This is a genomic window from Sulfuricurvum sp. (assembly GCF_028681615.1).
GTDB lineage: Bacteria > Campylobacterota > Campylobacteria > Campylobacterales > Sulfurimonadaceae > Sulfuricurvum.
Genome location: NZ_JAQUHV010000001.1, coordinates 57,672 through 113,947 on the forward strand (window position 1 = coordinate 57,672; position 56,276 = coordinate 113,947).

Annotated in this window: 65 protein-coding genes and 1 pseudogene (2 of these 66 cut by a window edge); 20 read left to right on the forward strand and 46 right to left on the reverse strand. The window is 45.4% G+C overall.

Annotated features, from left to right (window positions below):
* The 4 genes in view from PHE37_RS00270 to PHE37_RS00285 are tightly spaced (each overlapping or abutting the next) and all read right to left on the reverse strand, a layout consistent with a single transcriptional unit that may run on beyond the window.
* A protein-coding gene (locus PHE37_RS00270; RefSeq protein WP_299995060.1) for a DNA polymerase III subunit delta' crosses the window boundary here: on the reverse strand, positions 1-39 show its start. It extends 585 nt beyond the left edge of the window; 39 of the gene's 624 nt are visible here — the first part of the coding sequence; the start codon lies at positions 37-39; its stop codon lies off the left edge, out of view.
* Complete coding sequence (locus PHE37_RS00275; protein ID WP_299995061.1) at positions 26-574, reverse strand: HobA family DNA replication regulator; 549 nt, start codon at positions 572-574, stop codon at positions 26-28. Before PHE37_RS00275 ends, PHE37_RS00270 begins: the two co-directional genes overlap by 14 nt.
* The gene (locus PHE37_RS00280) at positions 574-1,785 is read right to left on the reverse strand and encodes an aspartate kinase (protein ID WP_299995063.1); all 1,212 of its coding nucleotides are present in this window, start codon (positions 1,783-1,785) and stop codon (positions 574-576) included. Before PHE37_RS00280 ends, PHE37_RS00275 begins: the two co-directional genes overlap by 1 nt.
* Positions 1,785-2,255: an RNA pyrophosphohydrolase gene (locus PHE37_RS00285; protein ID WP_299995065.1), complete on the reverse strand. Its 471-nt coding sequence runs from the start codon at positions 2,253-2,255 to the stop codon at positions 1,785-1,787. Before PHE37_RS00285 ends, PHE37_RS00280 begins: the two co-directional genes overlap by 1 nt.
* Positions 2,256-2,326: 71 nt before the next feature.
* Between PHE37_RS00285 and hemW the strand changes: the two genes are divergently transcribed.
* From hemW to PHE37_RS00315, 6 genes are read left to right on the forward strand one after another with little or no spacing between them, the layout of a single operon-like run.
* Positions 2,327-3,388 (forward strand): radical SAM family heme chaperone HemW, encoded by a 1,062-nt coding sequence (gene hemW / locus PHE37_RS00290; protein ID WP_299995067.1) that lies wholly within the window; start codon positions 2,327-2,329, stop codon positions 3,386-3,388.
* Between the two features lie 55 nt (positions 3,389-3,443).
* Positions 3,444-3,857, forward strand: coding sequence for a Sec-independent protein translocase protein TatB (gene tatB, locus PHE37_RS00295; protein WP_299995069.1), 414 nt, complete (start codon positions 3,444-3,446; stop codon positions 3,855-3,857).
* Positions 3,857-4,639, forward strand: coding sequence for a twin-arginine translocase subunit TatC (gene tatC, locus PHE37_RS00300; protein ID WP_299995071.1), 783 nt, complete (start codon positions 3,857-3,859; stop codon positions 4,637-4,639). Before tatB ends, tatC begins: the two co-directional genes overlap by 1 nt.
* Entirely contained in the window at positions 4,632-5,654 is a 1,023-nt protein-coding gene (queA, locus tag PHE37_RS00305; protein ID WP_299995073.1) for a tRNA preQ1(34) S-adenosylmethionine ribosyltransferase-isomerase QueA, read from the forward strand. The genes tatC and queA overlap by 8 nt, the downstream gene beginning before the upstream one ends.
* Positions 5,655-5,704: 50 nt before the next feature.
* A complete protein-coding gene (locus PHE37_RS00310) occupies positions 5,705-6,925 on the forward strand; it encodes a molybdopterin-dependent oxidoreductase (RefSeq protein WP_299995075.1) in 1,221 nt (406 codons plus the stop codon).
* A gap of 9 nt (positions 6,926-6,934) precedes the next feature.
* Positions 6,935-7,264, forward strand: coding sequence for a sulfite:cytochrome C oxidoreductase subunit B (locus tag PHE37_RS00315; protein ID WP_299995077.1), 330 nt, complete (start codon positions 6,935-6,937; stop codon positions 7,262-7,264).
* Between the two features lie 7 nt (positions 7,265-7,271).
* Here the strand turns inward: PHE37_RS00315 and PHE37_RS00320 are convergent, their stop codons facing one another.
* From PHE37_RS00320 to ilvC, 3 genes are all read right to left on the reverse strand, one after another.
* On the reverse strand, positions 7,272-8,048 hold the full coding sequence (locus tag PHE37_RS00320) for a DNA-processing protein DprA (protein WP_299995079.1): 777 nt from the start codon (positions 8,046-8,048) through the stop codon (positions 7,272-7,274).
* A gap of 70 nt (positions 8,049-8,118) precedes the next feature.
* Positions 8,119-9,141 (reverse strand): divergent polysaccharide deacetylase family protein, encoded by a 1,023-nt coding sequence (locus PHE37_RS00325; protein ID WP_299995081.1) that lies wholly within the window; start codon positions 9,139-9,141, stop codon positions 8,119-8,121.
* A 60-nt stretch (positions 9,142-9,201) separates the two neighbouring features.
* Complete coding sequence (gene ilvC / locus PHE37_RS00330) at positions 9,202-10,224, reverse strand: ketol-acid reductoisomerase (protein ID WP_299995082.1); 1,023 nt, start codon at positions 10,222-10,224, stop codon at positions 9,202-9,204.
* A gap of 165 nt (positions 10,225-10,389) precedes the next feature.
* Here ilvC and PHE37_RS00335 point away from each other — a divergent pair, with 165 nt between their 5' ends.
* Positions 10,390-11,028, forward strand: coding sequence for a hypothetical protein (locus tag PHE37_RS00335; protein ID WP_299995083.1), 639 nt, complete (start codon positions 10,390-10,392; stop codon positions 11,026-11,028).
* Between the two features lie 84 nt (positions 11,029-11,112).
* A complete protein-coding gene (locus tag PHE37_RS00340; protein ID WP_299995085.1) occupies positions 11,113-12,525 on the forward strand; it encodes a chloride channel protein in 1,413 nt (470 codons plus the stop codon).
* Between the two features lie 20 nt (positions 12,526-12,545).
* Here PHE37_RS00340 and ruvX read toward each other — a convergent pair whose 3' ends face one another.
* Genes ruvX through rpmH form a run of 7 tightly spaced genes read right to left on the reverse strand, consistent with a single transcriptional unit; the run spans position 12,546 to position 17,505 of the window.
* Complete coding sequence (ruvX, locus tag PHE37_RS00345; protein ID WP_299995086.1) at positions 12,546-12,947, reverse strand: Holliday junction resolvase RuvX; 402 nt, start codon at positions 12,945-12,947, stop codon at positions 12,546-12,548.
* Positions 12,947-14,296, reverse strand: coding sequence for a tRNA uridine-5-carboxymethylaminomethyl(34) synthesis GTPase MnmE (gene mnmE / locus PHE37_RS00350; protein ID WP_299995091.1), 1,350 nt, complete (start codon positions 14,294-14,296; stop codon positions 12,947-12,949). Before mnmE ends, ruvX begins: the two co-directional genes overlap by 1 nt.
* Positions 14,290-15,114, reverse strand: a complete 825-nt coding sequence (locus PHE37_RS00355) for a Jag N-terminal domain-containing protein (RefSeq protein WP_299995088.1) — start codon at positions 15,112-15,114, stop codon at positions 14,290-14,292. The genes mnmE and PHE37_RS00355 overlap by 7 nt, the downstream gene beginning before the upstream one ends.
* The gene (yidC, locus tag PHE37_RS00360) at positions 15,101-16,711 is read right to left on the reverse strand and encodes a membrane protein insertase YidC (protein ID WP_299995089.1); all 1,611 of its coding nucleotides are present in this window, start codon (positions 16,709-16,711) and stop codon (positions 15,101-15,103) included. The genes PHE37_RS00355 and yidC overlap by 14 nt, the downstream gene beginning before the upstream one ends.
* A complete protein-coding gene (gene yidD / locus PHE37_RS00365) occupies positions 16,705-17,037 on the reverse strand; it encodes a membrane protein insertion efficiency factor YidD (RefSeq protein ID WP_300008072.1) in 333 nt (110 codons plus the stop codon). Before yidD ends, yidC begins: the two co-directional genes overlap by 7 nt.
* Entirely contained in the window at positions 17,015-17,359 is a 345-nt protein-coding gene (gene rnpA / locus PHE37_RS00370) for a ribonuclease P protein component (RefSeq protein WP_299995090.1), read from the reverse strand. Before rnpA ends, yidD begins: the two co-directional genes overlap by 23 nt.
* An 11-nt stretch (positions 17,360-17,370) precedes the next feature.
* On the reverse strand, positions 17,371-17,505 hold the full coding sequence (gene rpmH, locus PHE37_RS00375; RefSeq protein ID WP_013459438.1) for a 50S ribosomal protein L34: 135 nt from the start codon (positions 17,503-17,505) through the stop codon (positions 17,371-17,373).
* Positions 17,506-17,650: 145 nt separating this feature from the next.
* Here rpmH and PHE37_RS00380 point away from each other — a divergent pair, with 145 nt between their 5' ends.
* On the forward strand, positions 17,651-18,175 hold the full coding sequence (locus tag PHE37_RS00380) for a hypothetical protein (RefSeq protein WP_299994844.1): 525 nt from the start codon (positions 17,651-17,653) through the stop codon (positions 18,173-18,175).
* Positions 18,176-18,262: 87 nt separating this feature from the next.
* On the opposite strand, the gene PHE37_RS00385 is transcribed toward PHE37_RS00380, so the two are convergent.
* The 6 genes and pseudogenes from PHE37_RS00385 to PHE37_RS00405 form a co-directional block, all read right to left on the reverse strand.
* On the reverse strand, positions 18,263-18,553 hold the full coding sequence (locus PHE37_RS00385; RefSeq protein ID WP_299994846.1) for a hypothetical protein: 291 nt from the start codon (positions 18,551-18,553) through the stop codon (positions 18,263-18,265).
* Between the two features lie 161 nt (positions 18,554-18,714).
* A pseudogene (locus PHE37_RS13860) lies at positions 18,715-18,930 on the reverse strand (type II toxin-antitoxin system RelE/ParE family toxin); the annotation flags it as partial.
* 53 nt (positions 18,931-18,983) lie between these two features.
* A complete protein-coding gene (locus PHE37_RS00390; RefSeq protein WP_299994847.1) occupies positions 18,984-19,166 on the reverse strand; it encodes a hypothetical protein in 183 nt (60 codons plus the stop codon).
* Between the two features lie 68 nt (positions 19,167-19,234).
* Entirely contained in the window at positions 19,235-19,525 is a 291-nt protein-coding gene (locus PHE37_RS00395; RefSeq protein ID WP_300008074.1) for a hypothetical protein, read from the reverse strand.
* Positions 19,526-19,595: 70 nt separating this feature from the next.
* Positions 19,596-22,175 carry an AAA family ATPase gene (locus PHE37_RS00400; protein ID WP_299994851.1) on the reverse strand — a complete coding sequence of 860 codons (2,580 nt, stop codon included), beginning with the start codon at positions 22,173-22,175 and terminating at the stop codon, positions 19,596-19,598.
* Positions 22,176-22,251: 76 nt separating this feature from the next.
* Positions 22,252-22,950: a DUF445 domain-containing protein gene (locus PHE37_RS00405; RefSeq protein ID WP_299994853.1), complete on the reverse strand. Its 699-nt coding sequence runs from the start codon at positions 22,948-22,950 to the stop codon at positions 22,252-22,254.
* Between the two features lie 73 nt (positions 22,951-23,023).
* Here PHE37_RS00405 and PHE37_RS00410 point away from each other — a divergent pair, with 73 nt between their 5' ends.
* Both PHE37_RS00410 and PHE37_RS00415 read left to right on the forward strand, forming a co-directional pair.
* A complete protein-coding gene (locus PHE37_RS00410; protein ID WP_299994854.1) occupies positions 23,024-23,503 on the forward strand; it encodes a hypothetical protein in 480 nt (159 codons plus the stop codon).
* The gene (locus PHE37_RS00415; RefSeq protein WP_299994856.1) at positions 23,503-23,931 is read left to right on the forward strand and encodes a hypothetical protein; all 429 of its coding nucleotides are present in this window, start codon (positions 23,503-23,505) and stop codon (positions 23,929-23,931) included. The genes PHE37_RS00410 and PHE37_RS00415 overlap by 1 nt, the downstream gene beginning before the upstream one ends.
* On the opposite strand, the gene PHE37_RS00420 is transcribed toward PHE37_RS00415, so the two are convergent.
* The 16 genes from PHE37_RS00420 to PHE37_RS00495 all read right to left on the reverse strand — a co-directional run bounded on the left by PHE37_RS00420 (position 23,928) and on the right by PHE37_RS00495 (position 41,691).
* Positions 23,928-25,280 carry an aminopeptidase P N-terminal domain-containing protein gene (locus tag PHE37_RS00420; protein WP_300008076.1) on the reverse strand — a complete coding sequence of 451 codons (1,353 nt, stop codon included), beginning with the start codon at positions 25,278-25,280 and terminating at the stop codon, positions 23,928-23,930. The two genes, PHE37_RS00415 and PHE37_RS00420, sit on opposite strands and share 4 nt — an antisense overlap.
* A 36-nt stretch (positions 25,281-25,316) precedes the next feature.
* Positions 25,317-25,811: a chemotaxis protein CheW gene (locus PHE37_RS00425; protein ID WP_299994859.1), complete on the reverse strand. Its 495-nt coding sequence runs from the start codon at positions 25,809-25,811 to the stop codon at positions 25,317-25,319.
* Between the two features lie 2 nt (positions 25,812-25,813).
* Complete coding sequence (locus tag PHE37_RS00430; protein WP_299994861.1) at positions 25,814-28,327, reverse strand: chemotaxis protein CheW; 2,514 nt, start codon at positions 28,325-28,327, stop codon at positions 25,814-25,816.
* A 10-nt stretch (positions 28,328-28,337) separates the two neighbouring features.
* Positions 28,338-29,282, reverse strand: coding sequence for a chemotaxis protein (locus tag PHE37_RS00435; protein ID WP_299994863.1), 945 nt, complete (start codon positions 29,280-29,282; stop codon positions 28,338-28,340).
* Positions 29,279-30,052 carry a UDP-2,3-diacylglucosamine diphosphatase gene (locus tag PHE37_RS00440; RefSeq protein ID WP_299994865.1) on the reverse strand — a complete coding sequence of 258 codons (774 nt, stop codon included), beginning with the start codon at positions 30,050-30,052 and terminating at the stop codon, positions 29,279-29,281. Before PHE37_RS00440 ends, PHE37_RS00435 begins: the two co-directional genes overlap by 4 nt.
* Complete coding sequence (argC, locus tag PHE37_RS00445; protein ID WP_299994866.1) at positions 30,012-31,025, reverse strand: N-acetyl-gamma-glutamyl-phosphate reductase; 1,014 nt, start codon at positions 31,023-31,025, stop codon at positions 30,012-30,014. The genes PHE37_RS00440 and argC overlap by 41 nt, the downstream gene beginning before the upstream one ends.
* Positions 31,012-31,509 (reverse strand): transcription elongation factor GreA, encoded by a 498-nt coding sequence (greA, locus tag PHE37_RS00450; protein WP_299994867.1) that lies wholly within the window; start codon positions 31,507-31,509, stop codon positions 31,012-31,014. The genes argC and greA overlap by 14 nt, the downstream gene beginning before the upstream one ends.
* Positions 31,510-31,558: 49 nt before the next feature.
* A complete protein-coding gene (locus PHE37_RS00455) occupies positions 31,559-33,316 on the reverse strand; it encodes a GGDEF domain-containing protein (protein ID WP_300008079.1) in 1,758 nt (585 codons plus the stop codon).
* A gap of 67 nt (positions 33,317-33,383) precedes the next feature.
* A complete protein-coding gene (locus PHE37_RS00460) occupies positions 33,384-34,475 on the reverse strand; it encodes a methyl-accepting chemotaxis protein (protein ID WP_299994869.1) in 1,092 nt (363 codons plus the stop codon).
* A 178-nt stretch (positions 34,476-34,653) separates the two neighbouring features.
* Positions 34,654-35,298 carry a tRNA threonylcarbamoyladenosine dehydratase gene (locus tag PHE37_RS00465; protein ID WP_299994872.1) on the reverse strand — a complete coding sequence of 215 codons (645 nt, stop codon included), beginning with the start codon at positions 35,296-35,298 and terminating at the stop codon, positions 34,654-34,656.
* A complete protein-coding gene (gene surE, locus PHE37_RS00470) occupies positions 35,295-36,062 on the reverse strand; it encodes a 5'/3'-nucleotidase SurE (RefSeq protein WP_299994874.1) in 768 nt (255 codons plus the stop codon). The genes PHE37_RS00465 and surE overlap by 4 nt, the downstream gene beginning before the upstream one ends.
* On the reverse strand, positions 36,059-37,357 hold the full coding sequence (locus tag PHE37_RS00475; protein WP_299994876.1) for an ArsS family sensor histidine kinase: 1,299 nt from the start codon (positions 37,355-37,357) through the stop codon (positions 36,059-36,061). Before PHE37_RS00475 ends, surE begins: the two co-directional genes overlap by 4 nt.
* Positions 37,358-37,448: 91 nt before the next feature.
* The gene (locus tag PHE37_RS00480; protein WP_299994877.1) at positions 37,449-38,111 is read right to left on the reverse strand and encodes a response regulator transcription factor; all 663 of its coding nucleotides are present in this window, start codon (positions 38,109-38,111) and stop codon (positions 37,449-37,451) included.
* Positions 38,112-38,145: 34 nt separating this feature from the next.
* Positions 38,146-40,257: a ferrous iron transport protein B gene (gene feoB, locus PHE37_RS00485; RefSeq protein ID WP_299994879.1), complete on the reverse strand. Its 2,112-nt coding sequence runs from the start codon at positions 40,255-40,257 to the stop codon at positions 38,146-38,148.
* A complete protein-coding gene (locus PHE37_RS00490; RefSeq protein WP_299994882.1) occupies positions 40,247-40,486 on the reverse strand; it encodes a FeoA family protein in 240 nt (79 codons plus the stop codon). The genes feoB and PHE37_RS00490 overlap by 11 nt, the downstream gene beginning before the upstream one ends.
* A gap of 11 nt (positions 40,487-40,497) precedes the next feature.
* On the reverse strand, positions 40,498-41,691 hold the full coding sequence (locus tag PHE37_RS00495) for an OprD family outer membrane porin (RefSeq protein WP_299994884.1): 1,194 nt from the start codon (positions 41,689-41,691) through the stop codon (positions 40,498-40,500).
* 161 nt (positions 41,692-41,852) lie between these two features.
* Between PHE37_RS00495 and PHE37_RS00500 the strand changes: the two genes are divergently transcribed.
* On the forward strand, positions 41,853-42,401 hold the full coding sequence (locus PHE37_RS00500) for a CDP-alcohol phosphatidyltransferase family protein (protein ID WP_299994886.1): 549 nt from the start codon (positions 41,853-41,855) through the stop codon (positions 42,399-42,401).
* Here PHE37_RS00500 and rmuC read toward each other — a convergent pair.
* From rmuC to PHE37_RS00515, 3 genes are read right to left on the reverse strand one after another with little or no spacing between them, the layout of a single operon-like run.
* Complete coding sequence (gene rmuC, locus PHE37_RS00505; RefSeq protein WP_300008082.1) at positions 42,396-43,706, reverse strand: DNA recombination protein RmuC; 1,311 nt, start codon at positions 43,704-43,706, stop codon at positions 42,396-42,398. The genes PHE37_RS00500 and rmuC overlap by 6 nt on opposite strands.
* 53 nt (positions 43,707-43,759) lie before the next feature.
* Complete coding sequence (locus PHE37_RS00510) at positions 43,760-44,677, reverse strand: SPFH domain-containing protein (RefSeq protein WP_299997159.1); 918 nt, start codon at positions 44,675-44,677, stop codon at positions 43,760-43,762.
* An 11-nt stretch (positions 44,678-44,688) separates the two neighbouring features.
* Entirely contained in the window at positions 44,689-45,123 is a 435-nt protein-coding gene (locus tag PHE37_RS00515; RefSeq protein WP_299997156.1) for an NfeD family protein, read from the reverse strand.
* Positions 45,124-45,222: 99 nt separating this feature from the next.
* Here PHE37_RS00515 and PHE37_RS00520 point away from each other — a divergent pair, with 99 nt between their 5' ends.
* The gene (locus PHE37_RS00520; protein WP_299997154.1) at positions 45,223-45,621 is read left to right on the forward strand and encodes a YchJ family metal-binding protein; all 399 of its coding nucleotides are present in this window, start codon (positions 45,223-45,225) and stop codon (positions 45,619-45,621) included.
* Between the two features lie 87 nt (positions 45,622-45,708).
* Here PHE37_RS00520 and PHE37_RS00525 read toward each other — a convergent pair whose 3' ends face one another.
* Complete coding sequence (locus PHE37_RS00525) at positions 45,709-46,515, reverse strand: formylglycine-generating enzyme family protein (protein ID WP_299997151.1); 807 nt, start codon at positions 46,513-46,515, stop codon at positions 45,709-45,711.
* A gap of 194 nt (positions 46,516-46,709) precedes the next feature.
* Here PHE37_RS00525 and rho point away from each other — a divergent pair, with 194 nt between their 5' ends.
* The 3 genes from rho (at position 46,710) to PHE37_RS00540 (ending at position 50,623) form a co-directional block, all read left to right on the forward strand.
* A complete protein-coding gene (gene rho / locus PHE37_RS00530) occupies positions 46,710-48,038 on the forward strand; it encodes a transcription termination factor Rho (RefSeq protein WP_299997149.1) in 1,329 nt (442 codons plus the stop codon).
* A 1-nt stretch (position 48,039) separates the two neighbouring features.
* Complete coding sequence (gene murI, locus PHE37_RS00535; protein WP_299997146.1) at positions 48,040-48,786, forward strand: glutamate racemase; 747 nt, start codon at positions 48,040-48,042, stop codon at positions 48,784-48,786.
* A gap of 187 nt (positions 48,787-48,973) precedes the next feature.
* A complete protein-coding gene (locus PHE37_RS00540; protein ID WP_299997143.1) occupies positions 48,974-50,623 on the forward strand; it encodes a DNA polymerase III subunit gamma/tau in 1,650 nt (549 codons plus the stop codon).
* 3 nt (positions 50,624-50,626) lie between these two features.
* On the opposite strand, the gene PHE37_RS00545 is transcribed toward PHE37_RS00540, so the two are convergent.
* Together PHE37_RS00545 and PHE37_RS00550 are read right to left on the reverse strand one after the other, a co-directional pair.
* Positions 50,627-51,388, reverse strand: a complete 762-nt coding sequence (locus PHE37_RS00545; protein ID WP_300008084.1) for a putative 4-mercaptohistidine N1-methyltransferase — start codon at positions 51,386-51,388, stop codon at positions 50,627-50,629.
* A 22-nt stretch (positions 51,389-51,410) separates the two neighbouring features.
* Positions 51,411-52,475 carry an ADP-ribosylglycohydrolase family protein gene (locus PHE37_RS00550; RefSeq protein WP_299997137.1) on the reverse strand — a complete coding sequence of 355 codons (1,065 nt, stop codon included), beginning with the start codon at positions 52,473-52,475 and terminating at the stop codon, positions 51,411-51,413.
* A 333-nt stretch (positions 52,476-52,808) separates the two neighbouring features.
* On the opposite strand from PHE37_RS00550, the gene PHE37_RS00555 reads away from it, so the two are divergent.
* The 4 genes from PHE37_RS00555 (at position 52,809) to PHE37_RS00570 (ending at position 54,402) form a co-directional block, all read left to right on the forward strand.
* On the forward strand, positions 52,809-53,027 hold the full coding sequence (locus tag PHE37_RS00555) for a cold-shock protein (RefSeq protein WP_299923813.1): 219 nt from the start codon (positions 52,809-52,811) through the stop codon (positions 53,025-53,027).
* A gap of 96 nt (positions 53,028-53,123) precedes the next feature.
* A complete protein-coding gene (locus tag PHE37_RS00560; RefSeq protein ID WP_299997073.1) occupies positions 53,124-53,309 on the forward strand; it encodes a hypothetical protein in 186 nt (61 codons plus the stop codon).
* 13 nt (positions 53,310-53,322) lie between these two features.
* Positions 53,323-53,973 carry a methyltransferase domain-containing protein gene (locus PHE37_RS00565; RefSeq protein WP_299997076.1) on the forward strand — a complete coding sequence of 217 codons (651 nt, stop codon included), beginning with the start codon at positions 53,323-53,325 and terminating at the stop codon, positions 53,971-53,973.
* A gap of 69 nt (positions 53,974-54,042) precedes the next feature.
* On the forward strand, positions 54,043-54,402 hold the full coding sequence (locus tag PHE37_RS00570; protein WP_299997078.1) for a cupin domain-containing protein: 360 nt from the start codon (positions 54,043-54,045) through the stop codon (positions 54,400-54,402).
* A gap of 19 nt (positions 54,403-54,421) precedes the next feature.
* Here the strand turns inward: PHE37_RS00570 and PHE37_RS00575 are convergent, their stop codons facing one another.
* The 4 genes from PHE37_RS00575 to PHE37_RS00590 all read right to left on the reverse strand — a co-directional run.
* Entirely contained in the window at positions 54,422-55,174 is a 753-nt protein-coding gene (locus PHE37_RS00575; protein ID WP_299997081.1) for a TIGR01458 family HAD-type hydrolase, read from the reverse strand.
* A 46-nt stretch (positions 55,175-55,220) separates the two neighbouring features.
* On the reverse strand, positions 55,221-55,352 hold the full coding sequence (locus tag PHE37_RS00580) for a hypothetical protein (protein WP_299997084.1): 132 nt from the start codon (positions 55,350-55,352) through the stop codon (positions 55,221-55,223).
* Positions 55,353-55,422: 70 nt separating this feature from the next.
* The gene (locus PHE37_RS00585) at positions 55,423-56,022 is read right to left on the reverse strand and encodes a hypothetical protein (protein WP_299997087.1); all 600 of its coding nucleotides are present in this window, start codon (positions 56,020-56,022) and stop codon (positions 55,423-55,425) included.
* A gap of 45 nt (positions 56,023-56,067) precedes the next feature.
* Positions 56,068-56,276: the final stretch of a phosphatase PAP2 family protein gene (locus PHE37_RS00590; RefSeq protein ID WP_300008086.1), read on the reverse strand. Its footprint extends 445 nt past the window's final position; the window shows 209 of its 654 coding nt (coding positions 446-654); the start codon falls outside the window, past its right edge; the stop codon is at positions 56,068-56,070.

The following is a 56,276-nucleotide window of genomic DNA, read 5'->3' on the forward strand; positions in this document are numbered from 1 at the left end:
CGCTGTTATGAGGATTCCGCCCCGTTCACTCGCGAACATTAATCTCCCCGAACAATACGGCACTCAGCGTTTTATCAAAAAGGCGGTAAAGTTGCAGTAGTTTGATATCAATAAGAGGATCATGCGAACGCAACACCAAAGCGTTTTGAAACCGTTCATCCATGATCCATAATAAACTATGGGTACTCCGTTTCGCGATATCTGCACGACGGTCATCCCCTTTTCCGATATACCAAAAAAGGTACTCACCTTTAAAGGTAATATCGAGCATATCGCCGAGCATATCAATGGATTCACCTCCACTCATCGAATCATAATGAGGATAGAGGGCATCGATACAGACGATAGGGATTAACGGTCGGTCAGGAGAACGTTTATTGAGGGATGTGGTAATGTAATGGGCAAACCATTTTCGGTCTTGATCGGTGATCAAAACAAGACTTTTGCCACCCATCATTTGATCCATAGCATTAGCGATAGCCGGAGTCCATTCGAAACGCTGTTCTTCGAACCAGCTCATCGATGCCCCTTCGGAGCGAATCGACTCTAATGTCCATTGATCAAATTGACGCACTATTGATCCAATGCGTAAGCGCTGTGAAGCGAACGAACCGAAAGCTCCGCATATTTTTCATCGATTACCATCGATACTTTAATCTCTGAGGTCGAAATCATCATAATGTTAATGTTCTCTTTAGCCATCGTTTGGAACGCTTTTGCCGCTACTCCCGTATGTGATTTCATACCGACACCGACGATAGATACTTTACAAATATTTTCGTCGTAACCGACTTCTTTGATTTCATCATTGGCAATAAAGGTTTCAACCACTTTCTTCGCATCAATAAGCTCTGTTTTCGGAACGGTAAAATCGAGGTTGGTTTTACCGTCATGTCCTGACGTTTGGATAATCATATCGATGTTGACGCTATTGTCTGCCAAACGGGTAAAAATATCCGAAGCGATTCCCGGACGGTCAATAACACCGCTGAGTGATACACGTGCTTGGTTTTTATCGAGTGCGATTCCGCTGACAAGTGGTTGTTCCATAATATTCTCTTCCTTTGTGATAAGTGTCCCTTCCGCATCACTAAAGCTGGAACGGGTAACAAGATTTACATTTAATTTTTTTGCAAGTTCAACAGAACGGTTTTGGAGTACTTTGGCTCCCAAAGAGGCGAGTTCAAGCATCTCGTCATAGCTGATTTTATCCATTTTGCGTGCTTTTGGCTCGATACGAGGGTCTGTAGTGTAAATACCGTCAACATCGGTATAAATCTCACATAAATCAGCTTTCAACGCACCGGCAACCGCAACAGCGGAAAGATCCGAGCCTCCGCGTCCGAGGGTGGTCACCTGACCGCTTTCGCTTACCCCCTGGAACCCTGCTACAACGACCACTTTTCCCTCTGCAAGTGCCGCATGCATTGCGGAGGGGTCAATACTCTCTATTCGTGCTTTCGTGTGGATACTATCCGTCACGATTCCGGCACGACGACCGCTCATCGACGTTGCTTTATGCCCCATAGCGTTCAGTGCAATGGAGAGCAAAGCCGCTGTAACCCGTTCACCTGAACTTAGAAGCATATCGACTTCGCTTCGCTCCGGCGACGCTGTATAGTGTTCCGCGTACGAAATCAGTTTGTTTGTTTCACCGCTCATTGCCGAAACTACGACAACAACTTGATGCCCCTCATTAAGCGTTTGGGCGACACGGTTGGCAACGTTTTGGATACGCTCCAAATCCCCGACACTGGTGCCGCCGAATTTTTGAACAATTAGCATTACAGATACCCCTTGGTTCTAAAATAGGAAATGACACGTTCATAGACCGGTTTTTTGAAATGGGCGATATGGGTAAGTAACTCATCGATAGCAACAAAACGATAAGCTTTAAATTCAGGATGTTTGGTATCCAAATCGATTTTAGCCCCTTTTTTCAAACGCACTAAATAATAACGCTGTTTTTGACCTACATACGGAGCCATTTTTGCCGCTACGTGTGAAGGAAAATCATACGCAATCCATTCAGGATATTCTGCAACAATCTCTATCTTATTGGTACCAATCTCTTCTTCGAGTTCCCGAAACAGGGCTTCTTCACTCGATTCGCCCTCATCAATTCCCCCTTGGGGAAACTGCCAAACCCCCACCAAATCACTCCGTTCGGCGATAAAAACATCTTTGATCTCAGGATACTCATGAGAGACAATAATCGCCGCCACATTCGGTCGGTAGAACTTTTTTTCGGTCATTCACCATCTTCTTCGTATATTTTAAAGAGGTATTGTAAACTATTCGCTATTAAAAATACTATAATCTCAATATGCTTTTATATATTCATATCCCTTTTTGCGATAGCAAATGCTCCTACTGTGCGTTTAATTCGTATGTTGATAAATTTTCCCTGCGCGAAGCGTACATGAATGCCCTTGTCTCACAACTCGAGACAGAACTCATCCGCTTTAACGTCAGTCGAGATAATCCTATCGAAACGGTATTTATCGGAGGGGGTACCCCTTCTACGGTCGAGCCATCTTTATACCGTCCGATTTTTGCAATGATAGAGCCTTATCTTGCTGATAAATGCGAGATCACATCCGAAGCCAATCCTAACAGTGCGACACGTTCTTGGCTGGAAGGGATGTATGAGCTGGGAGTCAACCGACTCAGTTTCGGAGTTCAGAGTTTTAATAATGAAAAATTAAAAACACTTGGCCGTGCTCATCATACCCAGCATGCACTCGAAGCCATCCGTACCGCTTCGGCTATCGGGTATAAACATCTCAGTATCGATTTGATTTACGGTGTTCGCGAAGATACGAAAGCCCTCTTAAAAGCGGATATTGATCAAGCTCTACTCCTCCCGATCGATCATATCAGCCTTTATGCCCTTACAATAGAAGAGAATACGCTATTTGAAAAAACCCCTGAACTTGCTCAAGAAGAGTTGGATCTGACGCAATGGCTGTTTCACACCCTCCGTGAAAACGGATTTAACCAATACGAAATTTCCAATTTCGGAAAATACCGTTCCATTCACAATATCGGGTATTGGGAACACAAACCCTACATCGGTCTGGGTTCGGGTGCCGTCGGGTTTTTAGACAATCAACGCTATTATCCCTCGACGTCTGTCGAGCACTACATCCAAAATCCTTTAGAGATGACGATTGAAACGATCGAATCCGATGCATTGCTCAGTGAAAAACTCTTTTTAGGTTTTCGCAGTTGTGTCGGTGTAGAAGAGAGTCTGTTGAGTCAAAAACAAAAAAATCATGCGCAACTGCTCGCCAAAGAGGGGATGATTTATCTGCATGAGGGTCGCTATTTCAATAACGATTTTTTATTAGCCGATGAAATCGCACTGAGAGTAGAAGGGTTTTAACTTTCTTTGGATAGAATTTGTCTCTTAAAGAAAATCTTGATTTTTGGATAATGCAATGTTTGGTATGGATTTAGGTGAAATTTTAGTTATCGCGATTATTGCGGTATTATTTTTAGGGCCGGAGAAACTTCCTGAAACGATGGTAGTAATTGCCAAATTTTTCAAAAGTGTTAAAAGTACGGTCAATACCGCGCGTGCTACTATTGAAGAAGAGATGAAACTCTCTGAAATAAAAGAAGAAGTACTCAATTATAAAAATGAACTGACCAGTGCGAGCTCGGAATTGGAACGGATGACCAATGTCACCGAAATCGGTTCTGAGCTGACAGGAATTAAAAGCGAGCTTGATTTTAATACTATTACTCCATCGGCTCCCTCAGCACCGAAAGAACCCGAAGTGGTTACCTTTGCACCCAAACCAAAAGAGATTAAACCAGCAGATGCTAAACCTATCGAAGAGAATGCCTAATGTTTGATGATTTACGTCCTCATTTAGTTGAGCTGCGCAAGCGGCTTGCGATCAGCGTCGCCTCCGTTATAATCATGTTTTTTATTGCCTTTAACTATTATGAACCGATCTTACACTGGATCAGCCAACCCTTAAATGATGCACTCTCTCTTGTAGCAAAAACCTCCCCAAATGCTGCAAAAGGGATGGCCACAACCAATCAAATCGGTGGTACTTTTTTCGTCGCGATGAAAGTCTCTTTTTTTGCCGCGCTGTTGGGTTCATTACCGATCATTCTTTCACAAATTTGGCTTTTTGTCGCTCCGGGGCTGTATGCCAATGAAAAGAAAATGATGATCCCTATCGTCGTCGGCGGTACTGTTATGTTCTTAATCGGTGGAGCATTTGCCTACTATGTTGTCACTCCGTTTGGATTCCAGTACCTGATCGGGTTCGGAAGCGCTTCCTTTGTTCCTATGATCAACATCGAAGATTATGTCGGTTTTTTCACAAAAATTATGTTTGGTTTTGGATTAGCTTTTGAACTTCCGATCTTTTGCTACTTTTTAGCCCTATTAGGGCTTATCGATGATCGGATGATGATCGGTTTTTTCCGTTATGCCATCGTCCTTATTTTCATCATAGCAGCCCTTTTAACACCACCGGATGTGTTAACTCAGCTCTTAATGGCTGTTCCACTCATTTTCCTTTATGGACTTTCTATCATCATTGTCCGATTTGTCAACCCGGCCCCGAAAGAGGAAGCCTACATCGAAGAAGACGAAGAAGAGACGATTGACTAACCCCCTTCTGACTGAAAGCTATGACTACTATCTACCCGATGGTCTCATAGCAACCCATCCGATCCATCCCAGAGAACATGCCCGTTTGCTTGTCTATAAGCGTGCGGATCGCTCCATAACCCATGCCCGTTTCGATGCATTGCTCCATTTTCTCCCGGAAAGCTGTTCTATCCTCTTTAATGATACTAAAGTGATTAAAGCCCGGCTTTACGGGCACAAAAGCAGTGGTGGAGCCATCGAGCTTCTTATCAACCGTCCTCTGGATGCGTACACGATCAATGTTTACATCAAAGGGCGTGTAAAAGAAGGTACGCTGCTGAATTTTGAAAGTAATCTCACAGCACGCGTCGTTGCGTTAAGTGATGACGGATCACGTACGGTGAACTTTTATCTGGGCGAGAGCCTTATCCGATTTGAAGAACTTTTGCCGATCCTTGATACAATCGGTCATATTCCCCTCCCTCCTTATCTGGGTCGGGAAGATGACAGTGAGGATGAGCGTGAATACCAAAGCGTATTTGCCGCGCATGAAGGGGCCGTTGCCGCCCCTACCGCATCACTGCACTTTAGTGACGAGCTATTTGAGTCCGTTTGTGCTTCCCACCCTCATGCATTCGTAACCCTCCATGTCGGTTCGGGAACGTTTAAACCGGTCGAGGCAACTGTTATTACCGATCATCCTATGCACTCGGAGTATTTTGAAATTAGAGACTCCGCACAAGCTCTGATACAAGGTTCCGCTCCGCTGCTGTGTGTCGGTACAACCTCTACCCGAACAGTCGAGTATCATGTCCGAACCCAGCAAATCCAAGGGGAAGCAAACCTCTTTTTACACCCCGGTAATCCCCCTATACGAGTCAATCATCTGCTGACGAATTTCCATTTGCCGAAATCGACTTTGCTGATGCTCGTAGCCTCTTTCGTAGGGCTTGAAGAGACACACCGAATCTATCAAGAAGCCATTGATGAAAAATACCGCTTTTTTTCATATGGTGATGCGATGCTTATACTCTAAATTATTCCAGATTATGATAAAATAGTGATATTCCTTTGCAAGGCATTATCATGGATAAAATCAACCGCAGACATTTTTTAGGCGCCGGCCTTATTTTGGGAGCGTCTACCCTTTTGGGAAATGAAACTCCTCAAAAAATCATTACAGAGACAAAAGAGTTTGTCCCTCCTGTGATCGCATTTCCTGAGAAAAAACCTCTTAAAGTCATTTCAGACCGTCCACCGCTTCTTGAATCACCGCGTGATATCTTTACTCAAGTCATCACTCCGAACGATCAGTTTTTCGTCCGTTGGCATATGCCCGATATTCCGACCTACATCGATCTCAACGAATTTCGTCTTCAGGTTCAAGGAGCGGTTGAAACACCTCTTTCCCTCAGTGTAGATGATTTGAAATCAAAATTTGAACCGGTTGAGATCACATCGGTTCTCCAATGCGGCGGTAACAGCCGTAAGTATTACGCCAAAACGGGACAAGCAACCCACGGCGTCCAATGGGGACACGGAGCGATGGGGTGTGCTGTTTGGAAAGGGGCTCGCCTAAAAGACATTCTCAACATGGCCGGAGTTAAAGCAACTGCAAAATTTGTAGGTGTTAACGGTTTGGAAAAACCTGCGGTTGATGAAACGCCGCACTTTTTCCGGGAAATGGAAATTGATGAAGCACTCAGCGGCGAGCTGATTGTTGCATATGAAATGAACGGTGAAGATCTCCCGTATCTCAACGGATTTCCTCTCCGTCTTGTCATTCCGGGACATTTTTCGGACAGCTGGGTAAAAATGCTCTCGGAAATCACTGTTATGGACGAATATCGTAAAACATTCTTTATGGATGTCGCCTATACCGTTCCCGATAACGACTGTGAATGTGTTATCTCAGGAAGTGACTTCGAATACAAACGTAAACCGATTGCAGCCATGAAAGTAAAATCGGTCATTGGATACCCTACTCCGAATACCGTAATCAAAAAAGGATCACGCGTCAAAGTAACAGGTGTTGCTTTCGACCAAGGAAAAGGGATCAAAGAGGTTATGATCTCTACCGACGGCGGGAAAAGCTGGATTGCAACAGAGCTTCAAAAAGATTACGGCAAATTTGCCTACCGCCAATGGACGTACCAATGGGAGCCGAAGGCCAAAGGTGAATACATCATTATGGTTCGTGCCATCAACCGTATCGGAAATATTCAGCCGCAAGCCGATGAGATCGGCTGGAATGCCGGCGGATACCAATACAATGCCGTCGATTATGTCAATGTGAAAATAGTGTAAGGATAGATCATGAAAATAAAATTACTAATTACCGCACTATTATTCAGTACATCGGCTCTTTTTGCCCAAGTCGCTAAACCGATCGAAATGCCGTATGTCGATTATCCGATTGAAGCGGGAGATCATGATGAAGTTGCACAACAGTACTGTCTGATCTGTCATTCTTTCGGATATATCCTCAATCAAGGGAAAAAAAGCCGTCCTTACTGGACCGGTACGGTTGCTAAAATGGTCAATGAATTTAAAGCACCGATCCCAAAAGAAGATCAACAAACTATTATCAACTATCTCGTAAAACACTATGGGTATGAAGTTCAATCCGGGCAATCAGGACATTAAGTCCTGATTATACCACTGAGACTCTCCCATTTTTAACTTCAATCAAACCGCTTAATTCCGCTTCAAAAATTTCACTCGGAAATTTCACAACAACTTCATCATACGTCGGATTGTTTCGACAATAGGCGATAAACGGTGTATCGTCGATTGCATTTTTTCCTTTTTGACTCATTCGTGCAACAAACATGTCAAGATCATCGATTGCTGTCGCTTTCCCGTCCGCTAAAAGCTGACGGGTTGCCGCACTTTCACGAAGACGATGAGGGAGGACATAAATCGGCTTTCCCATTTCCAATGCATATTCAACACTTCGCATACTTCCGCTACCGATATCGGCTTCCGCAACGATCAAAGCATCACCCAATGCTACTACGACCTCATTACGTACGACAAAGCTCCACTCACGTGCTGTAAAGCCGGGCTCAAACTGGGTTAGGGTAAGCCCTTCTTGCTCAATCGCTTGTATGAGCTTTGCATTAGCATTCGGATAGCGGACATCAATCCCGCTCGGCAAAACGGCTATCGTATTTTCAGCACCTGCACCCTGATGAGCTATTGCGTCGACCCCTGCAGCAGCACCGCTGACAATAATCATCCCCGAGAATGCCAGTTTTTTGGATAATTCAAACGTAATCGCTCGTGTATAGGGGTTAGGCCTGCGAGTTCCCACGATCGAGATCTTGGGGCGGTGAATAAGCCCTAAATCGCCTCTATAATAAAGTTTTTCGGGATAACGCTTCATTGAAGAGAGTTCAGGAATGGAAAATGGAATTTCGGTATGCATACAAACTCTTTATAATTTATATGCTACAGTAGCGAAAACAGACTAAGAAATAACAATATTTGTCAATTTGTCATATTTGGTCTATACTGACCAGGTGTACCTCTTTTAAAAGATCTTTTGACTCTTTGAGTGCTTCGATCGTGTCGACACGCGGATGACCGATTGCGATAGCGGTTCCGTATCGTTTGGCTTTTTCTACCGCCTCTTTGATCTGCTTTTTGACATTTTCTACACCGTCTTTATCGTCTAAAAATACATCTCGCACTAAGTAACGCATCCCATATTTTGCCGTTGCCTCACGCCCTTTGGTTGTAGCAATCGTACGGCTGTCTACAAACTGCAGCCCCTCTTTTTGCATCACCCGAATCAACCTGTCCATCGCTTCAGGGTCAGAGGTGAATTTCGAACCGGTATGGTTATTCATGTAATGTGCATGCGGATAGAGTTGTTTCAAAATACTGAGCCGTTTTTCAATCTCATCTTCCGTGCTCTCAATCGTTAAAGTATTCGGTTCTACCTCATCAAATGCCATCGCTTCCAGAGGTAAATGGACCATATACATGTGCTGCTGCTTCGCTAAGAGTGCAGAATCGGGATGGCGCGAACTCGGAGGCAGAAACGACATAACGAGCGGCAATCCGGTCGATTGGATCGCCTTGACATCATGCGCATACGATACGTCATCCATAATTATGACCAGCTTCGCTTCCGATCCGGCAGGGCGCAGAGAGCGTTTCTCAGGAGGGGGTGGAGGTGCTGGCGCATATTCATGTTGAGGCTTGACCTCTTCATGCATGCGTTCACGTTTCAATAAATCTTCCAGTTCTTTTTTTAGACGCCGAATTTCTTTCTCATTAGTGTTATCTTTTGATCGTACAGAGGTGAGATTCGATTCATCGATAGCCGCAAGCTCTCGAATCTGCTCAATCAGTTTTTGCGACTGACGACGTTCAGAGATCAGTTCGTTTTGAGCCTGGTGTAATCCGATAAAATACCCTATCAAGGAAGCGGCTATTGTTAACAGCAATACAGAAAAAGCGACTGGAAACCATTTTGAAAAGGAAGACTTGGAAGATCGAGGCCGTTTGCTCATAAAAGAAGGAACCTCATTTGTGGGGTGATCAGAGCCAAAGGCTCTGAGGAAAGGGGCAAATTAGTTTTTGCTTTGGTCAACAATTTTATTTTTAGAAATCCACGGCATCATAGAGCGCAGTTTTACACCTGTTTGCTCGATCAATGACGCACGAGCGTTTGCACGCTCAGCGTTCATACGTGGATAACCCGCTTGACCTTCTAGAATGAAGTCTTTTGCGAAACGACCGTCTTGGATCTCTTTGAGAATCTCTTTCATTGCCGCTTTTGATTCTGCATTGATAACACGTTTACCGGAAACGTAGTCACCGTATTCCGCTGTGTTAGAGATAGAGTAACGCATGTCAGCGATACCGCCCTCGAACATCAAGTCAACGATAAGTTTCAATTCATGAAGACACTCGAAGTATGCCAATTCAGGTGCGTAACCCGCTTCTGTCAATGTTTCAAATCCTGCTTGTACGAGTGATGCAGCACCACCGCAAAGAACCGCTTGCTCTCCGAAAAGGTCTGTTTCAGTCTCATCTTTGAATGTTGTTTCGATGATTGCCGTACGTCCGCCACCGATTGCAGAAGCGTATGAAAGTGCCAATTCTTTGGTCGTACCGCTTGGATTTTGACCTACAGCGATAAGATCGGGAATCCCGCCGCCGCGAACGAATTCAGAACGTACAGTGTGACCCGGTGCTTTTGGAGCGATCATCGTTACGTTGATGTCAGCACGTGGGTGAATGCGTCCGTAATGGATGTTGAATCCGTGACCAAATGCGATCGTTGCACCGTGTTTGAGGTTCGGCTCGATTTCGTTTTTATAGATTTCTGCTTGGTTTTCATCCGGAAGAAGAATCATAACAACGTCAGCTGCTGCAGATGCATCTGCAACCGTCATAACTTTGAACCCTTTTGCTTCCGCTTTTGCCCATGAACTACCCTCTTTACGAAGACCGATGATTACTTCAACGCCGCTATCGCGAAGGTTTTCCGCATGTGCGTGACCTTGTGATCCAAAACCGATCATTGCCACTTTTTTGCTTTTGATTAATTCGATATTACAATCTTTATCGTAGTAGACGCTCAATGCCATACAGGTATCCTTAGAGTAAGCTCATAGGCTTAAAATTTGGCGAATTATACCCCACTTTTGCATAAAAAAATATTAGCGCACCCTTATACCATTGCGCTAAATCGTTCGCTAAGGGTGCGCAAACGATCCCATGCTACAATTCATCCAAAAAACAGGGACATTCTCATGAAAAAATTTAATCTATTTAAAGAGATTATCGTCGTCTCAAAATCAGAATTCCTCCACGCGGCAAACTCCTCAAAAACTTTTGCGATTACCTATAACGGTAAAATTGTCTTTGAACCGTTTGACGCTGATTTAATCTCAATCTATCAAGGTTCAATACCGGCTCTTTCTCCGCTTTCTACGACACTTTCCCGTCCCATCAGTGCTATGCTGGGGGATAATTATCGCGTCGTTGAAGATGATGATCGAATCTTGATCAAAGCATCCGGAGCATGGCAAAACATCATCAGCTACAACCAAAAACGTGCCCTTTATGACGATACAACCGGAGACGGAATTGCCGAATTTTCCGATAAGAGACTCGAAGACATTGGTTGGCATGCCACAGAATTTTCTATCTCCTATCGTGAAATTGTTGAACAATTCGAAGCACAATGTGACGGGGTATTACTCTGTATCGAGCAAGAAGAGCCCTATCAATTCAGCGGACTAGGATTTGTTTCGGATCTAAACCAGGCACAAGAACTCGCTTTCGAGTATTGTGCCGCAACCATTAAAGACAAGTTAGAAAGTGATGAGGATTTTTCAACCCTCACGGAAGATGAAAGAGAGGCGGCAGAGTTTTTTAAAGTGCTGTGATCGTCTCAATTTAGGAGAAAAAGGGTAGCGATATTTACAATCATTCGTTATACTAAACCATCTCCTTCCCCTTAAAGATGTATTGTGAAAAAACATATCACAGAACAAACGGTTATCTTTTTCAGTGTTTCCAAATGGTTGATTCTCTCCTCTGCAACCGGTATTATGATCGGCTATTTAATGTCAATTTTTTTAAAAACAGTCCATGCTGCACAGGATGCCAGAGGTCTGCTCCCCTTTCATTACTACTATACTCTCCCTTTTGCTTTGATGCTCACCATATGGATTGTCCGGACGTTTGAGAAGAACGCTACCGGACACGGCACCGAAAAAGTGATTGAAGCCGTCCATAAACAAGACGGGTATATCAATGCAAAAGTCATCCCCGTCAAATTGGTCGCAACCGTTCTCACCATCTTTTCCGGAGGATCCGTCGGTAAAGAGGGACCGGGGGCTCAAATCGGAGCAGGTGCTGCTTCGGCTGTTGCGACACTCCTAAAATTTTCCAAACAAGATCGAAAAAAATTGGTCATTTGCGGAATCAGTGCCGGCTTTGCTTCCGTCTTCGGAACCCCTATCGCCGGTGCCATTTTCGGGATAGAAGTTCTGATTATCGGCGTCATCATGTACGATGTTCTTTTACCCTCGTTTATCGCAGGGTTTGCAGCGTTTACGACCGCCCAATTCTTTGGGATTGAATACCCCTATTACGATATCAATTTTTACCGTTCATTGCATTTGGATTTAGGACTTATCGGTCAAGTTATCCTCGCCGGCATCTTTTTCGGTATTGTGTCAGACTCGTTTATTACTACCGTCAACGCTATCGAATCGTGGATTCATAAAATCCCGTATAATCGCTATCTCAAAGCATTTGTTGCAGGTCTCATTTTAGTAGCACTCTCCCTATTGATCTCCGAAAAATATTTGGGATTAGGGCTTTTAACGATCAGCAGCGCGCTCGATCCCACAGCACTAAACTCGGAAAATATTCATTGGTACGATTTTATACTCAAAACGCTCTTCACTTCCGTTACCTTGGGCGCGGGAGGAAGCGGAGGGATCATCACCCCTATTTTTTATGTAGGGGTTACCAGCGGTGTTGCATTCGGACATTTTATGGGGGATCATATCGCTCTCTTTGCCGCTCTCGGTTTTGTCAGCGTTCTCGCCGGAACAACCAATACCCCTATCGCGTCGATCATTATGGCGGTTGAGCTTTTTGGGGTCCATATGGCAAACTATGCGGCACTAAGCGTCGTCATCGCCTTTTTGATCACCGGACACCGAAGTGTTTTCAACTCTCAAAAACTTTCCCTCAAAAAAGCGGATAATATTACTATCGGAGAAGGCAGCGACATCGAAAATACCTCGATCAGTATAAACATGAAAGATATCAATAAAGTAAAAAACCTCCGAAATACCTTCCGGAATACACGCTTTTTATGGGAAGCAAAAGAGAAAAAGAGTGATGGAGAGAAACCGAAAGAAGAGTAGACTTTAGATAAAGTCTTCTTTTAGTTGGTCGGATTTTGCTGTAAATAGCGCTCTAAAATGATCTTCGCTGAGAGCGAATCAATCCGACCGTCGCGCTTGTAACGGATTTCACCCTTCATGAGTTCTTCCGCTTCCTGCGAACTGTGAGACTCGTCCTGATAGACAATCTCTCCAGCGAATTCCACGAGATTCATGAAATGAGCGACTCTGCGACGCATCTCATCCTCGGTAGTACTTCCCATAGGGATACCGACCACAACCATTGTCGCTTCGTATTCATTCAACACTTTTTTGACATCATTAGCGGCTTGATTACGATTTTTGCGTTCAACTGCCGGAAGCGGTGTGACCAGAGCGTTTCCGTAACTGAGCGCTAAGCCGATACGCTTTAGACCCAAATCGATTGCGATAACGGCACCCATCATTTACCCAGACAAAACTGACCGAACATCTTGTCGAACATCTCATCAAGTTCATACGGACGGCTGATCGAGGCGATGGAACGAATCGCCTGATTGATATGAAAAGAGAAAAATTCCAATTCTCCGTCTCGAAGCGGCTCATACGCCTCATCTATAGAACGGACTGCTCCCTCAGTAGCACTGATTTGACGCTGTGAAATAAGCATCATCTCCTCGTCATTGTTCTCATGATCCATCAAAGAGCTCAGCGACTCGATCAATGCCCCCATCTCCTGCTTACAGCTTAGAGATATCGGAGCGTATTGGGCAATCGCCGTTGTCTCAAAGCACTCCGGCAAATCCGATTTGTTCAGTATGCAGATAAACGGTTTCTCATCATGATACCGCTCGATCAAATCGATAATAGCACGGTCTTCTTCATCGATTTCGCGTGAGGAGTCGAAGAGTGCAATCACCACATCGGCATTTTCGATCGCCGCAATGGAGCGTTCGATCCCGATCCGCTCTATCTCATCGTGAGCGTTGCGTATCCCGGCTGTATCGACAAGACGGATGAGATGGGTACCGATGCGCACCTGCTCTTCAATCGTGTCACGTGTCGTTCCGGCGATATCACTGACGATGGCCCGCTCATAATCGAGGAGCGCATTAAGAAGTGAGCTTTTACCGACATTGGGTTTGCCGATAATGGCAACACGAAATCCCTGCATCAATCCAGCACGGCGGCGGCTCGATTCGAGGGTACGGGAGAGGGTATGTTTGATATTGGCGAGTTTGACTTCAATCTGATCTACGACATCCTGCGGCAAATCTTCCTCTGCATAATCGATCACGACTTCGGAATAGGCCAAAATCTCCAGCAGCGAGTCACGGATACCCTCGATGTATCCGCGTAATTCCCCTTTCATTTGACGGGCCAAAATACGGGCGGCATCGTCGCTTTTGGCTTCGATCAAAGCAGCGATCGCTTCCGCCTGAGTCAGGTCAAGACGACCGTTTAAAAATGCCCGTTTGCTAAACTCTCCCGGCTCTGCCAGACGTGCCCCTTCATTCAATACCGCTTTTAGAAGCGATTCGGCTACGACAAAACCGCCGTGGCATTGAAATTCGACAACGGCTTCACCGGTAAAACTCCGAGGGGATTCAAAATAGAGTACAATCGCTTCGTCTATCAGTGTACCGTCCTCATGGTACAACGGGGTTAAAGTAGCGTAACGGGGTTGAAGTTCAGATTTACGAGTGAGTTTTAAAGCGATAGTGAGAGCACGCTCTCCGCTGAGGCGGAGGATCGAGATAGAGCCTATGCCATTCGCAGTGGCAATGGCGGCGATAGTATCATGCATCAATATTCGTGATAACTATTGATGACGATAAATTTACCACCGTCACGGGTTGAACGGATAGCGACATAACGATCCGGATAGCGGTCACGAAGCTGTTTTAGCGCAATTTGTACCAAAACTCCGTCCAAGACTTTTGTCTGTGCACGCCCTTCTTGATCGATAATATCACAAATATTGATCAGATAACGTGAAATCGACTCTTCCTGATTTTTCAGGAATTCGGCGATTTCCAAACGCAGCTGCATACCGTACACGGCATTGATCCAATTGAACAGCATGTACGAAAGGGCTTTATAGCGATATCCCTCTTTACCGATCATAAGCGCCGCATCCGCACCGGTAAACTCAACAAGCAAAGTATTCTCATCGTATACACTAACTTCAATTGGATTGATGTCAAAACAAATATCTTTGAAAAGAATATTGATCTGTTCTTTTACTTCGTCGGCACACTCTTGGGCAGAGATTTCATAAAAATCCTCCTCAAGATCACCTTCTTCTTCAAAGTCATCCGCTTGCTCATAAAACTCATCACCCAAAACCAACTCTTCAGGTTCGATAGCTGAAGGGGCGGCACTCACCGCTTCTTCTTCTATGTCGAAAGGTTCATCATTTTCTATCTCTTTCACAGATGCAGTCACAGATGCAGGGATATTGGTATGAGGAAGATTGGCAATAATAATTGCCGATTTTTTAAAGAGACCCAATACCCCGTTGGAAGGGAATTGTACGATCTCGACTTGGAGTGCGGTTACGGAACATCCAAACTCACGTGCGGCTTGTGCGTATGCGAGTTCTAAAGTTGGTGCTTCAATCTTTTTCATGATGCTTTTCCGCAAGATGAGCTTCATGACGCAATGCACGTGCCGCTTCAAACTGTTTGTTGACCAAATACTGTTGTGCGATTGAGAAAATATTATTCACGAACCAATACAATACAAGCCCTGCCGGGAATGTAAAGAAGAAGAATGTGAAAATAAGCGGCAAAAATTTAAAGATTTTTTCCTGCAACGGATCGGTAAAGTTGCTCGGCGTAATTTTTTGTTGATAATACATCGTCGCACCCATCAAAATAGGCAAGATGTAATACGGGTCCATACGGGAAAGATCGGTAACCCACATCATCCACGGAGCCCCTTGAAGTTCAACCGCATTAAGAAGAACGCGATAGATCGCAAAAAATACCGGGATTTGCAATATAAGCGGTAAACAACCGCCCAGTGGATTTGCTCCGTGTTTTTTATACATTTCCATGACGGCAGCATTCATACGTGCCGGATCACCTTTGTATTTTTCCTGAACCTCTTTAATACGCGGTGCAATCTCTTTGATTTTTTGCATAGAGACCATCCCTTTGTGGGTCAAAGGGTAGAGGAAAATACGGATCAAAATCGTCAGTGCGATGATTGACCATCCCCAGTTACCGACAATGCTGTGAATCCACATCAAGATTTTAAAAATAGGAGCTGCGACAAAAGTAAACCAGCCGTACTCGATAGAATGGGTCAGAATCGGGTTGATAGATTCAAGTGTTTTATACTCTTTCGGTCCAATATAACCGTTGAAAGCAAAATTATTTCCACCCTCCATATACGTCACAGCATTACCTTTGCTGTCATGTTCAACCGTAACCTGTGTAGTCGGGTCAAAACCGTACATGATCGTTGCATAATACTGATCAAATCCGGACATAAAATGGACATCGGTAAAGATGGATCGTCCCTCGACATCACCGTCTTTAAAAATTGTCGTAAGATTATCGCCGGAATAGATCATACCGCCGACAACCGTCATCATCTGTTCTATGATTTTCGGATGTTGTCCGAGATATATGAAGTAGCGTTTTTCATTCGACAGAGAAATTTTTGCATCGTAGTGTCCGTCTGCATAAAACGTCAATGTTTTGGTTACGGTCAATTCCGGAAGATTCTGAGTTAAAACAACCGTCGATTTACCGTTTTCGCCCAATGCGATACTGCTGGCATCACTCGTATACGGTACTTTTGCAGCCGCTTCATTCAAAGCCTGATCCGCGAAACGGATTTGAATCGGTTTTGCCCCTTCAGGAGCGACAAGTTCGGATAATTTACCGTCCTTGCCGTTGTGTTTTTCGTTACTTAAGATGACAGATGAAATACGTCCAAGCGTATCGATTTTAAGCGTAAACTCTTTTGCCGAAATCGTCGTAAGCGTATCGGTACTTGTCGTTTTGATCTCAGTATTGGATACAGGCTGACTGTCAGATTGTTTTACAACGGTAGCATTCGATGCTGTATTTTCTTTTACTACATTCACTTTTGTAGCATTGGACTCGCCGGAAGGTGCTTTCGGAGGAAAGAGCGTGGTATACCCTATAAAAAAGGCAAAAGATAAAGCGACGGCAACGATGAGTCGCTGATTGGGAGTAAACTTTTCTAGCACTGTGACCCTTTAAACTTAAAATTTTTTATCAGAAAATAATTCTGTTGATATGGAACAAACCAGTATTTTATCGTATTTATGGAGAGTTCGGAGGGTTTTAACGTCGGTTTGTTGATAATCGGATAATCAATACCGCCGGAAAAAAGTTGATTACACCGTAATATTCGTAAAAAAGTGGAGTAAAAAGCACGCGGGAGAGTGTTTCGTTCAAATTGCCATAAAGCATATTCGGAGCAAGAAGGATAGTGGCGGCACGCTCCGCGTGTCACCAATGAGAAAGAGTGCCGATAGAGCCAAAGGAGCTTAAGAAAGAAGATTCTTATCATCACCTGTTCCGCTCATGCCACCCGTCCGTTTTAAAACATATTTGCAGTCGCGTCGCACCGTATCAAAAGGGTTGTCAAATAACCCTTTTTTGGCGACAAAAACGTACCATCCGTCTTGCGCATTAGGTGAAAACTCGTCAAAAAGCGCCCGTAAGCGCCTTTTACACCGATTTCTCACTACTGCATTACCGACTTTTTTACTGGCCGTAAATCCAACTCTTTTTTCTCCCGTTAAAGGGAGATAAAACAACGCGATCGAAGTGCTGTGCGCATTCTTACCACGCTGATAAACACGCTGAAACTCACTATGGAGCTTTAGCATCGAAAAGCTATTTAGACAGCCAATCGTTTTCTACCCTTAGCACGACGAGCGTTCAATACTCGACGGCCGTTTTTTGTCGCCATACGTGCACGGAAACCGTGGGTACGTTTACGTGGCGTATTATGCGGTTGGTATGTTCTTTTCATAAGCCATTCCCTTTAGAAATTTTTAGCACGCAATAATAGACAATTTTTACTTAAAGGTCGGTTAAGCTTCGTAAAAGCTTGTTAAAACAATCTGGAATCTGGCCGATATTGTCACAAAGATTCAATACTTATTAAAGGTAAGATCATGACAACAGCCACTTCTCTTGATGCCTATCGTTCGCATGAACTCAGTATTCAAATGAAAACCAGCTCCGGTGATACCCTATCTCTTAATTTTCAAAATACACAATCACTCTCTATGAGCGAAAAAACCTCGGATAGTTCAAAAGAGCAATCGTTCTCTTTTTCATCCATGCAGGCATTTTCGTTTACTATCGACAGCAACGGTATCACTGCCCAAGATCAAAAAGAGATCAATGCTTTCATGAAAAAAGCACAGCCTTATATTGATAAATTCATGAAAGAGCTCTCCGATCAAAACCAAACAACCCCGATTAACAAAGTCGCCTCGGATGTTACCAAGCTTATCGGAAACCTCAACAACACGGATCAAAATACGAAGAACTATGCCAAAAAAGGGGTAGTTGACCTCTTCGATAACAGTTTAAAGAGTGTCAAATCGGATGAAAAAATGATTAGCGAAGCCCAAAAACTACTTCAAAAGATTATTGACGGATTTGATAAAACGATGAAAAGTATCTACGCATAAGGTTTTAAAAAATCCCTGAGATTTTGAACAAGAGATAAGTAGGTATATTAAAATCAGGTTATCTACTCATTTTACACCTTTTCATGTTTAATTTATTGATTTCAAAAATACTATAGATGCCTTATTTTTAACTAAAAAGCTAGCAACCAACGAATAATGATCATTCTCATCCGTATATACAGAAACTTCCACAATACACTTTTGATCATCTTGAATTTTTGCCACTTCCAATGGAAATACAAACTTCGTATTCTTTGGATATTTTTTTGAAATTTTCTGAAACATATCGCTTTTCACAAGAGTAGAAATTGCCTTTTCTTTTACAAGATTTAGATTATTAATTGATACATTATTGCACTTCATCTCTTGAGTAGGCATTTATTGTTCCGCATGTAGAGACAAAAAACTCATAAGTAGAAATAAGTTTCTTGGTATCCATAAATATTTCACGTCATCTTCCTAATCACAATCCAATTATTCATATATATAACCCTCTATCTTGTGTTACTAAACTTATCCTTTTGAATGAGAAAGTTAAGCTAATTAAAATATCGCATCGCTTGATGAAGTACCCTAATAATGGATACTTTCGTATCAGTTACGCGGTAAATCACAATATAAGGGAAGCGGCGCATGATATATTCACGCGTTCCTGCTTTTTTTCCTTCTCGGTAGTTTAGAGGATTTTTGAGGATTCTATTCGTAGCGTTTTTGATTGAGAAGAGTGCTTGTTCTGCGATAAAGGGGGATGCTTCAGAAGCGTAAAATAGCTATTTTTTGTCGGTCGGCTTGAGAGCGTCGCGACCATTCAAGCTGCCGTTGTTCCATGCTTTTTGTGTAGTGTTTCCATAAATATCTTCATCTGTTCTTCGGCTTCAGCATCACTGAGAACATTACCGTTCTCAATATCTGCTAAACCTTTCTCTACTTCGGCGATATACCACGCATCGTAAGCGGCTTGTTGATCTATTTGTTCAATTTTTTCGCTCATTGCAGGCTCCTTTTCGAGGTTTAATGATGATATTTTAACACGAATTTTGTCAAATAAAGATTAGACGACTAAGGCTTTAAAAAATCCCTGAGCATAGGCTGATTCGATTGCCCTTTGGGTGCCAAATCAATTTGGACGGAGGGTTTAAGCTTCATATGACAATCGCGGCATTCGCGTATCACAGCGTGTTCCGCTACTCTCGCTCCTTCGATTTTTGCGATCGGATGACACGCAAAACAATCGCTTCCGCAATCACCCATTTTGGCAGGATCCGCACTGTGGCATTTGATACACGTCGTCATCGGTTTGTGCCGTTTGTCGGTATCAATATTTTTAAGCAATGCGGGATGACAGGTCATACAATCCCCTGTACATCCCCAAAGCGGTAATAATAGTATAAAGAGAAGCGCGATCGTTTTCATTGTGCCATTATGCCACAGCTACAGTAATCTCATTATCCCTTACATCAAATGTTACCGACGAGCCCTCTTCGACTTCTCCTCCGAGAATCAAATCGGCAAGACGGTCTTCAACGATCTCATACAATGCCCGCTTAAGAGGTCGAGCACCGTATACCGGATCGAACCCTGCTTGTGCAACGTAGCGTTTGGCCGCATCGGTAAGCGTAAGGGTAATATCACGTTCTTCCACTTTTGCCGCGATATCGGCAAAGAACAGATCAACGATACTGAGAATTTGTGCTTCTCCCAACGGATTAAAGACCACCACATCATCAAGTCGGTTCAAAAACTCCGGTTTAAAGTGTTGTTTGAGTTCACCGAGAACCATCTCTTCGAGCTTCGGATCGCCGTGATGCGCCATAATCTTGTCACTCGCGATGTTAGAGGTCAAAATGATGATGGTATTGGTGAAATCGACCACTACCCCTTTATTGTCGGTCAGACGCCCGTCATCGAGCACCTGAAGGAGTACGTTGAACACATCAGGATGCGCTTTTTCGACCTCATCGAACAAAATAACGCTGTACGGCTTGCGGCGTACCGCTTCGGTCAGCTGTCCTCCCTCATCAAATCCGACATATCCCGGAGGTGCCCCCACAAGACGTGACACCGCATGTTTCTCCATATATTCGGACATATCGATACGGATCATCGATTCACTGCTGTCGAAGAGAAATTTTGCCAATGTTTTTGCCGTCTGCGTTTTCCCGACCCCGGTAGGTCCGAGGAACAGGAACGATCCGATCGGACGGCTCTTATCGGAAAGTCCCGCTTTGTTACGCTTGATCGCACGGGCAACCGCATGAGTCGCTTTTTGCTGCCCCACTACTTCTTTGTTCAACTCATCTTCGATGTGGAGGATCTTCTCTTTTTCGCTTTGGAGCATTTTGTTTACCGGAATTTTTGTCCAACGGCTCACGATTCCGGCGATGGAGGCTTCATCGACACTGTTTTTAAGCAATGTCCCCTCTGCTACCATCTCTTTCCAACGCTCTTGAAGTGCTTTTTCTTCCTCAAAAAGTTTCGGGATTTGTCCGTATTCAATCTCGGCGGCTTTGTTAAAATCAGCTGCTTGTTTTGCACTTTCGGCTTCGCGTCGTTTGGCTTCGATTTCGGCTTTGATTTTGGCGACACGCTCAAACACTTCTTTCTCATGGGCGAACTGCGATTCCAGACTGCGTCGCTCTTCGCCTGCATCGGCGAGTTCGCGTTCGATCTCTTCGAGCCGTTTGGTATTGGCTACCGACTCTTCCATTTTGAGCGCCTCTTTCTCTACCTGCAACTGCGTCAATTTTCGTTTGATCGCCGCAAGGGCATTCGGCTCGGATTCGATCTGCATTTTAAGTTCGGCTGCCGCTTCATCGATCAAATCGATCGCTTTGTCCGGCAGGAACCGGTCATTAATATAGCGATCAGAGAGTTTCGCCGCCGCTACCAGTGCCGAATCGGTGATCGTGACGTTATGGTGCGATTCAAGACGCTCCTTCAATCCGCGAAGAATTTGAAGCGATTGGTTGACACTCGGCTCGTCTACATTGACCGGTTGAAAACGGCGCTGCAATGCCGCATCTTTTTCGAAATATTTGCGATATTCTTTGAGCGTCGTGGCCCCGATCGTGTGCAATTCTCCCCGTGCCAATGCCGGTTTGAGGATATTGGCCGCGTCCATCGACCCCTCAGACGCACCCGCTCCTACAATCGTGTGAATCTCATCGATAAAGAGGATAACGTTTGCCGATTTTTTTACCTCGTCGATAACCGCTTTGAGACGGTCTTCGAACTCTCCACGGTATTTTGCCCCTGCAATCAACGCACTCATATCCAGCGCGATCACTTTTTTGTTTTGGAGACTAAGCGGAACCTCTTTGTTATAGATACGCTGTGCCAATCCCTCTACAAGAGCCGTTTTACCGACACCGGGTTCACCGAGAAGGATCGGATTGTTTTTGGTTTTACGAATCAGGATCTGCATCATACGACCGATCTCTTCATCCCGTCCGATCACCGGTGACAGTTTCCCTTCTGCCGCTTCTTTTGTCAAATCGATCCCATATTTAGCAAGCGATTCGAGATTTTCATCTGCCGTTTGCGATTCGATCTTTTGCCCTGCACGGGACGCTTCAAACGTTTTAGTTAACTCTCGCAAATCGACGTATTTGCCTAAAATCGCTTTAAACGGATCATTTTGAAGATTGGCAATGATATACGTGTCAATCGCCAAAAAGCTGTCCCCGTTTTTCGCCATTTCCCCTGAACTTACTTCAAGCGAATGGGCAAAATTGCGCGAGAGCCGGATGCTCTCTTTTGTCACGTGAGAGGCACTCGGGAGCTTGGACGCCGTACTTTTGACATCAAGCTCAATCGCCGTTTTATCGATGCTCATTTTGTTGAGCATTTGGTTGAGTGGCGAGTTGCTGTTAGCCAGCAATGCCCATAAAAAATGGATTGGTTCTACTTCGCTGTTTTTATTATGTAAAGCTAGAGAGATCGACGACTCGATCATCTCGGTCATTTGGTGGGTAAGTTTTTCAAAAATATTAGATGCCATAAAATTCTCCTAAATTGAGTTACAAGAATTATAGTACTTTGAGTCACTTGTTGTCAAGTCTTTTAAGTAAAATCTTTTAAAGTACTAAAGAGGATACGATTCCGATCGCCCCGCCAAAGACTCCTCCCCATACGACAAGCCATCCCAAATGCTCTTTCATCAGGGCATGAAGCATCTCTTTGATCATCGTAGGGGTTAACTCTGCCAATCGTAATTCAACAATCTCACCGATCGTATCCGTCAAATGACCGCTCCCTTGATGCAAATGCTCATTTAGCGCATTTATAAACGACTCGCTTTGCGAAATCTCAATCGTAGAGGTCTTGATCTTTTCTAAAAACGGCTCTTTGAGTTTTCCGATAATCGCTTCGCCTCCGAACATCCCTATCATACCACCCAATGATGAATCCATGACACTCCGTACCAATGCGTTGTATGCCGGAGTAAAATCGGTTTGTTCGATGATCGGAGTCAAATCGATGGTACGTTCCTGAGATCTTACAAACGATTCGATTTTTTCAGGGGTAAAAAACTGCTCCATAATGAGTGTTTTAAGGGCTATACGGATCGATTCAAACCGATCCAAAATGATTCCGGAACCGTAGAGAAACGGAACTTTCTCAAATAACATATGTATTGCAAGCTGATTCGTCACCGCTCCGGAGAGGGCAAACAGTCCGGCACTGCGCAACGCTGTTGAAGCAGAGCCTTCAGCTATATACGATACCCCGATCACTGTAATAGCAACGGCATTCGTCATCCATCCTTTATCCATTTCAAAAACTCCTATCGTTAATACATGTATTATACAAAAAAGGTTAAAGTTACACCCAAAAAAGGAGAGGTAAATGATTCTACATACTCTAGATACACTGCTTAAAACGGGTGAATCGACTGCTATCTTAGGCGCCGTCTCCTCTGCACTCGATCGAAGTGACGAAGCTCCGTTTTGGCGGCAAAAAAGTCTGCCGTTTTGTGAAGCTGTTTTAAGTGTACTGATTCCTCTTCGAGAGCAAAACCTCTTATTTGATCCTGAGGGAAATCCGCACACGGAGCTGACAGCCTCACTTTTTATACGTTGGTGCGATTTGCTGAGTCTCAAAACTCTTGCGTTTACTCTTACAAAAAGCAACGAGGCGGGGAGACTTCTTCGGACAAAAATCGATACGGATTCCTACCAATCCGTCGATTTGGAGATTTTGGGGAAATATCTCAGCAGTTACAGTGTCAATCTCTCCGATGAATGGGTCGATTTCCCGATAACAAACTACAATCTTCATATCGGAATGACATCGCTGCTCACTAAAATACTCGAAGGAAAATGTTAATGCAAGAGATGAAAGCCCTTACCGTCAACAGTTATCTCGCAAGCAGTGAGATCACAAAACTGCTCGATAATGTCGAATACATACTGATGGCATCCCCATCGATGATGGTGGATGAACTTCCGATCCATTTCACGATTATCCTGAACACTTCTGAGATTCTCCCCGAAGAAGTCAAACCGCTGATTTTTGAAAAATTCTGCCGTGAGTTGGGAATTACCGCGACGAGTCATGTTTTAAGCAACCATGAACGGATCGCCTTTGCCCTGACGACTCAAGAGACACCAATGCCCAAACATATCATCGACGATGCCGAAGCCAATACGATTCCGTGGACATTACTGCATATCATCGATTTTTTAGGAGATTCGGAAGGGTTTAAAGAGGCAAAAGACGGCCTCAGCGGATGGAGTTATAGTTATAACCGTTAACTCCGACAGGCGGATTCAATCTCTTCTATACTCTTCGCAATCATAGAGGAAAGATTCTCATATCCCTCTTCAGTGACGAGAATGTTATCCTCGATGCGGATACCGATACCTCGGTAGCGTTCCGGGACACTCTCATCATCGGCGCGGAAATAGAGCCCCGGCTCAATCGTCATCACCATCCCCGCTTCAAAAACCAATGCTTCCCCCGCTTCATCGACATACGGACACGGATCATGGACGTCCAGTCCCATCCAGTGTCCGATACCGTGCGGAGAATATTTTTTATGCTCTTTTGCCTCCATCAGAGCACTTCGTTCACCGCTCAATACGCCCAAAGTGATCAATGCATCGCACAGCAGTTCTTCGCTATAGGTTTGGAGCCAGTCCCGTTTAACACCCGGAGCTATCGCATCAATCACACGAAGCTGTACCTCTAATACTGCGTTGTAAACCTCACGCTGCGCATCGCTGAAGGTCCCGTTTACAGGGAAAGTACGGGTGATGTCGCTGGCATAAAGTTCTACCTCGCACGCCGCATCAATCAATACCAGTTCCCCGTCTCGGAGTTCATCGCTATTGTCGACATAGTGCAGAGTATTGGCATTATTCCCCCCTGCGACAATCGTCCCGTAAGCTTCGGTATGTCCGCCTCCGTTGACGAAAACATACGTCATTTCCGCCTGCAGCTGATATTCCTTCATCCCAGCATGTGAGCGCTTCATCGCGGTATGATGGGCATCCGAGGTCAATGCGACGGCTCGGCGGATCGTCTCGATCTCTTCAGGTGTTTTAAGAAGACGCATGGAGCGGATCAGGTGGGTAACATCGCGAAAAGATCGGATATGGCGTTTGACGCCGCGCGTTTCACGCAGCAGTCTGGCCGCCAATTTGGCTTCACTCAACGCTTCCGAATCGTCAAAAAGATCAATGTAAAGGTTCACATGCTCACGCAAAAGATCTTTTATTTCATCCGGGTAATCTTTAATATTACGGACTTCGTCGACATTAAAACGTTCTTTGGCTTTCTCAATACCGTGCCGTGCACCGTTCCAAAGCGCATATTGCTCATCAAACGCTTCCACGTACAGTATCGTTTTCGTCTCACTCTGGGTTTTGATCAAAATCAGTAGCGAATTACTTTCATTAAAACCGGTAAGATAGTAAAAATCGCTGTTTTGCCGGTAGGGGTGTTCGGTATCGTTCGATCGTACCGCAGGCATCGCTGCGGTTACGATTGCAACTCCGTCCTCCATACGCTCGAGGAGTTTAATGCGGCGATTTAAAAAGTGTTTTTCATTCATGGCGGTATTGTGCCATATTTTACTCGTCATTGCGGACTCGATCCGCAATCTTAGATCCTGAATCAAGTTCAGGATGACGAAAGGCTAGAAATTTCTTTCCAGTAGTTTGCCGACTTTGAGAATCGTGATGATACGGTCGGCTTGTTTACCGACGCCGTCAATCATACTCTCTTCTTCAGAAATCGTATCCGGTGCCGGACCGACATCTTTTTTCGGCAAACGTATTGCTTCGGTAAGGCGATCGATGACGAATCCGGCTACATCGTCACCGTTTTTCATAACGATAAAACGGGTCTCTTCCGTATGCTTCATCGTCTCCAAACCGAAACGGGAACGTAAATCGATCAACGGAATAACGGAACCGCGAAGATTGAACACCCCTAAAATATAAGCGGGCGTTTGCGGAACACGTGTCCAGGAAATCGGCTTAATGATCTCTTGAATACTCAAAATGGGTACCGAAAACTCTTCGTCACCGACGATGAAGCCGACCAGTTGGATTACTTCATCGATTTTCGTATCGTCTCCGGAGAGGGCTTTATGCTGTTTATTGATGATTTGTTGAAGTTTTTCACTCATAATTATAGTCCCTCGTTAAACTTGATATTGCGTTTTACGACATTCATCAGATATTCCGGTGAATACGGTTTCGTGATGTACTCAACCATTCCCGATTCTACTCCACGCATCCGATCGGCTTTTCCGGTTCGGGATGTGACGGCAATGAGCGGAAGATTTTTATACTTGTTGTATTTTTTGATCTCGGCAGCCAAACTGTATCCGTCCATACGCGGCATCTCGATATCGATTAACATCGCATCAAAGATATGATCACCTTGTTTCAGGATATTCAGAGCTTCGACACCGTCCGTCGCTTCGACAAGAGTAATCCCCATCGGTTCTAACGATTTACGCATAATCGTACGGTCGGTTTTGGAATCATCCACGATCATGACACAATAATCGCTGGCTGAGTTTTTAGCCCCGCCGCGCCCTTTTGCCTCCGAACTCTCTTGTCCGACAGTCGATTTGACCGATTTTGCCATTTGCATCAAAGCTGCGACATCGACAATCAAAGTTACGCCGCCATCCCCGCGAATGGTCGCTCCGGCAATCCCTTCGATCCCTTTCAGATATTCGCCGAGAGATTTGATAACGATCTCTTCTTGGCCTACCAATGAATCGACGATCAGGCCGATTTTACTCTCTGCAAGTCCCAATACAACGACATATGCATGCTCGCTGTTGTCAAAGACCCGCTCCACTTCAAAGATATCCCCGATGTGTACCAAAGAGAGAACTTCATCACGCAAACGCATAACCGAACGACTCTCAACCGTGTAAATCTCATCTTTGCTGATACGTACCGTTTCAAGGACCGATGCGAGAGGGATCGCATAATACTCTTCCTGAACCCCGACCAATAGCGCTTGGATAATCGCAAGGGTAAGTGGGATTTTGAGTTTCATCGACGTCCCTTGACCCACTTCGGAGTCGATGTCGATCATACCGTTAAGTTTTTCAATATTGGTTTTAACCACGTCCATTCCGACGCCGCGTCCAGACACACTCGTAACTTGTGTAGCCGTCGAGAATCCCGGGCGGAAAATAAGACCGAATGCCTCTTTTTCAGACATACCGTCGGCCTCTTTCTCGGTAATAACCCCTTTTTCGATTGACTTGGATTTGAGCATATCCGCATCAAGCCCTTTTCCGTCATCAACAATTTGAATAACGATATGGTTCCCTTCATGATACGCTTTGAGATGGATAGTTCCTGTCTCTTCCTTACCGGAAGCAAGACGAACTTCCGGCGTTTCAATCCCGTGATCGCACGAATTACGGATAATATGGACCAACGGATCCCCGATCTCTTCAACGATTGATTTATCGAGTTCCGTCTCTTCCCCTGTAATCTCAAGTTCGATTTTTTTATTCAGTTCACGGGAAAGGTCACGAATCATCCGAGGGAATTTGTTAAAGACTTTTCCGATCGGCAACATCCGTGTTTTCATAACGGCAATCTGTAAATCCGTCGTAACCAAAGAGACGATCGATACGACCTGGTTCAGCTCTTCGAGGAAGGCTTCCCCCTCGTATCGTTCCTCAACGTCATCATTTATTTTAATAAGGCGGTTTTTACCTAAAACCAATTCTCCGATCAGGTTCATCAAATGATCCAGCCGTTTGACATCGACACGAATCGTCTGCTCTACCGAAGAACCGCCACGGGCTTCCCCATCCTCTTTCGCTTCGGCTCGTCGTGCAACCGGAGCCGGTTTTGTCTCAACTTTTGGCTGAGGTGCCGCAACTGGCGGAGCAACCGGTACCGGTGCTGGAGTCGGTTCAGCCTTCGGTGCTTTTTCTTCCTCTTTTTTCTGTGCCCGTTTTGCCGCATCTTCGGCCTGACGAACGGCAATAAGACGTTCAATCTCCGCTTCGACTTCGGCTTCGCTCATCCCCGAATAATCCGGTTCTTCCTCTTCTGCTGCTACCGGTGTACTTGCCGCAGCGGCATGACTCGCTCGTTTGGCAGCATCTTCGGCTTGACGCTGTGCTAAAAGACGTTCGATTTCCGCTTCTACTTCCGCATCGCTCATTCCGGCATAATCGGGTTCTTCTTCGACCGCAGCTGCTGTCACAACCGGTTCAGGTTTGGATACAGGGGCTGCCGGGGCAGCAGGCGGCGCAACTGTTTCTCCTAAAGCCGTTCCGTTTGCAACGGCATCAAGACGCATAACGCATCCTGAAATCTCTAATCCTGAATCTTCGCCGCTGTCGCGGATACGTACGAGAAGAGCTTTCATCAAATCGATCGATTCGAGGATTACGTCCATGACATCCGCATCAATCACCAAGTCTCCGTGACGTGCCATATTCAACAGATTTTCCATATGGTGGGTCAAATGGGTCAAAACATCGAAATTTAAAAAAGAACTTGCCCCTTTGATCGTATGCGCTACCCGGAAAATACGGTTAAGCAAATCCAAATCATCAGGTCGGGACTCCAACTCGACAAGATCCTGATCCAGTTGTTCAATCAGTTCAAACGACTCAACCAAAAAATCTTGTAATATCTCTTGAAATTCATCCATTGGTTAACCCCTATAGAATATGAGCACGTACGACACGTGCTACTTCATCGTAAAATAAATTCGAATCAAATTTGACCAAATAGGCCTCTCCGCCTGCTTCTTTACCGCGTATCTCACTAAAGTGGTCACTGATAGAAGAGTTAAACACGATAGGAATCATTTTAAATCGCTCATCCGATTTTACATTGGCGGCAAAATGGAATCCGTCCATTAACGGCATCTCAATATCCGAAGCGATAAGGCGCAGTTTGGAAGAGAGGTTCGTACCGTACGCCCGGTACAAATCTTCCAAAATTTTAAGTCCCTGCTGACCGTCCGTCGCTTCGATAACATCAAAGCCCATTTGTTCCAACGCCTCTTTGATTATCCGTCGTGCCGTAGAACTGTCATCAAGCAATAAAACGTGGCCGCTGAAACGATATTTTCCGTCTTCGAGTTTGCCGCTGGAGGGTTGATAGAGTCCGAGTTCTTGAACAACACCTTCCAGGTCTAAAATCAATAAAACACCATCATCTTCGATTCGGGTAACTCCCGTAATTTTAGAACCGTCCAATCCCCCCGAAGAAGACATAAAAGAAGCCGGTTCAATGTCTTTCCAGTTAATGCGGCGAATTCGTTTGGCTTCATGAACGACGAAACCGATGAGAATGTTATTGAATTCGGTAATAATCACCCGAGATTCTCTGGCCATCTCCTCAGGTGCATCCACCCCCATCCATTTAGCCAAATTGACTACCGGGATAACCACACCGCGCAAATCAAAAATTCCCTCGATAAAATCGGGAGTTCCCGGAAGTTCCGTCAATTTCGGGAACCGAATTATTTCGCGTACCTTGGCGACATTCACCCCGTATATCCCCTCATATATTTCATCGCCTTCGCGTTTGAATATACGAAAATCGACCAACTCCATCTCGTTTGTGCCGACTTTTAAAACATCACCTTGTCCCTTCATAGGGGCTCCTTACGAAAAACTGCTTCGTGTAATAACGGCTGATTTTGGATTGATTGTACACTAAAGTATCTTTCATTGCAAGCAAAAGCAGCGAGGTTGATGTACTGAATACCATGGATTTCGAACGTCTGATTTTGGTGAAAATGCCCTTCAATCAAAACATCTATCGATTCAAGGTGAAATGACGACAGTCGTCTCTCAATCAGCTCTTTAAAATTCTCAATGCTCCGGCAATGGCTTTTTCGCTTCATCTGCTTTTCCAACCATGATACGATGAATCCGTTACCCATAGTATCAATCGCTCGGAGGACCGCTAAGACTAAAGGGCTTCGAATCAGTGCGGTATAGAGCTCATATCCCCATCCCATGGCACTATCCCCATGTGAGAGGGCAATATTTTTCCCATCATACGTCATTACCAGAGGTTGATGTTCACGGCGGACGACTTCCACATGAGGCAACAAATCCGTCATTAAAAAATCGTGATTCCCTTCCAAATAGAAGATTTCGATTCGTCTGCTCAAACGATTGAGAATCTCTAGACCTTCCGTGTTGTATCCATACGTTCGCGGTATGGGGCCGTAAAGCATATCAAATACATCGCCCATTAAAATCAGTTGCGGTGTTGTGATCTCACCCGAATCAAGCGCATGAAGAAAATCGATAAGAGAGGTACGCCAAGGGGCGCAGTGGGCATCGGCGATTAAAATCGCGCCCGGCAGGAGAGTTTTAGGGGACATATGCGATTTTAGGAATGCCGAGTGTTTCATCCAATCCCATCATTATATTTGCATTGGCAAGAGCTTGTGAACTGGCTCCGCGCATTAAATTATCAATCGCGCACATCGCAACGAGTGCATTGCCGTGACGTGCCGCATATACGTCCGCAAAATTAGTTCCCGACGTCATTTTGGTGTGCGGAGGAGCATTGCGGACACGCACAAACGGTTTATCGGCATAATACATTTCCATCATCACCAGCGGATCGCATTCGGTTTTCAAGGTTGCATACACACACGCAAGCATCCCGCGTGTCATTGGCACAAGGGAAGGAACAAACGTGACACGGATAGCATTGCCGCACAGATCGCTCGCATGCTGTTCAATCTCAACCGCATGACGGTGCTTGAGAATGTTATAGCAGTTGATATTGTCATTGACGCTCACGTAATGCGTCCCTGCCGAAGGAGATTTGCCCGCACCGGATACCCCTGTTTTCGAATCGATAAAAATAGGGGTGCCAAGATCAATCTGATCCAAAAACGGTGCCAGTGCCATCAAAGCCGCCGTCACGTGACAACCGGGATTGGCGATGAGCTGTGCCCCTTCTGCACGATTTCCGTGAAGTTCGGGAATCGAGTAGACCGCATGCGAAAGGTTCTCAATGTCTTCGTGCTCGCAATAGAAAGCTTCGTAATTTTCCTGTGAGAGTCGGTAATCTGCGGAAAGATCAACGACTTTGACACCGCGTTCCAATAGCCCTTTGGCCGTCTGCATTGCTGTTTTGTGCGGAAGTGCCAAAAAAATCAGCTCGCACGATGCCGCAGCACGATCCAAATCGACCTTATCCACCGACAAATCGCACACACCGGCTAATGAGGGGTGCAATGCGGCAATGGTGGTTTCACCCTCCGTATTGGCGCAGTACGTCAACGTAAAAATCGGATGGCTGACAAGCATTTTAACGAGTTCTAAACCCGTATAGCCGCTGACTCCGATGATTCCGACATTAATGGCTTTCAAATACGATCTCCTGATATTTGACCTCTAATACTTCGAATGACTTTTCGCCGCCCGGAAGGCGGGCTTTAAAATCATCCCCCTCTTCTCGGCCTAAAAGCTGTTTCGCAAGCGGTGAATTAAACGAAATCAGGCCGCGTTCCGGATTGCTTTCACATCCGCCGACGATTGTATAGGTTACCTCTTTATCATTATCGAGGTCACATAATACGACGGTAGAGCCGAAACTCACTCGGGCATGTTCAAGTTCACTCGGATCAACGATCTGAGCACGGGAAATGACTTCTCCAAGTTCAGCTATTCGGCTACCGATAAACGCCTGTTTTTCGCGTGCGGCATGATATTCGGAATTCTCTTTTAAATCGCCGTACTCTTTGGCACGGTCTATCTCAACATTAACTGCCGGTAAATCGACATTTTTGAGGGTATTCAGCTCATCACTTAATCGCTGAAACCCGTATTTGGTCATGGGTTCTTTTTGTTCCACTGTATGCTCCGCAGAAATAATAATGAAGCATTATACCAAAGCTATTGGCTCAATACCCGATGATACTCATATGATTGGGTGATTTTTTCGCCGTTTTTTTCTCTATGGCAAATGTTCGTTGAAGATGTTCGGAGGTGGCGATGGCCGATGTACCCCCCATCCTGACCACGACAGAGCTCACTCCGAGCAATTTAAACTCACGCATATTACCTTCTCGATCCTCAGCGACGATACATCCGCGTTCACGGTCTTTTGGCTCATAAAATTCCCGGACCTCATCACTGAAAGTAAGTATGAGTCTCTCGATTTCATTGCATACCCGATCAAAGGTATGCTCATTCTTCAATGTTGCCCCGACAAAAAAATCATCGCCGCCGATGTGTCCTTTGAAATACTCCTGAGAAAGGACTTTATGCATTAAATCGGTAAACAGCAAAATGACCCGATCTCCGTTGCGAAATCCGTAATAATCGTTATAGGGTTTAAAATGGTCAAAATCAAAATACGCCAATACCGCATCCGTTCCGCTTTCGATGATAGAGGCGGTATATTCATTGATTCTAAAGTTCCCCGGCAAACGTGTCAGAGGGTTCTCGTCCCGTGCACGAATGAGATTGCGTTCATGGACCACTTCAATCATCTCCCGTGCACTGAGATAGCCTATGTAACGCGAAGACTCCATCACCAAAACCCCAGGAGCGTTTTGAGAAAGGGAAAAAAGCTCAATAATCGTCTCCAGAGGCATCGTCAAATCAACGACGGGAATCGGTTCGATATACGTCTCCAATGCCGAAAGATTCGAAGAGCGATTTTGGGTTAACGAGCGGCCGTATGGGGAACAGGCGATTGATTTTAACTGATGCTCATGCACAATCCCTATCGGATGCATCGACGTGTCGACAACCGGCACCAAAAACATCTCTTTATTTTCATTAAGCAAATTCAGCAAGCTCTCCATACTGTCCCCGATCATAATCGGTTTTAGCACTTCAAGCCGTTTCAGAATAATATTTTCGTCACTTTTTGAACGTTTATTCTGAACGAAGTTACTCGCCACCTGAGGATACTTATGCATTATTTGGGTACAGTCAAGTGTAGGGCGTTGGATGAAATACCCCTGCACCATCTGACATCCGATCTCTTTACACACCAGCAGTTCCCGTTCGTTTTCAACCCCTTCGGCGATTACACGGCATCCCAACAAGGTTGCAAGCTGGACCATATTGCGTGCCAACAGCTTTTTTTTCGGCTCTTTATCGATCGAGGTTAAGAAAAAACGGTCGATTTTGATAATATCCGGTGCGCAGTGATAGAGCAGTTTGTAGCCTGAATGCCCTATTCCGAAATCGTCAATCGCGATGCAAAACCCTTCATCGCGGTAATGAAGCATAAGTTTGGTGAAATGTTCCGTATCGATAATCTCATTATGTTCCGAAACTTCAAATACCATGGCTTTGGTATCGATACCGTAGCGTCTGAGGATATGGACCGTATTTCCTTTGGAAAAATTGGTCATTTCCAAAACACGGTTATCGATATTGTAGAAAAGCTTTATATTCTCGTATCCTTCGATCAAAGAGAATTTTTCAATGACCTTCTCACGAAGACGCAAATCGAAGGTATAGAGGATATTTTCTTCGTACAATCGATCAAAAAATGAGGCAATAGAGTCATACCCGAGCGTATCCGTCCCGCGTAGCAAAGCTTCAACTCCAAAAATTGCCCCGGAATGGATGTCGACAATCGGCTGAAATGCCACATCCAAAATTTCGAGAAAATGATGATAAATAGGGTGTAATGGTTCCATAACAAAGAGTATAAAATACTCTTGTCGCAAAAAGGTTACAAAAGTAATCTTTTCACTTTACATGCCTCTATTTACGATAACGTTTAAAGACTTCGTAAAGCTCTTCGAATGCGATTTCACTCGATTTTTCAACGTCTTTCATTCTCTCCAAAGCACCTCTATAGTCATGTTTGTTCACCCATAAATCAATCGATTCTTTTACACCTTGATGCACGTTGGCATGATGTTTATGCAGCGAAGATAAAAATGCCATCTCTTTTTTGATAATGTCCTGATTTACGCCGAACCATTTCCCGAAACGACACTCATTTTCGGTTTGCAATGTCGGAATGCCGCCGTTGATAAATGAATTGTACCCGGTCAACTTGAAAAGAATGTGATCGGCTTTTCCGTTTCCGATACCGATCTCCCGAGTAATATTTTCGGTAATATTGGAGATCGCATCCGAATTGCGGATCACATTGTCAAGTTCGTCAAAAAAGAGGTTCAGTGTATTGGAAATCGTGTTCCCGTTCTCCCGGAATTTTTGCGTCATATCCAAAATTTCGACCGAATTTTGTTTCAGCTGCGAAATATTGATCTCAACTTCCTGAGTCGCTTTTTGGGTTCGTTCGGCAAGTTTGCGTACTTCGTCGGCAACTACGGCGAACCCTCTGCCGTGTTCCCCGGCACGCGCTGCCTCGATGGCAGCATTGAGAGCGAGAAGATTGGTTTGATCACTGATATCTTTGATCAGACTGATTATGGCACCGATTGAGCCTACACTGTTGTTTAACGAGTTGGCCCCGTTCTCGAGGCTGGTCGCTTCTTCGGAGATGGAATCTACACTACTGACGACGTTATCCCGCTTCGATTTGACCGCTTCAATACTCGCCGCCGAACTCACATTCATCGAATTGGTATGTTCCAGCGCTTCCACATTGGACTGCATAATCCCCTGAACGAATCCGACACCGCTTTTATAGGATGTCAGAACCAATTCAAGAATATCATTTTTGATTTTCAATAATACGGCATCTTCTTTATGCGCGTCGATCTCTTGACGTGCATTGTTCAATTCAGCGCTCAAAGCCTCAACTTGTGATTGTAAGTCTCTGTTTTCGTTCTCTAGTTTAGAGACTTTTTCTTCCAACGTTTTGTCATTTCCGAATAAACCCATGTAGCGCTTCCTTCCTAAATTGCTTGGGCCATTGTAACGAAGAAAACGGCAAAAAAACTACAAATTTCCAAATCTTTCAAATGCATTACAACAAGACGTTTATCCGGGTACCACAATCAAACAGACAAAGGCAAAATCTTACCGAAACGATAAACAATACTAATGAAAAAAGCAATTATTACTTGTGCAAACCTATTTTTCGCAATGCCAGTGAGCACATTGCAAGTCCAAATGTCCCGGTTACACCGACAAAACTCCCTTTTTCTTTAATACGCGGAAGTTCAGAGCTGCAAATACAGCTAAAGTCGCCTTTAAATTTGCGTTTTCTCAGCTCATTTCGGAGTTTTGATGCAAAAGGATCCCCTTCCGTTTTCCAGATGGAACGGACTTCGACTTTTGTCGGGTCAAGCCTTTTCGCCGAGCCGACGGCAGAGATGAGTTTGGGATAGCATTTTTGGACAAGTGCGAGTTTTGCCCGCATGTCGTCAATCGCATCAAGGATCAGGTCGTATGGTTCAAAATCAAATGTTTCTACCCATTCAGGGGTGATTTTATCCGCAAGAGCGATCACTTCGGGATAGTGGGTTTTAAGCGCTTCGACTTTGAGTTCGCCCTCATGCTCTTCGGAGTGCATCTGGCGGTTTTGGTTACTGAGATCGTACCGGTCAAAATCGACGATGGTGATATCGTGCACACCGCTGCGATACAGGCAATCCAAACAAAAGCTCCCTACTCCGCCCACTCCGAGTAAAAGAATTTTCGCATTTTGGAGTTTTTCGAATGCATCTTCGCCGAAAACCAGTTTCGTACGGACATGCTTCACAGCCACTCCTGCAGTTTTTTCATCGATTCATACGCACTCATATCGAGATGAATCGGGGTAATAGAAACCATCCCCTGCTCGATCGCTTCAAAATCGCATATTCCCATCCCATGATCACGTGCTTTAAACTCCAAAGGGTGAAGTCCGAGCCAGTAATATTCCATCCCTCTGGGGTTACGATGCAGATGAGCATCATTGGCATAGTAACGGTATCCGGCATAGGTAACGGCAAAATTGAGTTCATCAATGTTATGAGGAATGTTGACATTTAAAAACTCCCGTTCGTTCAACGGAAATTCCCCCGCAAAAATCTTCTCGACCAGATGACGGATCGCTTTCTTAGCCAGTGCAAAATCCCCCATAGGCTGTGTGAAATCCATCACTTGAGAGATTGCTATCGATGGGACTCCCTGCAGTACCCCCTCCATAGCCGCTGCAGCCGTACCCGAGTACGTAATGTCTTCTCCCATATTGGAACCTTTGTTGATTCCGCTGATGACCAGATCGGGTTTGCTCTCTTCAAAAAGCGAATGAAGCGCAAGATAGATGCAATCGCTCGGTGTCCCGTCATCAAGTTTATAAAAATCATCTCCGACACTGATAAAACTAAGAGGCCGTGTGAGGGTCAACGAATGCCCGCATGCCGATTTTTCCGTTGACGGAGCAACAACCGTAATTTGTCCTAATCCCTCCAGCGCTTCGATCAAGGCCAAGAGCCCCGGAGATTCGTATCCGTCATCATTACTGATCAGGATTTTTTTCATTTATGATTCCTTTTTGAGGGTTTTTCAGGGACAAAGATGAAGCAATTTCGATCGCCTCGATGCTCGTATGCTAACACATATCCATGTTCTTTCAAAATCGCATCAACGATATAAAGCCCCAAACCGAAACTGTCTTTGGTCGGATGATCTTTTGTAAAGGGTTCTATATAATAGCTGAGCGGTTTTTTAAGCGGATTACCGGTATTTAGAAAGAGAATCTCCCCCCCCTCTACCGATATCTCCATATGTTTATCGGGTGAATATTTGATCGCATTATCGATCAAATTTTTCACCGCCGTTACAAATAGCCGGTAATCGACCTCTAATTTGATAGACGAATCAATATCGCACGTTACCGATTCATAATCAGCCATTGCCAAATCAACGGCACCGTCGATAATATCCACCAAACGGTACTCTTTTTTTTCTAAATGCTGATTTCCGGAACTGATCTCTTCAATCAGGGCGAATTCACCGATTAGCGATTCCAAACGCTCAAAAATTCCTTCAAAACGGCCCTGTTGTTTTTCATCGGTGAGCATGGTAGCAACGATTCGGCCTTTGGCAATCGGCGTTTTAAGTTCATGCATGATATTTCGTAAAAAGAGATTCCGGGATTCAATCAACGAGCGGATTTTATTTTGAGTGGTATCGAGCTCATTCGCGATCAAAGCGATTTCATCGCTTCCGTTGATCCTGAAACGCACTCCCATATCCCCTTCACCGAAACGGGCAATTTGGCGGCGAAGTCGGCGCAGAGGGCTAAGACGATGGATAATCAGGGCAAATGAGGTCAAGAGAATCGTCATGAGTGTTCCGTAAGCCGAAATCAGATTGATCGGATTATACGCTTGGATACTGTGATCTTCAAGCAGTACCGTATGATGGGAAGACTCAGCCCAGAAATAAATCTTTCCCTGATATTCGATCATAGAGATAATAATGGGTTCTATCGTCGGATGGATCGTTGAAAACTCGAGTGAACTCATCTCCTGATCTGTCGTTCCGTCACTTTTGAGAATTTTCCCTTGGCGGACAATCGTATTGTATTCTTTTTTCGCCGTAATATCATCCAAATCGTACAATGCCAAATTTGCTTCGAGCATCGGTTCGGAGATCTGTTTCAGTAGGTAAGTATGGTAGATTTGGCTGATCAGAGAGTGTTTCGTAAAAATATTGTCAATATGCTTGGCACGGTTGGTCTGATACAGCTGATAGAACGTATAGCTGACACTTGATACCGTCACCACGAGGGCAAATACGACAGTGGCAATAACGGCATTATTTTTGATCATATTTATTTAGAACGCCCAAGGAATACAATACCTTGAGCTACGCTAGCCGCTAAGGCACTAAAGCCAGCCCTAGTCGGGCAGAATCTATTTCTCATTTTAGCAGTTTATAGCCGATGCCGCGAATCGATTCAATGAGCGCTTTGTCTCCGAGTTTGTTACGTATCCGACCCATCATTACATCAATACTTTTATTCGAAGAGTCTTCGTTAATCGCACTGACGTTGTGAATCAAATCTTCCCGAGAGACAACCATCCCCTGTTTTTTAATCATGTGCGCGAGGATACCGTACTCCGCATTGGTAAGTTCGATCGGGCGTCCTTTGTAACTGATCTGCATCGCAGACTCGTTGAGTTTGAAATCGCATGCGATCTCCGAAGCTGCCGTAGAAGCTGCATCGTATCGGCGCAATACGGAGTGAATGCGCGCTTCAAGCTCTCTAGGATCATACGGTTTCGGGAGATAATCATCGGCTCCCAATTCCAATGCATTGATCTTGTCAGACACATCAGAGCGTGCCGAAGAGATAATAATCGGAATATTTTGGCGTGCACGGATCGCTTCACATACCTCCAAGCCATCCATCCCCGGCAACGTCAAGTCCAAAATAACCGCATCAAACTTTTCAAGTTTAAGGATACTGAGCGCCTTAAACGGATCGTCTTCAGTAGTCACCGTAAAATCATACTGCTCTAAAAATTCAGTCAGAATCTCGGCGAGCTCGAGATCATCTTCTATCATTAATATTTTACTCATACTCGAATTGTAACTCAGGGACGGTTAATAAGTGCTAACTCATCCACAATGTCAAATGGTAGGCGACAAACGCCAGTGAATAGGCCACAATCGTCGTGAACAAGAATAGATATCCGAAATATTTGATCCCTCCGGCCTCACGGGTAAAGACAACCGATGCCGCCAAGCACGGCAAATAGGTCATAATAACTACGATAAACGCTACCGCTGACGCAAAAGGGATATGCTCATGAATCGCTCCGACAAGAGAGTTATCCGATTCCGTTGCATCGCTTCCCAGTGAGTACAGCACTCCCAACGTCGATACGACTACCTCTTTTGCCGCAAGCCCTGTCTGCAAAGCGACTGCCATTTTCCAGTCAAAACCGAGCGGTGTAAATATCGGCTCGATCGTATGACCGATACGCCCTAAGAAACTTTGTTCCAGCTGGGCTTCGGCAAGCTGATTTTTGAGACTTTTGACTTCACTTTCTGATGCGGCTGTCTCAATTTTTTGGTTGTATTGGGTATCCAAAAGTGCATTTTTCGGATACGTACTGAGAAACCATACAAGCATTGATGCCGCGGCAATAAACGTCCCCGCTTTCTTCAGGTACATCATCGTTTTTGTCACAACTGTATGCCAGATCAGTTTCACAGATGGGAGGCGATATTTCGGCATTTCCATAACGAAGGGTTCATCTATCCCTTTGAAAGCCGTTATCTTCAACACTTTTGCCGCAACCAGTCCGATCATGGCCCCGAGAATATAGATACCGAACAAGGCATTTCCTGCCATTTGAGGAGAAAAAAATGCCCCTGTAAACAGAACATACACCGGTAATCGTGCACCGCAGCTCATAAAACCGATGACAAATAAAGTAAGCAGGCGATCCCGATCGTTTTTGAGAATACGAGCTGACATATAGGCCGGGATAGAACACCCGAATCCTGATACGAGCGGAATGAAAGATTGACCGTGAAGTCCGAATTTATGAAAAAAACCGTCCAGTAAAAACGCAACACGGGACATATATCCCGTCGCTTCGAGCAGAGCAATCCCCACAAACAATATGACGATATTCGGGACAAACAAAACGACTGCACCCACGCCGGATATAACCCCGTCTACGATAAGAGAGCGTACTTCAGCATTACTGATAGTGGAGCCTACTACTTCCCCGAACCAAGTAAAAAACGCGCTGATCCAATCCATTGGTATGCTTCCGATCTCAAACGTGAGCTGAAACAATCCCCACATAAAAAAGAGAAAGATCGGAATCCCGAAGATCGGGTGGATGAGCACAGAATCGATCTTCTCTGTGGTTGTTTTTTTCTCTTCGGCTTTAGGTTTTACTTTGACCGATTCCTTGATCACCCCACGATTAAACGCCAGATACTCTTCCGCAAAGATCTCTTTGATATCATCGCTGTCGTGATGCAGCGCAATATGATGATCCGCTTCGATCAGCATCGGCTGAAGTTCTGTCCAGATAGGGTTGTCATGCAAAACCCGATAGGTCTTTTTCTCTTGTTGGAGCAAATTGATCGCAATGTTACGATTGCTGATCGATGCTTTGAATTTATGTCGGTCGAGGTAACCGGTGATTAATTCGATCTCTTCTTCAACCGCTTCACTAAAGACGAGTTTTTGTTCCTGATACGATATTTCATGAACACTGATGACGGCTTTCATCAGCTCATCAAGGCCGAATTTAGCGGCTGCGGAAACGCGTACACACGGAATACCTAACAATTGAGTCAAATAGGGAGCGTTAATCTCGATCCCTTCACGATCCGCTTCATCGCTCATATTGAGTGCAATAACCATTTTTTTGCTCATTGTCATCAACTCAGCGGTAAGCTGTAAATTTTTTTCCAGATTTGTCGAGTCCACAACGTTAATGATCAAATCGTACTGTTCGTGTATCAGAAATTCATGTGTCACCCGCTCTTCGATCGAATAATCGGTAAACGCATAGGTTCCGGGTAAATCAACGACACGGAAATCGTATCCGTCGTATTCGAATACCACTTCCGTTTTTTCTACGGTCACCCCGGTGAAATTTCCTACATGCAGACGTGCGTTGCTTATCGAATTGATAAGCATACTTTTTCCGACATTCGGCTGACCGACGAGGGCTACTTTGATTTTTCTATCGGACATTGGTGACCTCAATCAACTCGGCTTCTTCTTTACGCAATGCCAAACTCATATTTCCGACTTTAATTTCATAGGTACTGTTGGTAAGGGCACATTCGAGCATTTTAACCTCGGCACCTTTCATCAGTCCGAATGAAATCAGGCGCTGCTTGAGAGGACCCGTCGCATTGATCTTTGCAACCGTTGCAACTCCTCCTTTGCTACATGCGCTGAGTAACGTCATGGTATTCATACTCATCCTTTCTAAAAGCTATAGTTCAGACGGAGTAAAAAGCGGTCATATCCGCCGTCTGTTCCGAGTTCACTGAAATTTTTATTTTTATCTTTGATCATCGCATAACTCATATCCGCACATATGGCATCATTAAAGGCATAGGCAGCGACAGCATCATATTCTGAAACTCTAGCATCTAATCCTTGGCGTTTTCCTTTGAAACTACCATAAAGTGCAGCTAATTTCAGTCCTTCTATCCCTATCGCGCCCATATCAAGCTCCGTAGTAAGCTGATACGCTCTGGCATCTTCGAATCCGTCAATCGTTGTTTCTTCCATCGAAGTGTAATACTGTCCTCCGCCAAACCCGTTACTAACCGCTTTTCCTGTATCGTTAAATGTTTTATTATAGGTTGCGCCCAGAGCCATCATTCCAACATTCAATGTTGCTCCGATCCCATAGACATTCCCCTCTATTCCGCTGTTATTTTCTTCGGAAAAATGACCGAATTGTCCTGCGAGTTCAACTCCCGCCGACTCATTGAGCACAATACCATACCCCGCATCCGTGTAAAATACATTCGCAACATGATCAATTTTGTAATACCATCCCTGCAGCGCCAGATTTTCAATACTTTCATTCGTGGCACCTACTATAGCTGCACCCTTGCTCTCAACACCGTCAAGTTTTTTGAATTTTGATATATCGTTGCCTGAATCATAGCCGGCAAAACGGGTAATATAGCCACCGACGAGTATTGTCCCTTCAAACCCTTTGTACGAAGCCATTGCCGCTTCAAAGGTATTAGGATGCATTCGTATATCATCCGTATCGGCAAGCGGTGTATTGATTTGCTGACGTCCGATACGTAATGCAAATTCTTCTGTAGTGTAGTCAAGATAAGCTTCGCCCAAATAGAGATAGGATTTTGCATCCGCAGCGAACAAGTCACCGTTTGCCTTTTCATTATTACCCGTTACGAATGGAAGCTTTTGACTCAAGTATGCTGCAAATCCGGCTTTAACCCCATTCCAAGGCACCGTTTCGTATTTCAACATACCGCCCAATGATGTTCCGTAGGTGTCTGAATCCAGCGCATTATTTTGAACCACATACGCTGCACGAATTTGACCCACGAGTGTTCCCTCCTTTACTACATCTTCAATAGCGGAAGCATTTAAAGCTGTAGCAGTAGCCAAACCCATCATTATTGTTTTTTTCACACTCTATCCCTAATTTCTTAGTATCGTAAAACTAAGTAACTAGACAATGATAATAGTTATCAACTTATATACTCCTTAATAATGATAACCTTTTTCAATTAGCTCTATTGGGTCCTGCTTCGCTATAATTCTAAGTAAAATAATACACTAATAGGACTTTTATGCAATTTTTATGGCGTTCAACAAGTCATTTTAACCTAGCCAACCTCATTACAATGGCAAATATCACGTGTGGTCTTCTCGCTACCTACTTTATTACTCAAAACCAATTTATAGTTGCCGTTGTCCTTGCATGGATAGGTGGAGCGTTTGATATTTTTGACGGTAAAGTCGCACGAAAATACGGCTTATCCAATGAATTCGGCGTTCAACTCGATTCGTTCGCCGATTTTCTCAGTTTCGTTCTCGTCCCAACCTTTTTTATCTTCCAAGGGGTTTATGCTCACCTCACCGGACTGCCGCTCATCATCACCTCCATCGCTTCGATCTATTACGTCATCAGCGGATTGCGCCGTCTGATCCAGTTTAACATCAACACGGATGCGGGAGAAGTCGCCAAACATTTTACGGGAGTACCGACGCCACTAGGGGCGATTTTGCTGTGGCTGGTCTGGCTCGGATCGGGATTTATTGGATGGATAGGTGTTTTGGCTCTGATGATACTCATCGGAGCGCTGCTGAACTCAAAGGTGAAAATTCCGCACCTATAAGAGAGTTTCTTCTTCGTCTATGTCTGTAACAGACGACGGAAGCAGCTTCTTCGGTTTTAACCCTAATTTCCGCATCGACTCGACACGACGGATGAGATTTCCTTTTCCGGTAGAGAGTTTATTCATCGCCCCCTCATAACTTTTTTGGGTACGCCCGATCTGCTCGCCGATTTTCTCCATATCTTCTACAAATGCGACCAGCTTCTCATACAACGCTTCAGCCGATTCGGCAATCGCTTTGGCATTGCGTTCTTGATACTCGCTTCTCCATATATGTTCGATGGTACGAAGTGTTACGAGAAGGGTTGAGGGAGAGACGACGACGATGTTTTGCTCATATGCTGTTTTAAAGAAGGTGTTGTCTTGCTCCAGTGCAAGGAGGAACGCCCCCTCGATTGGCATAAACAGGAGTACGAAATCAAGTGTCCGTACACCGCTGAGCTGTTCGTAGCGTTTGCCGCTGAGCCCTTTTATATGACTGTGGATCGAGAGAAGGTGCTGTTTGAGGGCATGGGCACGATCTTCGTCATTTTCGGCACGGATAAATGCATCATAGGCAACGAGCGAGACTTTGGAATCGATAATAATATCTTTGTTTTGCGGCAGATGGACGATAACGTCGGGACGAAATTTTTTCCCCTCTTCATCACTGAGGGTGCTTTGGATGTCATATTCATGCCCCTCTCGTAACCCCGATTCTTCGAGTATCCGCTCGAGAACGATCTCTCCCCAGTTTCCTTGGGTTTTATTTTCCCCCTTAAGAGCTTGTGTGAGATTGATCGCATCTTGGCTGAGGCGTTCATTGAGGGTTTTGAGGCGGAGGATTTCGTCTTTGATGCTTTGTCGCTCTTTGGCATCGTGGATAAACTGCTCTTTGCTCTGAGTCGCGAACTGAGCGATCTGTTCTCGGAACGGTTTGAGGAGAAGGTCAAGTCCTTTGGTGTGCGCTTCGTCGAACGTTTTCGATTTTTGCTCGAAAATCTGGGCCGCCAGCTGTTCAAACTGCACTTTCATTTGAGCTTTGGCTTCATCGAGCAGACGGATTTTTTCTTCGAAACCGCGTGAGGATTCTTCATGACGCGTATGTAAAATCGCGTAATCGCGTTCCAGCGCATGGTACTCGTTATGAGAATGTTCTACATCGCTTTGCAGTTTTGTTCTAAGCGCCAGTTCAGCACTGTAAAGTTCTTGGAGCTGCAGGGCGCGAGCTTCGAGCAATGCATACTGCTGACGGGATTGATTCAACAGCCAACCTAATGTTCCGGCGGCTACAAAGCCTATAAGAGTCGTTATTTCATATATCATAAGAGCGATTATAGCCCATGGGAGCTAAGAAGAAAAAAAGTTGGCAAAATGCCCTATTTTTTCTCACCAAGCGCTGTACCCAAATAGCCCAACGATCCCACTGCTCCTGCAAGACTTTGCTGCCAATCCGCAGGCATGAATACCACTTTGGAGTTTGCCGATTCACTCAGGTTTTTAACGCTGTCGATATAACGTTGAGCGAGAAGATAATGAGGTGACGCTTCTCCCCCTGCAAACCCTTGTGCCACAACCACCATGGACTTTCGATCCCCTTCTGCCAGTTCCACTTTTGCCTGTGCTTCCAGTTTTGCCGCTTCGAGTCTCCCCTCCGCTTGCAGAATAACCGACTGTTTTTGCCCTTCGGCCTGAGCGATGGCGGCCCGTCTTTGCCCATCCGCGATGAGGATTGCCGCTTCGCGTTCACGGTCCGCCGCTGCTTGGCGCTCCATCGCTTCCTGGAGATTCTGACTCGGACGTATATCCTGAACCTCCAGATTACCTAGCGTCAATCCCCAACCGCTGAGAGAATCGCGGATCTTTCCGGCCACTTCCGCTTTGATCACATCACGCTGAGAAAGAGACTCGTTGAGCGTCATCCCCCCGATCACCGCACGCAAAGTTGTTGTCGTCATATTGGCAACCGCACTCTCAAAATTGCTAATCGAATACGACGCTTTCCCCGGATCGGTTACGCGGTAAAAAACGACCGCACTGATAATGACGACGGCGTTGTCTTTGGTAATGACCTCTTGTTCGCGGGTCTGCTGAATCAGTTCTTTGGTTATGATCCGATACGCAACGATATCGACGATGGGAATCAGCAGATGCAGTCCCGGCAAAAGGGTCTTATGGTATTTACCCAACCGCTCGACAACCCACTCTTCCCCCTGCGGTACGATCCGTACCATTTGTGAGAGGGTATATACCACCGCAGCAACTAAGACTAACGAAAAAACGATACTTGAATCCATGTACATTCCTTTTAAACTTTTTCTACGATCAGCGTATTGCCGCGAAGCTGAACAATCCGGATCTCGGCATTGGCATCGATATCTTCATTCGTCGAGAGTGCCGGCCATTCTCTCGCACTGACCACCGGTTCGTATAATTCGACTTGCCCTTCGTGATGTGAAGACAAAGAGGTTAACGCAATCCCTCTGATCCCGACAAACTCATTATGGGTCCCTACCGCATCACGTTCATCATCTCCGATATGCCGCTTTTTAAACACAACGGCACCGATGATCATAAATACCGATGCAATGACCAACTGGGCAACAAGGGATGTCGGTAGGAAAAATGCGACAGCAGCGGCAGCTATACAACCGATCCCAGCAAACAGGGCAAAAAATGTCGGCAACATCATCTCGACCACAAGAGCAATGACACCTAACATCAGCCATATATAATAAGACATAATCGCAACCTTGAATTTCTTTGAAACTATAGAGTACTTCGTTCACACTTACTCCAACCTGATTATGAAAAATAAGTTATATTTCATTATCATTCCAGGATGAAAATATCACCGAATGCACCCTGCCCCTGCCATAGCGGCGAAAAATACAAAAACTGCTGTTTCCCCTATCACAGAGGGATATTCCCCTCCAATGCCCAAAAACTCATGCGCTCGCGCTACAGTGCCTTTGCCCTCGGCCTAAGCGAATATATCATGACGACGACTCATCCGAATAATCCCGATTATACGGAAGACAAAGAGGTTTGGAAAAAACATATTTTGGAGTTTTCCCTCTCTACCCGATTTTTAGGGCTGAAGATAAGTGAGTTTATAGACGGAGAGAGTGAAGCGTTTGTAACCTTTGAAGCAAAACTCGACGGCGGCATTCTCAAAGAGAAAAGCCGATTTTTAAAAGTCGACAACAAATGGCTATACGTAGATGGTGAGTTTTTATAGCGCGGTTATCTGCGCGTGGGCTTCCTGCCGAAGGAAACACAGCGTTAGCGTAGTTTCGGGGATTTTATTCTCGGAACATTTTACATATTATTTAAGCGGATCACCGTTAATGACAAGACGGAACCCGATATCATTTGAAACAAAATCGGGACGGGAATAGCCCCGAAACGAACTGCGCAGGCACAAATAGCCCGTTTTGTAACTTCCGCCGCGGCGCACTTTAAACGACTCCCCTTCTGCTCCTCCGATACGGGGACTTCCGTCGCTCGGAGCGCCTGAATAGTTGGCGAAAAAGTCATCCTCGCACCATTCCCAAACATTCCCCAAAAGCCCGTGAACCCCAAGACGATTAGGGATTTTACCGTCCACTACCGCTGTTCTTCCATTGGAACTGTATTCATAAATCGCATACTCATCCAGCAGCGCTTCCGAGTCACCGAATGTAAATCGGGTATTACCGCCGGCTTTGGCGACGTATTCCCACTGTGCTTCAGTCGGTAATGCATAAAAGCGCGTTTTCCCCTCATAACGGTTAAGCAATTCGACAAAGGCTTTGGCATCAAACCAGCTCACCTGCTCTACCGGATGACGGCGGGAACTCTCCTCTTCGACTTTGTCATTTTTGAAATACGACGGATTAACGCGTGTAAGCTTAAAATATTGCTCTTGTGTAACGGGATATTTAGAAATCCAAAACCCTTTGAGCTTTACCGGATGGGCAGGCGATTCGACTTCGCCCCCTTCATTATATTGCGGATTGCGCCCCATTGTAAACTCTCCGCCGTCGATATAGAGAAACTCCATCCCAATCGTGTTGGTAAAATCTCTTGGGGTCTCGATCACCGTTTCGACTGCGGGAGTCTCTTCAGTTTTCTTTTTAAAAAAATCGAACAAGCTGAACCTTTTAAAATATGTTTATTGTACTGTTAAAGCACAGAGAGCAAAAACCGTTCACACTTTAAAATTTCACCCTTCTTGACATCCTGCTTCGCTATAGTTTATAATGTCGGCACAAATATTATGACCTGTCAATGACATCTCACCTAGTTCTCGCCGATTAAATCCACACACTTTAAGGCATTCCACGCATGAGCGATACCGCAAAAACTCCTCGAAACAACAATTCGAAAAACCGTACTCACATCCCTGTTGACGGGTTTACGATCGAAGCACTCCGTACCAAAAAGCTTGAAGATCTTCTTGAGATTGCTACCTCATTAAGCATTGAAGACCCGAATGAACTCAAACGTCAAGATTTGATTTTTGAAATCCTCAAAACCCAAGTACAGCAAGGAGGGTTCATCCTCTTTACCGGTATTTTGGAAATTATGCAGGACGGTTACGGATTTTTGCGTGCTGTGGATCAGGGGTTCAGCGATTCACTTCATGACGCCTATGTTTCCAGCACCCAAATCCGCCGTTTTGCTCTGCGTAACGGGGATATCGTTACTGGTCAGGTACGTGCACCGAAAGATCAGGAGCGCTATTACGCCCTTCTCAAAGTCGAGGCAATCAACTATCTCCCTCCTGAAGAGTCTAAAAAACGTCCTCTTTTTGAAAATCTCACCCCGCTTTATGCCCTTGAACAGCTCAAACTCGAGTACCAACCGACTAAATTGACCGGACGGATGATGGATTTGTTCGCCCCTATCGGTAAAGGTCAGCGCGGTCTTATCGTTGCACCTCCGCGATCAGGGAAAACAGAGTTGATGAAAGAGATCGCACACGGTGTGACCAACAATCATCCCGAAGTCGAACTGATGGTTCTTCTTGTCGACGAACGCCCTGAAGAGGTTACCGATATGGAACGCTCCGTAAAAGGAGAAGTATACAGTTCGACCTTCGACGAACCGGCAAAAAATCACGTTAAAGTGGCTGAAATGGTCATTGAGCGGGCAAAACGACGCGTTGAGCTCGGCAAAGACGTGGTTATCCTCCTCGATTCGATCACCCGTCTGGCACGTGCATACAATACCGTTACTCCGAGCTCGGGGAAAGTCCTCTCCGGCGGGGTTGACGCCAACGCTCTGCACAAACCGAAACGATTCTTCGGTGCGGCTCGTAATATCGAAAACGGCGGAAGTTTGACGATTATCGCAACCGCCCTCGTCGAAACGGGAAGCCGTATGGACGAAGTCATTTTCGAAGAGTTCAAAGGGACCGGAAACTCCGAGATTGTCCTCAGCCGCAAAATTTCTGATCGCCGTATCTTCCCGGCGATCGATATTCTCAAATCGGGAACCCGAAAAGAAGAGCTTCTTCTCGGACCGGAAGTACTACAAAAAGTATTCGTTCTTCGTTCTATGCTGCATAAACAAGAAGACGAAGTCGAAGCACTCCGTTTCCTCTACAACACGATGCTCAAAAGCAAGTCCAACATCGAATTCCTCGACAGTATGAACGAGTCGACCAAATAAGATGAGAGTCGGGGTCTTTGACAGCGGTGTTGGAGGGCTGAGCGTCGTTAAGTCGCTGTTGGAACATAAACTCTTTGAAGAGATCATTTACTTCGGCGATACCGCCCGTGTTCCCTATGGGGTCAAAGATCAAAATACGATCATCCGTTACTCTCTCGAAGCCCTCGAATTTTTCAAAAACTTTGAAATAGACCTCCTCATCACCGCCTGCAATACCGTCAGTGCCTATGCCCTCGATGAGATGAGGGAACAGAGTGATTGCGATGTGATCGGTGTGGTCGATCCCGGAGTTTTGGCACTCAAAAACGCGATTCCCGCTACCGATGCCAATATCCTCATCTTAGGGACCAAAGCAACCGTCAAATCGGGTGCCTATGAAAAAGGGCTTCACGAGCTGGGATACCAAAATCTCAGCGCTATAGCGACCTCTTTGCTTGTACCTATCGTCGAAGAGGGACTCTATGAGGGTGAAGTGCTCCAAAGCGCTCTGCACCATTATTTCGGTTCACTGGAAAAAACTCCCGATGCAATCATTCTGGGATGTACCCATTTCCCGCTGGTAGCAGAGGCGATTGATGGGTATTTTGACGGGAAAAGTACCCTGATCCACTCCGGCGAGGCGATTGTCGAATATCTGGAAAAGCATTACGATTTTACAAAGCGGTTCGAGGAGACAAACCTCAAATTTTTCGCCTCCGAAAATCCCGAAGGGCTTCGACGCGTCGCTAAAGAGTGGCTCTCCTTATAATAGGATTTTTCAGGAACAGCGCGGTATACTGCGCGCGGGTATCCTGCCGAAGGAAACCCAGTGTTAACATGAGAACCGTAATGAAAATGAGTAACCTCATTTTCATAGATTCGAAACCTAAGGCGAAGAGCTTGCTCCGCCGTCGGATTAATCGAGGTTTATACCTCGGACGTATAAAGGAGACAGCATGGCTCATAATTCAGAGGTTTTAGCGTTAAAATACCGTCCTCGACGTTTCGAAGAGCTTATCGGACAGGAAAGCATCTCTCAAACCCTCTCTCTTGCCCTTGATTCGGGGAGACTTTCGCATGCCTATCTCTTCTCGGGACTTCGCGGTTCGGGTAAAACCTCTACCGCACGGATTTTTGCCAAATCTCTTATCTGCGAAAATGGGCCGACTTCCGCTCCGTGCGATGTGTGCAGCCACTGTGTTATGGCGAATGAAGGGCGCCATATCGACATTATCGAGATGGACGCCGCATCCAGCCGAAAAATCGACGATATCCGCGATCTGATTGAACATACTAAATACCGTCCCGCCAGCGCAAAGGTAAAGATTTTTATCATCGACGAAGTACACATGCTCACTAAAGAGGCGCATAATGCGCTTCTCAAAACCCTTGAAGAGCCGCCTGAATACGTTAAATTCATTCTAGCGACCACTGATCCGCTCAAACTGCCGCCGACGATTCTCAGCCGAACTCAGCATTTTCGGTTCAAACGTATCAGCCACCCGAACATCGTCCACCATCTGAGCCATATTCTCCATCTCGAAAAAATCGATTATCAGCCTGAAGCACTCGACATCTTAGCCCGCAGCGGTTCAGGTAGTCTACGAGACACTCTAACCTTGATGGATCAAGCGATCATCTATTCCAAAGGGTTCGTAGACGTTAAAACGGTTGCCGATATGCTGGGGCTCCTCGATCCTGATTATATCAGCCGCCTTTTTGATGCTATTTTTGCAAAAGACCGTGTCAGCTTGATACACATGCTCCAAGAACTCGAAGCATACGAATCCGAAATGGTAGTCGATGAATTGATCGCCTATCTCAAAGAGCGTCTCTACGAAGGAGATCATCGGTTTAGTCCGCTGGTAATCGAACGCTTTTTCCGGATCCTCAGCGATGCCAAAACTCTTTTCGCCATCAACGCCGACGGCGGCTTTGTCGTGAGCCTCGTGCTGTTTAAAATGATCGAAGCGCTCAAGATCAAAGAGATCGACGAGATGATCGAGTCACTCGAATCACGCGTCTCTCACGCACCGGCTCATGCAACACCTGTTTCTGCACCTGTAGCGGCAGCCGAAACCCCTACCGTACATGTTACACCGACTCCCCCAGCCGTAAAATCGCAGTTTGAACAGCTGTGTGAACGGATCAGTGACCGCAGCGATGAGTTGGGAGAGTGTTTTAGAAAGAACGTCACCTTTCTCTCGTACGAAGACAATACCCTTACGTGGGAGAGTTGTGCGGAAGACGGTGATAAAGAGCTTCTCAAAAACAGTTTCGGAATCATCCGCCAGTTTGTTCGGGAAATTTACGGGATCGATACGCAGATCAAATCGCAAGGGTGCACCAAGGTGGCCGAAGAGCCCATTCCTTCTCCACAGCAAACAGCTGAAACAGTAATAGCTGAACCTGTGAGTGAAGAGATTACCGATGAACCCGCATCTATGATTGAAGAGAGCGAAATCGGTGTCGGAAGCTGTGTCAGCCAATGCGATGAAAGCAGTGTCAAAGAGTTTGACGGGAGCGATGTCCTCAAAGAGCCGATGATCAAAAAAGCAGCCGAACTCTTCGAAGCGACGAAAATTACGGTGCAATCGAAAGTCTGAGTCTTATCGCTCTTTTCGTTTCCACACGGACATCTGAGACAGGGTGTATTGATATTTGCGCGGCGTCTCCCGAATGACGAACGGAACATCTTCGACATTCACTAAATCAAAATTCTCATTTAAAATTTCTTTGAGCCCTTCTAACGTGCTCACTTCGTTTCCCTCAGAATCGTAATACCCCCCTATCCAAAATTCTTTTGCCGTATACTCTTCCAACCAGGTATAAGGGGATGTCAAAATCAAATATCCGTAATCATTGATCCGGGTATGGATCGTTTTCAAAAAGAGTTTCGGTTCGTACAAACGGTCGATGAGATTTGTCGCCATAACCAGATCGTATTCGGCTAAAAGCGGCATCAGATCGCACGCGTCCCCCTGAAAAAATTCCACTTTTTCTCCCACCTCATCGAGGCCGAGAGATTTCAGACAAACCTCTTTGCATTGCTTAATATCCCCCTCACTGTTCAGCGCATAGGAAATACATCCATCCCTTTGGATATCGTTAGCGATGTTTATAAACGCTTGCGAGTAATCGACACCACTGACATATTCAAACGCTTTTGCCAATTCAAACGAAGCACGTCCTGTTGCACATCCCAAATCAAGAGCACGCCTTTGAGGAATCGAGGCAGAGTAAGAGATCGCTTTTTGGGCACACACTTTTGCAAAATTTTCAACACCTAAATATGCGTCTCCGTACTGAAACTCGCAATATTGGGAAACCAATGCATTCGTTTCGTAGATATTTTCTTTTTTGTTTTCCATATATGCTCCTTGAGTGGTTAATTTAGCTTCTAAGCAACGGGAGTTTATTCAGCAGGTTTTCGCAATAGTCCCACTGTTCGAGCGTCTCTCTCCACTCACCGGGAATCGCGTCCACCCCTTTATAGGCACCGAGCACCATTCCGATCGCAATACTCCGCGAAGCGTTATCGCCGCCGACCATTGCATTCGCCTGCAATGCTTTTTTCAGCCCCTCTTCCTCATCCGCGTATTTTAAAATAAAATAGACCGCTCCAGGAAGCGTCCCTTCCGTCGGACTGGCTTTGCCTACTTTGATCGGTTCGGAGCGTCCGATGTCCCACAAGCGTGCCATACTCGTCAATGCCAGATCATCGGCAAACGGCTCTTTTGAAAGTGCGCTATCCGGGTTCGTCGCTTCGCGGAACTTTGCAATGGCCTGAGCGACTTTCGTCTCAAAAAAGCCCCCCATCTGCACCGCAACCGCTTCGATGGCATCGGCAGGCTTAGCCCCTTGGATCACACGATGGGTGACACGGGCAAAAAACTCTCCCCCTCCGAGGGCATGGAGATCTTTGTGGGTGAACATCGCTTTGCGTGCAACGTCGGAGAGTTCCTCTTCGCTCTCATAATATCCATGTGCTGCAACATGGCGAATCGCCATCGCATTGGAAATACCGCCGAGCTGCTCGATACTCATTCCCCGTTTTACTTGTCCATACGTCTCTTTCGTCATGGTGCAGATCCATGAACCCCATCCGTTTTCGAGCCGATTCATCCAATGCGGAATAATAGCCGCTACATCAAAAGCTCTTGGAGGTTCGGAGATCGCCGCCAGATGTTCCAGAACCAGAATATTATAATCACCGTAATCCGTGCTTCCTCCGGCGCTCTTTCCGGGATGGTAGTTGCGTTCACCCCAGCCGATGCCGTGGGTCTGTCCCCCCATCATCTCACCGGGTGACATATACTTTTCGATCGGCTTTCTCCCGTAGGCTTCGAATATTTTGTGTGCATCATACTCGTAATGGTTCCCGAGACACAGTGCGTCACCGACAATGGCACCGAAAAATGCCCCTTTGATTGCTTCTTTTTTGGATCTGGTATTCATATCTTGCAGCCTAATTTTTGATTGATTGTAGCCACCAAAATTTTAATTTCGCCTAGATATTTTGCCTCTATTTTTCTTCTTTGACTTCTTTAAGGCTAAAACTAAGAGAATGAGCCCCCTATTTGACGTACTATGGGTACTTACACACTGACTTCCTTGCTATTAAGTTTTTTTTCAGGTATAATATCTCCATTGAAAGATGATTTAGAGTTTCATCTTTGGCTTGATTTTTATTGATGACTTCCGTTAGCAGTACGACCCGCCCTTAGAATACTCCACTTTATACTTCGACCACTTCAGCAATGAGGTGTATTACAACCCAAAGGAATTGCTATGGCAAATCAAGTTAACGGAACAGTCAAATGGTTCAACAGTGAAAAAGGTTTTGGATTTATCCAACAAGACAACGGCGGTAAAGATGTATTCGTACATTTCCGTCAAATCAACAGCACTGGCTATGGCCGTGTAAGTCTTGAAGAAGGACAAAAAGTAACTTTCACTATCGGTGAAGGCGAAAAAGGTCCTCAAGCAGAAAACGTTAGCGTTATCTAATTTCACTGACGGGCAGATTTCTTTGCCCGTCACCTCTCCTATCGTTCTACAAAGGCACCATCAGGTGTTTTTCCGAACCGATCTAAAGGAACCCCCATGGAAAGCAAAGAAGCCGTTTTAGAAGCATTAAAAGAAGGCAAAAAGCTAACCAGCAATGTCACCGGGTTGCAATATACCCTTATCGGTGGACAATTGCACGCCCGTAACAGTGAAAAAACCGACTGGCACGAAAGTGAACTTAGTTTCGACAATCCTCCCTCATGGCTAAACCTTCGCGCTTAAGCGAAGGTTTGCTATGTCCCCCATACGATTCCGCTACCAAACCATCGAATTTCCAAACTCTGACATACACGTTCGAACGCTCCGTGATACCCAACAATATTTTGACACCGATAATATGGCAGAAAAACTAGGAATATCCTCCGCTTCGTGGCCCATGTTTGGCGTAATCTGGGATTCGAGCAAGATTCTTGCCCATCTCATGAGCGATTTTGACATCGAAGGAAAACGGATATTAGAGGTCGGATGTGGTATCGGGCTCGCGAGTCTCGTCCTCAATCACCGTTCCGCCAATATCTCTGCAACCGATTACCATCCCGAGGCGGAACGTTTTATGGATGAAAACACCCGTATCAATAATGACAAACTCATCCCATTTATCCGAGCAGGTTGGGAAGACATCGAGAGCACTTTGGGAGAATTCGATCTCATTATCGGAAGCGATCTGCTGTATGAACGTGACCATGTCGAGCTCTTGGCAGGATTTATCAATCGCCATACGAAACGTACCTGTGAGGTTATTATCGTCGATCCCGGTCGCGGAAACCACTCAAATTTCAGTAAAAAAATGGTGAGTCTCGATTTTGACCACACGCAGAGCAAACCGATCCATACCGACTACCTCACCTTCCCCTTTAAAGGGCAGCTCCTACGTTACACACGCTAAACGCATTTTTTTAACAACCGTAAAACGATTCTATGTTACCCTTGTGCACTTTCTATTTACGAGGTCATTATGTTCTTGCACAAACACATCGATAGCATCGAATCCGCCGCGCAAAAAGCCGGACGCGGAGTCGCCATGAAAATGCTTCTCTCACCGGATGAATCGCCCAACTTTGCAATGCGTAATTTTACGATCGAAGCGGGGGGTCATATGCCGCTGCATACCAATACGGTCGAACATGAGCAGTATGTCCTCAGCGGTCGTGCGAAAGTCATTATCGGAGATAAAACGATTGAAGCAGGTGCGGGAGACGTGTTGCTGATCCCTGCGGGCGTACCCCATAGCTATGAAACGCTCGGAGACGAAACGTACAGCTTTTTGTGCCTTGTCCCGAAGGGAACGGATGTTATTGAAGTACTGGCCTGTTAATCCGGGACAGCCTTTTCCCTCAAAGATTGATCGTAGCGATCGAATCAAATACCCCATCCGGGGTAATTCCCCGGTTCATATCTTCAGGGCTGAATTTTCCCGTTTGAACCAAAACCGCCCTCAACCCCGCTTCCTGTGCCCCTAAAACATCGCTTTCGATATCATCTCCGATCATCAGTGTTTCATGAGGTTCTACCCCCATTGCCGCACATGCGAGACGATAAAAATCACGGCTCGGCTTTCCGACGATACGAGATTCTTTGCCGCTGGCATATTCGAGTGCCGCCACAAATCCCCCTGCATCCATACTGAGTTCCCCGTCACTGTCTTTGAAATAGCGGTTTTTAGCGGCGGCGAGAAGTTCCCCTCCGTTTTTCAGGACTCTGAACGCACGGTTGAGATGCTCATAAGTAAAGTTTTCCTGTGCATCTCCGACCACGACATAACGGCAAGGCTCCGTCGGCAAGCCGTCAAAAAATGCGCTTGCACTGTCGGTGAGAAGATAACACGCACCGCACCCCTCCTGCTCAAGCAGCAGCCGGGTGACGTCCAGCGCCGTCATCACCTCATTAGAGGATATATCAAATCCCATTTGTTGGAGCGTTCCCACTACCTGTGCACCTGTTTTTTGGGTAGTATTGGTCAAAAACCGGATGGGATAGTGTTGTTTGATCCGGGCTATCGCTTCGATGGCTCCGGCTATCGGGGTCTCCCCCTCATAAAGGACACCGCCGATATCACACAATACGGCTTTAATCGGAAAAGGTACCATCGTCACTCCTTTTTCAAGGTCTGATACTGCGTACTAAAAATGCTCTTTAGTTATTGGTCCCGCGAATAACACGTTTTACATCACTGATGCCGTCATCCACACCGCTATTAAACTCTTTAGCGGTACATCCGCCCAACATCAAAATAGCTAATACCGATAATACTATTGTACGCGTCATATAGTTTCCTACCTTTTATACTTGATTCTGAAATTATATCGCGTTTGGCATTCATACTCTGTTTAAAACATCAGCTTTTGCGGAATCCGAACAGCTCCAGCGAACTTTTGGTCGCACGTGCGATAATACTCTGTTCCGGTCGGAACATCGCATCCGAAATCACTTTCACTGCTGTGGTAATGGCGTCGAAATCATGATTCGGATAACTGCTTTGGAGGACGATCCGGTCCATGCTTAGAGTGCTTAAGGTATCAGTATCAAACGCCCCAATATTCTCGGCACCGAGCGCGAGATAAAAATTTGCCAATGCACTATGCTCACGTGTCGCATTGAGGATAATACCTTTGCTCTCACCTAGTGCATATACAACGGCATCATTCAGACGGGATTCATCAATCACGACCGGTTTGCCCGAAGCCGGAAGAAGTGAGCTGTCTTCATCGCACAAGATCGAAAATGCGACACAGTTTTCATCGGCTTCGTGCTGCAGGTGCAAGGGAACGGAGTAGAAGATACTCCCGTATTCGCTTGCAATCTCTTTTGCAGATGCGATTTCTGCCGTGTCTGAGGGATGCAGAATAAACATCTGCACCATCGTGTCTTCCATAATCTCATCCAGATTATCAAAAAAATCCTCGTCGGCGTGATGCAGATTGACGTCGATCGTCATGGTTCCCCTTTGGAATAATGTTATCCTGGGTATGCAAATCCAATTCTATGCGAAACTTTTGCTCAATGACCGTTTATACGAAACCAGAGAAAATCTTCGAACGCTCTTTGCGCGGAGATAATAGCGATGATAGATCCAGTACGAACTAAGCGCTCCGATCGCACTGCCGATCGCGACATCACTGAGATAATGCTGCAACAGGACGATACGGCTAAGGACGATCAGCAATGCCAAAACGATAAAGAGCGGTTTGT

What these genes read in the sequence shown, in the direction of transcription:
- PHE37_RS00280 (WP_299995063.1), bottom strand. Translation starts at nt 1,785, where the DNA reads ATGCTAATTGTTCAAAAATTCGGCGGCACCAGTGTCGGGGATTTGGAG.
- PHE37_RS00285 (WP_299995065.1), bottom strand. Translation starts at nt 2,255, where the DNA reads ATGACCGAAAAAAAGTTCTACCGACCGAATGTGGCGGCGATTATTGTC.
- hemW (WP_299995067.1), top strand. Translation starts at nt 2,327, where the DNA reads ATGCTTTTATATATTCATATCCCTTTTTGCGATAGCAAATGCTCCTAC.
- tatB (WP_299995069.1), top strand. Translation starts at nt 3,444, where the DNA reads ATGTTTGGTATGGATTTAGGTGAAATTTTAGTTATCGCGATTATTGCG.
- tatC (WP_299995071.1), top strand. Translation starts at nt 3,857, where the DNA reads ATGTTTGATGATTTACGTCCTCATTTAGTTGAGCTGCGCAAGCGGCTT.
- PHE37_RS00310 (WP_299995075.1), top strand. Translation starts at nt 5,705, where the DNA reads ATGGATAAAATCAACCGCAGACATTTTTTAGGCGCCGGCCTTATTTTG.
- PHE37_RS00315 (WP_299995077.1), top strand. Translation starts at nt 6,935, where the DNA reads ATGAAAATAAAATTACTAATTACCGCACTATTATTCAGTACATCGGCT.
- PHE37_RS00320 (WP_299995079.1), bottom strand. Translation starts at nt 8,048, where the DNA reads ATGCATACCGAAATTCCATTTTCCATTCCTGAACTCTCTTCAATGAAG.
- PHE37_RS00325 (WP_299995081.1), bottom strand. Translation starts at nt 9,141, where the DNA reads ATGAGCAAACGGCCTCGATCTTCCAAGTCTTCCTTTTCAAAATGGTTT.
- ilvC (WP_299995082.1), bottom strand. Translation starts at nt 10,224, where the DNA reads ATGGCATTGAGCGTCTACTACGATAAAGATTGTAATATCGAATTAATC.
- PHE37_RS00335 (WP_299995083.1), top strand. Translation starts at nt 10,390, where the DNA reads ATGAAAAAATTTAATCTATTTAAAGAGATTATCGTCGTCTCAAAATCA.
- ruvX (WP_299995086.1), bottom strand. Translation starts at nt 12,947, where the DNA reads ATGGGTGCCGTTATCGCAATCGATTTGGGTCTAAAGCGTATCGGCTTA.
- PHE37_RS00355 (WP_299995088.1), bottom strand. Translation starts at nt 15,114, where the DNA reads ATGAAAAAGATTGAAGCACCAACTTTAGAACTCGCATACGCACAAGCC.
- yidD (WP_300008072.1), bottom strand. Translation starts at nt 17,037, where the DNA reads ATGATAAGAATCTTCTTTCTTAAGCTCCTTTGGCTCTATCGGCACTCT.
- rnpA (WP_299995090.1), bottom strand. Translation starts at nt 17,359, where the DNA reads ATGCTAAAGCTCCATAGTGAGTTTCAGCGTGTTTATCAGCGTGGTAAG.
- rpmH (WP_013459438.1), bottom strand. Translation starts at nt 17,505, where the DNA reads ATGAAAAGAACATACCAACCGCATAATACGCCACGTAAACGTACCCAC.
- PHE37_RS00380 (WP_299994844.1), top strand. Translation starts at nt 17,651, where the DNA reads ATGACAACAGCCACTTCTCTTGATGCCTATCGTTCGCATGAACTCAGT.
- PHE37_RS00385 (WP_299994846.1), bottom strand. Translation starts at nt 18,553, where the DNA reads ATGCCTACTCAAGAGATGAAGTGCAATAATGTATCAATTAATAATCTA.
- PHE37_RS00390 (WP_299994847.1), bottom strand. Translation starts at nt 19,166, where the DNA reads ATGAGCGAAAAAATTGAACAAATAGATCAACAAGCCGCTTACGATGCG.
- PHE37_RS00395 (WP_300008074.1), bottom strand. Translation starts at nt 19,525, where the DNA reads ATGACCTGTCATCCCGCATTGCTTAAAAATATTGATACCGACAAACGG.
- PHE37_RS00400 (WP_299994851.1), bottom strand. Translation starts at nt 22,175, where the DNA reads ATGGCATCTAATATTTTTGAAAAACTTACCCACCAAATGACCGAGATG.
- PHE37_RS00405 (WP_299994853.1), bottom strand. Translation starts at nt 22,950, where the DNA reads ATGGATAAAGGATGGATGACGAATGCCGTTGCTATTACAGTGATCGGG.
- PHE37_RS00410 (WP_299994854.1), top strand. Translation starts at nt 23,024, where the DNA reads ATGATTCTACATACTCTAGATACACTGCTTAAAACGGGTGAATCGACT.
- PHE37_RS00415 (WP_299994856.1), top strand. Translation starts at nt 23,503, where the DNA reads ATGCAAGAGATGAAAGCCCTTACCGTCAACAGTTATCTCGCAAGCAGT.
- PHE37_RS00425 (WP_299994859.1), bottom strand. Translation starts at nt 25,811, where the DNA reads ATGAGTGAAAAACTTCAACAAATCATCAATAAACAGCATAAAGCCCTC.
- PHE37_RS00430 (WP_299994861.1), bottom strand. Translation starts at nt 28,327, where the DNA reads ATGGATGAATTTCAAGAGATATTACAAGATTTTTTGGTTGAGTCGTTT.
- PHE37_RS00435 (WP_299994863.1), bottom strand. Translation starts at nt 29,282, where the DNA reads ATGAAGGGACAAGGTGATGTTTTAAAAGTCGGCACAAACGAGATGGAG.
- PHE37_RS00440 (WP_299994865.1), bottom strand. Translation starts at nt 30,052, where the DNA reads ATGAAACACTCGGCATTCCTAAAATCGCATATGTCCCCTAAAACTCTC.
- PHE37_RS00455 (WP_300008079.1), bottom strand. Translation starts at nt 33,316, where the DNA reads ATGGAACCATTACACCCTATTTATCATCATTTTCTCGAAATTTTGGAT.
- PHE37_RS00460 (WP_299994869.1), bottom strand. Translation starts at nt 34,475, where the DNA reads ATGGGTTTATTCGGAAATGACAAAACGTTGGAAGAAAAAGTCTCTAAA.
- surE (WP_299994874.1), bottom strand. Translation starts at nt 36,062, where the DNA reads ATGAAAAAAATCCTGATCAGTAATGATGACGGATACGAATCTCCGGGG.
- PHE37_RS00475 (WP_299994876.1), bottom strand. Translation starts at nt 37,357, where the DNA reads ATGATCAAAAATAATGCCGTTATTGCCACTGTCGTATTTGCCCTCGTG.
- PHE37_RS00480 (WP_299994877.1), bottom strand. Translation starts at nt 38,111, where the DNA reads ATGAGTAAAATATTAATGATAGAAGATGATCTCGAGCTCGCCGAGATT.
- feoB (WP_299994879.1), bottom strand. Translation starts at nt 40,257, where the DNA reads ATGTCCGATAGAAAAATCAAAGTAGCCCTCGTCGGTCAGCCGAATGTC.
- PHE37_RS00490 (WP_299994882.1), bottom strand. Translation starts at nt 40,486, where the DNA reads ATGAATACCATGACGTTACTCAGCGCATGTAGCAAAGGAGGAGTTGCA.
- PHE37_RS00500 (WP_299994886.1), top strand. Translation starts at nt 41,853, where the DNA reads ATGCAATTTTTATGGCGTTCAACAAGTCATTTTAACCTAGCCAACCTC.
- rmuC (WP_300008082.1), bottom strand. Translation starts at nt 43,706, where the DNA reads ATGATATATGAAATAACGACTCTTATAGGCTTTGTAGCCGCCGGAACA.
- PHE37_RS00510 (WP_299997159.1), bottom strand. Translation starts at nt 44,677, where the DNA reads ATGGATTCAAGTATCGTTTTTTCGTTAGTCTTAGTTGCTGCGGTGGTA.
- PHE37_RS00515 (WP_299997156.1), bottom strand. Translation starts at nt 45,123, where the DNA reads ATGTCTTATTATATATGGCTGATGTTAGGTGTCATTGCTCTTGTGGTC.
- PHE37_RS00520 (WP_299997154.1), top strand. Translation starts at nt 45,223, where the DNA reads ATGAAAATATCACCGAATGCACCCTGCCCCTGCCATAGCGGCGAAAAA.
- rho (WP_299997149.1), top strand. Translation starts at nt 46,710, where the DNA reads ATGAGCGATACCGCAAAAACTCCTCGAAACAACAATTCGAAAAACCGT.
- murI (WP_299997146.1), top strand. Translation starts at nt 48,040, where the DNA reads ATGAGAGTCGGGGTCTTTGACAGCGGTGTTGGAGGGCTGAGCGTCGTT.
- PHE37_RS00540 (WP_299997143.1), top strand. Translation starts at nt 48,974, where the DNA reads ATGGCTCATAATTCAGAGGTTTTAGCGTTAAAATACCGTCCTCGACGT.
- PHE37_RS00545 (WP_300008084.1), bottom strand. Translation starts at nt 51,388, where the DNA reads ATGGAAAACAAAAAAGAAAATATCTACGAAACGAATGCATTGGTTTCC.
- PHE37_RS00550 (WP_299997137.1), bottom strand. Translation starts at nt 52,475, where the DNA reads ATGAATACCAGATCCAAAAAAGAAGCAATCAAAGGGGCATTTTTCGGT.
- PHE37_RS00555 (WP_299923813.1), top strand. Translation starts at nt 52,809, where the DNA reads ATGGCAAATCAAGTTAACGGAACAGTCAAATGGTTCAACAGTGAAAAA.
- PHE37_RS00560 (WP_299997073.1), top strand. Translation starts at nt 53,124, where the DNA reads ATGGAAAGCAAAGAAGCCGTTTTAGAAGCATTAAAAGAAGGCAAAAAG.
- PHE37_RS00565 (WP_299997076.1), top strand. Translation starts at nt 53,323, where the DNA reads ATGTCCCCCATACGATTCCGCTACCAAACCATCGAATTTCCAAACTCT.
- PHE37_RS00570 (WP_299997078.1), top strand. Translation starts at nt 54,043, where the DNA reads ATGTTCTTGCACAAACACATCGATAGCATCGAATCCGCCGCGCAAAAA.
- PHE37_RS00575 (WP_299997081.1), bottom strand. Translation starts at nt 55,174, where the DNA reads ATGGTACCTTTTCCGATTAAAGCCGTATTGTGTGATATCGGCGGTGTC.
- PHE37_RS00580 (WP_299997084.1), bottom strand. Translation starts at nt 55,352, where the DNA reads ATGACGCGTACAATAGTATTATCGGTATTAGCTATTTTGATGTTGGGC.
- PHE37_RS00585 (WP_299997087.1), bottom strand. Translation starts at nt 56,022, where the DNA reads ATGACGATCGACGTCAATCTGCATCACGCCGACGAGGATTTTTTTGAT.